The following is a 57,671-nucleotide window of genomic DNA, read 5'->3' on the forward strand; positions in this document are numbered from 1 at the left end:
CAGGGTGCGGGAAAGGAGGCGTAATGTCAAGGATTATTTTCATAAGAAGATGAGGCTGCCCCAATGCCCCTCATCCTGAGGAGCCTCGCGCAGCGAGGCATCTCGAAGGACGAGGGGTCCAGCAGGCTGCACGGCGGAGCGCACTGGAGCCCTCGTCCTTCGAGACGCAGGCCCAAGTGGGCCTGCTCCTCAGGATGAGGGGCTGGTGGCGTCGGGCATCTCCTAAATGCATCGCCGTCATTGCGAGCGCAGCGAAGCAATCCAGGCGGTTGGGGTTGGCCCCGGCGATCGTGCGTAGCGCCCGGCGTCAGCTGGATTGCTTCGCCTCCGGCTCTCAATAACGGCAGGGCAGGCCAGGCGAGAGCAGCCGGAGACCTCGCAAGCGCCAGGCCGCCCTTGCCACCCCGGTCCCGCGGCGCATATCTCTCCCCAGCACAACGGCGAGGAGATCCCCATGAGCGGCGCGACGAGCGGCATCACTTCAGCCACGGCCAATCCCCTCCTCGAAACCTGGACCGCGCCCTTCGGCCTGCCGCCCTTCGATCGCATCAAGCCCGAGCATTATCGCCCGGCCTTCGAGGCCGCGCTGGAGCGCAACCGGGCCGAGATCGACGCCATCGCGAACGACCCGGCCGAGCCGACCTTCGAGAACACGGTCGACGCGCTGGAGCGCTCCGGCGACCTGCTGGACCGGGTCGGCGGCGTGTTCTGGAACCTGGCCGGCGCGCACACGAATCCCGAGCTGCAGGGCATCGAGCGCGAGATGTCGCCGAAGCTCGCCAAGCATTTCAGCGACATCGCGATGAACGCCGCCCTGTTCGGCCGCGTCGACGCTCTGTTCGGGCGCATCGACGATCTCGACCTCGACGACGAGCAGCGCCGCGTGCTGGAACTCACCCACAAGCGCTTCGTGCGGGCCGGCGCCAAGCTGCAGGGGCCCGCTCGCGAGCGCCTCGCCGCCATCGTGGAGCGGCTCGCCGCGCTGGGCACCCAGTTCAGCCAGAACGTCCTGGCCGACGAGGCCGGCTACAAGCTCGTGCTTGAAACGGACGCCGACAAGGCCGGCCTGCCGGACTGGCTGCTGGACGCCGCGCGCCGCGCCGGCGACGAGGGCGGCCATCCCGGCCAGGCCGTGATCACGCTGTCGCGCTCCAGCATCGAGCCGTTTCTCCAGTTTTCCACCAACCGGGCGCTCCGCGAAAAGGCTTTCGAGGCCTGGACGCATCGCGGCCAGATGGGCGGCGAGACCGACAACCGCGCCATCGTGGCCGAGACCCTGCGGCTGCGCGCCGAGCGCGCCCGGCTGCTGGGCTACCCGACCTTCGCGGCCTACAAGCTCGACAACACCATGGCGAAGACGCCGGGCGCCGTGCAGGACCTGCTGGACCGCGTCTGGGCCCCCGCCAAGCTCCGCGCCGCCGAGGAACGCGACGACCTCGCCGAGGCGGCGCGCGCCGAGGGCGCGAACATCGAGATCGGCCCGCACGACTGGCGCCACTACGCCGCCAAGGTGCGCAAGGCCAAGCACGACCTCGACGAGGCCGAGCTGAAGCCGTACTTCCAGCTCGAGCGCATGATCGAGGCCGCGTTCGACACGGCGACCCGCCTCTTCGGCGTCCGCTTCACCGAGCGGCCGGACCTGCCGGTCTACCACCCGGACGTGCGCGCCTGGGAGGTGACGGACGCGGATGGCGAGCACGTGGCGGTGTTCCTGGGCGACTATTTCGCCCGCCCCTCCAAGCGCTCGGGCGCGTGGATGAGCAGCTATCGCGGCCAGCGCAAGCTCGGCGGCGAAGTGCGGCCGATCATCGTCAACGTGATGAACTTCTCCAAGGGCGGGGAGGGGCAGCCGAGCCTGCTCAGCTTCGACGACGCCCGCACGCTGTTCCATGAGTTCGGCCACGGCCTGCATGGCATGCTGTCGGACGTGGTGTATCCGTCCATCGCCGGCACAAGCGTGTCGCGCGATTTCGTCGAGTTCCCGTCGCAGCTCTACGAGCACTGGCTGATGCAGCCGGCCGTGCTGCGCCGCTTCGCCCGCCATGCCGAAACGGGCGAGCCGATGCCGGAAGCGCTGCTGGCGCGCGTGCTTGCGGCGCGCAACTTCAACCAGGGCTTCGCAACCGTCGAGTACACGTCCTCGGCGCTGGTGGACCTCGCCTTCCACTCGCTCGAGAACGCCGACGACATCGACCCCATCGCGTTCGAGGCCGGCGTGCTCCAGCGCCTCGGCATGCCGCCCGCCATGGTGATGCGCCACCGCACGCCCCACTTCGCCCACGTGTTCTCGGGCGACGGCTACTCGTCGGGCTACTACTCCTACCTCTGGTCCGAGGTGCTGGACGCCGACGGCTTCGCGGCCTTCGAGGAAGCCGGCGACATCTTCTCGCCCGGCGTCGCCGAGCGGCTGAAGACCTTCGTGTACTCCGCCGGCGGCAAGCAGGACCCCGCCGAAGCCTACCGCGCCTTCCGCGGCCGCGACCCGGACGTGCAGGCGCTGCTGCGCAAGCGCGGGTTCCTGGGGGATCCGAATGCTCAGGCGCCGGCCGGGGATGCTTGAGGGTGATCCCTTCTCCCCGGCACGGGGAGAAGGTGGCGCGAAGCGCCGGATGAGGGGCTGTCCCCTCACCCCGGCCCTCTCCCCGTTCCGGGGAGAGGGGGACGGCTACTCCGCCGCCAGGGGCAGCCGGCCCATGCTTTGCGCCGTCGCGGGACCAGGCTCGGGCGCGGCGGCTTCATAGCCTTCCGGCTCGTCGCGTTCGCCGACGAAGCGGCCGAAGAGCCAGGCGAAGCCGCGGCCGATGTCGTCCATCACCAGGTAGACGGCGGGCACGAACACCAGGGACAGCAGGGTCGAGACCACGAGGCCGCCGATCACCGCGATCGCCATGGGCGAGCGGAACTCGCCGCCGTCGCCGATGCCGAGCGCGCTCGGGATCATGCCGGCCGCCATCGCGATGGTGGTCATCACGATCGGGCGGGCGCGCTTGCGGCCGGCGTCCACGATGGCGTGGACGCGGTTGACGCCCTTGCGACGCTCCTCGATGGCGAAGTCCACCAGCATGATGGCGTTCTTGGTGACGATGCCCATCAGCATCAGCAGGCCGATCACGACCGGCATGCTGATCGGCCGGTGCGTGAGCAGCAGGGCCATCACGACGCCGCCAAAGGAGAGCGGCAGCGAGAACAGGATCGTGATCGGCTGCAGGAAGCCGCCGAACAGGATCACGAGCACGCCGAACACCATCATCAGGCCGGCGCCCATCGCCAGCGCGAAGCCCTGGAACACCTCTTCCATGATCTCGGCGTCGCCGGAGGTCTTGATCTCCACCCCCGGCGGCAGATTGCGGGCCGTGGGGAGCTTCATCACCTCGGCGATCACCTCGCCCAGCGCGTCGGTGCCGTACATGTCGGCCTCGAGCGCCACCTTGCGGACGCGGTCGTAGCGGTCGATCGCGGTCGGGCCCTGGCCAAAGCCGATCTCCGCCACGGTGGCGAGCGGCACGGGCGCGCCCTTGGCGGTGGGGATCTTCAGCGCCTCCAGCATGCCCTGGTCGGCCCGGTAGCGCTCGTCGAGCTGCACCCGGATGGGGATCTGCCGGTCGCCGGCGTTGAACTTGGCCAGGTTGGCGGCGATGTCGCCCAGGGTCGCCACCCGGATGGTTTCCGCGATGGCGTCCGTGGAGACGCCGAGGTCCGCGGCGAGATCGGTGCGCGGCTTGATGCGGATCTCCGGCCGGTCCAGCGCCGCCGTGGAGATCGGACCCTGCAGGGTCGGGATGGTGCGCATCTCGCTCTGGAGGCGGGCCGCGATGTCGCTCACCACCTTGGTGTCGTCGCCGGTGACCAGCAGCGAGAGGCCGCGCTGGCCGTTTTCGTTGAGCAGCCAGTAGCGGATGTCCGGCACGGTCGCGAGCTTCTGCAGGATCTCGCGCTCGATGGCCTTCTGGGTGATGGGCCGGTCGTCCTTGTGGACGTAGTTCACCACCAGCGTGGCCTTGCGGACCTCGCCGCCATTGGAGGCGCCGCCGCCCTGCAGGGTGCGGCCGCCATCCACGAACACGCTCTTCACGTCCGGCCGCTCGCGCAGCATGCGGGTGACGTCGTCCGTCACCGCCTGGGTGTCGGCCAGCCGCGAGCCCGGCGGGAGCTCCACCACGAACAGCGAGCGGGCCGAATCCTCGCCCGGCAGGAAGCCGGAGGGCAAAAGCTGCGTGCTGTAGAGCGAGCCCGCGAACAGCGCGATGCCGATCGCCACCGTGGCGAAGCGATGTCGCGCCGACCAGCCGACGAGGCGCGTATAGGCGCGCATCACCGCGCCCTCGCGCTCCTCCACATGCGGCTTGGCGCGCATGAAATAGGCCGCCAGCATGGGGGTGAGCAGGCGCGCCACCAGCAGCGAGATAAAAACCGCCACCGCGACCGTGAGGCCGAACTGCTTGAAGTACTGCCCGGCGATGCCGCCCATGAAGCTCACGGGCGCGAACACCGCCATGATCGTGAATGTGATCGCGATCACGGCGAGGCCGATTTCGTCCGCGGCCTCGATGGCGGCCCGGTAGGCGGACTTGCCCATGTTCATGTGGCGGACGATGTTCTCGATCTCGACGATCGCGTCGTCCACCAGGATGCCGGTCACCAGCGTGATGGCGAGCAGGCTGACGAGGTTCAGCGAGAACCCCATCGCGTCCATGGCGAAGAAGGTGGGGATCACCGACAGCGGCAGCGCAATGGCGGCGACAAGCGTGGCGCGCCAGTCGCGCAGGAAGATCAGCACCACCAGCACGGCCAGAACGGCGCCTTCCACCAGCGTGTCCATGGCGGAGTGGTAGTTGCCGAGCGTGTAGGTCACGTAGCTGTCGATCAGCCGCAGGTTCACGTCCGGGCGCTTCTTCTGCAGCGCCTCAATGCGCTTGGCGACCGCGACCGAGAGCTCGGCGTCGCTCGCGCCCTTGGAGCGCGACACCGAGAAGCCCACCACGGGCTCGCCGTTGAAGCGCGCGAAGGTGCGGCTCTCGGCGGCCGAATCCGTCACCGTCCCGAGCTCGTCGAGCCGGACCTTGCGGCCGCCCGGCAGCGCGATGGTGGTGGCGGCCAGCTCCTCCACGGAAGACGAGCCCGCCAGCGTGCGGATGGACTGCTCGCGCGCGCCCACTTCGCCGCGCCCGCCCGCGAGGTCCACATGGGTGGCGCGCAGCTGCTTGTTGACGTCCGCGGCCGTGATCCCGAGCGAGAGGAGGCGGTCGGGGTTCAGCGCCACCCGGATCTCGCGGTCCACGCCGCCGATGCGCTCCACCTTGGAGACGCCCTTCACGGACTGGAGGTCGCGCGCCACCACGTCGTCCACGTACCAGGAGATCTCCTCGGCCGAGAGCGTGGGGGCGGACGCCGCATAGGTGACGATCGGCAGCCCGGCGATGTCGACGCGCTGCGTGATCGGCTCGTCGATGGTGCGCGGCAGGTCGGCGCGAACCCGCGCGATGGCGTCCTTGACGTCGTTCAGGGCGCGGTCGCTGTTGACCTCGAGCCGGAACTCGATGGTGGTCACGGACGAGCCGTCCGTCACCGACGAGATCACGTGCTTGACGCCGCTGATGCCCGAGACGGCGTTCTCGACCTTCTTGGTGACCTGCGTCTCCAGCTCGGCTGGCGCCGCGCCGGATTGCGTGACCGCGACCGATACGATCGGCACGTCGATGTTCGGAAAACGCGTGATCGGCAGCTTGCCGAAGCTCACGACGCCGAGGATCAGCATCACGGCGAAGAGCGCGATGCTCGGGATGGGCTTGCGAATGGCCCAGGCGGAGATGTTCAGGGTCATTGCTGGGCTCCCTTGGCGGGCTGCGTCGCCGCCACGACGCGAACGGCGTCGCCCTGGCGCAGGAACCCGGCCGCGCGCGCGACCACGGTCTCGCCGGCCTGGAGCCCGGACGCGATCTCCGCATAGCCGCCGGCCACGATGCCGATCTTCACCGGCCGGACCTCGACCTTGTCGTCCTTCACCACGTGCACGGTGACGCCGTCCTGGCCAAACACCAGCGCGGAGGCCGGCGTCGCGACGCCCTCGCGCTGCGCCACGATGATTTCACCGCGCGCGAAAGCGCCAACCCGAAGCGAACGATCCTGCGGCAGGCGGATCCGGACCTTGCCGACGCGGGTGGTCCGGTCGACCTCGGCGGGCAGCAGCCGCACCTCGCCGCGCAGGTCCTCGCCGTCGCGGACGCGCACGATGGCGGGCGCGCCGGCCTTGAGGCTGGCGAGATGGACCTCCAGCACCTCGGCTTCGAGCTCCACATCGCCATTCGCGATGATGCGGAACATCGGGTCGCCCGCCATGGCGCTGAGGCCGCCGAGCTTCACGCTGCGGCGGCTCACGACGCCGGCAGCCGGGGCCTTGATCTCCGTGCGGGCGAGCCGGACCTGCAATTCGCTGCGCTGGGCGGCGCTCTGGGCCCGGTCGGCCTGCGCGACCGCGAGGCCGTCGCGGGCGGCGGCGAGCCGGCCGTCGGCGACGCGGGCCACCGAGACGCGCTGATCCAGCACCTCCTGGGTGACGTTGCCGCTTTTCAGCAGGGCCTGCGCGCGCCCGAGGGCCGCCTGCGCCTCAACCTGGCTGGCTTCCGCCTGCGCGATCTGGCTGCGGGCCTGCGCGATGCCGGCTTCGGCGCGGGCGAGGGAGGCGTCGTTCTGGGCGAGCTGCGTCTCCAGCGTCTCGCGCGAGAGCCTTGCGAGAACCTGGCCGGCCTTCACGACGTCGCCCTCGTCGGCGAGCAGCTCGGTGACGCGAAGGCCGTCGATTTCGGCCGACACCAGCACCTCGTCACGCGCCGTCAGGGTGCCGGAGACCACCACCCGGTCGGTCATCTCGCGCCGGGCGGCCTGCGCGACCGTAACGGCCGGAACCGACAGGATCGCGGGAGCGGGCGCGGCGTCGGCGCTCCAGGCGGGCGCGGCCAGCGGAGCGGCGACAAGCGTTGCGAGCGGCAGAACAAAGAGGCGGGCGGCGATCATGCGGAAACCCCGGAAGGCGCGGATGTGGTTGGTTGGATCTGGCCGGTGAACACGGCGCGGAACACCGCCATGGCGTTGGCGAGCTCCTGTTCGCCGTCGAAGCCCGGCTCGAGGGCGCGGCGCTTGAACAGGCCGTCCGCCATCGTGAACAGGACCCGCAGCGCAAAGGCGGGATCGACCGACGCCACCACGGCGCCGCTGTTTTTCCCGGCCGCGATCAGGTCGAGCATCATGGTCTGCAGCAGGCCATCGATGGCGCCGCAGCAGTCGCGAACGGCGGGGTTGCGCGTGGACTCGGCCCAGATCTCGAGCAGCATCACGGCCTTCTCGCGCGGCGCCTCGACGAAATGCTTGCGCCCGAGCGCTTCCAGAAAGCCGAAGAAATCGACCGGGCCCGCCGGCGCCGTGAAGTCGGCCGCGAGCTCGTTGCGGTCGCGCTCGGAGAGCCCCGCCACGATCGCGTCCTTGGACGGGAAGTAGCGATAAAGGTTTCCGGCGCTCATCTGCGCCTCGGCGGCCACGTCCTGCATGGTGGTGCGGTGGAAGCCGGAGCGCACGAAGCAGCGCTCCGCCGCGTCCAGGATGCGGCTGTGGCGTTCGGCGGCGTCTTTGAGCGCTGTTGACATCAGACCTTCATGAGAATGAACGTTCATTCTCACTACGGCGGAGTGCTGAAACAGTCAAGGCCCGTTCTGGCTGCCGGAACCGCGGAGCGATGCTGGGCGGCGCCGGCGCGGCGTCGACGTCAGCCACGATCAGCTTGGCGTGCGGCGCATAGCTGCAACGTCACGGCGCCAAAGGGTGATTTCGTGCTTATATGAGGGTGGTCGCCTCTCTTCGCGCCTGCCGGAACGTCCAATGCGCCTCGCCGCCTTTGTTGTCGCCTTTACGTTGGCGCTCCTGACCCTTGGAGGCCATGGAGCCAAGGCCGCGGACCCTGCGCCGCCGATCCGCGTCATCATCGAGGTGCCCAACGACGAAGCGGGCCGGAACTTCGTCACCAACCAGCTCGCTCCTCACCTGCCGCAATCGACGCCGGCCCAACCCGCCGGCGCCGCCGCGGTGACGCCCGCGGCGTCGACGCAGCCGGCTCCCATGCAGTCGATCATGAGCGCCAACGCGTCCAGCGAGATGTCCTTCATGGCGGCGGACGAGCTGCAGAAGCTGCGCCAGCGGGCGCGCGCGCTGATCGAGGCCGCGCCCAGCGTCCCGGCCGACATCGCGGCGGCGGGCGAGGGCTTCGTGGCGGCGCGCGGCAATATCGACTGGCTGCAACTGGCGCTCGCCTCCGCGCTGCTGCTGTTCGGCGGCGTCGCGGCCCAGCGTCTGGCATGGTGGGGCAGCCGCGGCATGCTGAACCGTCTCCTGGAATCGCCGGGCGACACCGTGCAGGAGCGGCTCCGGCTGCACGGGATGCGCGTCAGCCTGGGGCTGTTCGTGCTCGCGGCCTTTCTGCTCGGCAGCATCGCGGGTTTCGTGCTGGTGCCCTGGCCGCCCGTGATCCGCGAGACCGTGATCATCCTGCTGGCCTGGGTGGTGATCCTGCGTCTGGCGCAGGCCTTCGGGCGGGTGATCATCGCACCGGGTGCCCGCCACGATTATTTTCGCGTCGTGCCGCTCACCCAGCCCGTGGCGTGGTTCTGGTATCGCACGCTGATGATCGTGGTCGCCCTGCTGGCGACCATCTGGGCCACGATCAGCCTGCTCAACATCATGGACGTGCCGCTGATCTCGCGGCAGGTGGTGATGAGCCTATGGATCACGGTGCTCGCCGCGACGCTGCTGATCAGGCTCGTGGTGCGCACCCGCATGACCACCGAGCCGCCCTCGCGGCTCGCCGTGGTGCTCACCGCTAGCCTCATCGTGATCGCGTGGGTGCTCGGCGCTCTGCATTTGCGCCAGCTGTTCTGGACGCTGATCACGCTGTCGATGCTGCCCCTGACGATGCGCACGGTCCGGGCCAGCATCCGCAACATCATGGGGCCGCAGGACTCCAACGCCGAAGGCCGCACCAGCGCGATCGCGTGGGCGGTTGTGATCGAACGGGCGACCCGGGTGGGGCTCGTGGTGATCGGCGCGACCCTCCTCGCCAATATCTGGCGGATCGACATCACCGACATCGCGATGGGCGAATCCCCGTTTACGCGCGTGATCCGGGCGTTTATCCGCGTCGTGATCATCATGCTGGTGGCCGACCTCGTGTGGAAGCTGGTGCGCGCCGTGATCGACGGGCGCCTGGACGAGACGGTCGCGACCGCGCATGACGACTCGCCCGAAGGCCGCCGCCGCTCCCGCCTGAACACGTTGCTGCCGATCCTGCGCAACTTCATCTTCGCCATTCTGCTGGGCGTGGCCTTCCTGATGGTGCTGGACGCCATGGGCATCCAGATCGGCCCGCTGCTGGCCGGCGCGGGCGTGCTCGGCATCGCGGTCGGCTTCGGCGCGCAGACGCTGGTGAAGGACGTCATCTCGGGCATCTTCTACCTGCTCGACGACGCCTTCAGGGTCGGCGAATACATCACGGCCGGCGCCTACAAGGGCACGGTGGAATCCTTTTCGCTGCGCTCCGTGAAGCTGCGCCACCATCGCGGGCCGATCACCACGGTGCCGTTCGGGGTGCTCGGCGCGGTGCAGAACCTCAGCCGCGACTGGGTGATCGACAAGATCTCGGTGGGCGTCACCTACGACACCGACCTCGACAAGGTGAAGAAGCTCGTCAAGGAGATCGGCAAGAAGCTGCAGGCCGATCCGGAGTACGGGCCGCAGATCATCGAGCCCCTGAAGATGCAGGGCGTGGAGCACCTCGGCGACTTCTCGATCGAGCTGCGGCTCAAGATGATGACCAAGCCGGGCGAGCAATTCGTGATCCGCCGGCAGGCCTACGCGCTGCTGAAGCGCGCCTTCGAGGAGAACGGCATCCACTTCGCCTTCCCGACCGTGCAGGTCGCGGGCGGGCAGGGGGCCAACGGCGACGCCATCGGGGCGGCCGCCCAGCGCGTGCTCGACCTGCGCCACCAGGCCGCCCAGGCCGCTTCACCGGCGGCGGGCTGACCTGCATCCCTCCGTCGTGGCCGGGCCCGACCCGGCCATCCACGCCTTGCCCCGCCGCGTGGATGCCCGGGTCGAGCCCGGGCATGACGGTGGAGAGAGGGCGTTTCGCTGAAAGGACGCTACCCCGCCCGGGTGCGGCGCGGCAGGTTGTTGCGCAGCACCAGGCAGGCGCCGCCGGCGCCGCGCAGCTTGGCGCACAGGCTCTCGGCCGCCTCGCGCGAGTTCTCGCCGACGCGCACCTGGTAGAAGGCCCGCGTGCCACGGCTGCGCAGGCGCTGGCTGAGGATCAGCGTGTCGCGCCCGGCCAGGATGGCGGCGAAGCGCCGCTCGGCGCGCGCATACATGCCGAGCGCCTGCCCGCGCGAGAAGCCGCCGCCGAGCTGGACGCCCCACGGCCGCGCCGCGCCTTCCACCACCCGCCGCTGCAAGGCCGCCACATAGGTGTTGGACCGGTTGCGCAGCAGCGCCCGCACGGCCTCGCAGGTTTCGCCGGCTCCCGCGGAGGTCTCGGGCGTCTTCGCCTCGCCCTTGCGGGCGGCGGCCCAATCCTCGGCCGGGTGGCCGGTGATGGCCTCCACGTAGTTGCGGGTTTCCCACGGCAGCCCGCCGGAGCCGTCGAGCCAGTTCTGCACGCGGTTGGGCCCGGCGTTGTAGGCGGCGGCGGCCAGCCCCCAGTTGCCGAACCGGTCGCGCAGCTCGCGCAGGAACTCGGCCGAGCGCGGCAGGGCCTGCACGGGATCGAACGGGTCCAGAAGCCCGCGCTCGGCCGCCGTGCGGGGCATGAACTGCGCGATGCCCTGCGCCCTGTCGCCCGAACGGGTGACCGGCCCCTCCACGTCGGTGCGGAAACTGCTCTCCTGGCCGATCAGCCGTGTGAAGAACGGCACCGGCAACCCGTGCGACCCGGCCGCGGCCTCGATCAGCAGGCAGATGGCGTCGGCGGCCGGCGTGGACGCGGCGGCCTTTTGCGCCTGCGCGACCGGCTTGTCGTCGTTCTCAGGCGCTTTCGGGTCAGCCGTCTGCGCCTGCGCGGCGCAACCGAGCACAAGAGCCAGCCCCGCGGCGAGCCAGCCCGATCGAAACGCCCCCGGCATGACGGCGCGCTCTCAGCCGCTTTGGCCGATCTCGGCCTGCAGCGCTTCCAGCAGCTTGCGGACGAAGTCGCGCGTCGGCGCGTCAGTGAGCTTGCCGGCCTCGTCGAACTTGCTCGCGCAGGCGCCGATCATCACCTCGGGCCGGTTCAGCACGCGGCCGTTCAGGTACACGAACATCTGGCGCATCTGGTACTGCGCCCGCGCGCCGCCGAAAATGCCCGGGCTGGCGCTCATGAAGGCGATCGGCTTCCCGTCGAAGGGCTGCTCGGGCGGGCGTGACACCCAGTCGATGGCGTTCTTGAGCACGCCCGGGACCGAGTAGTTGTATTCTGGCGTGACGATCAGCACCCCGTCGGCGCGCTTCACGGCGTCGCGCAACGCCTGCACGGCCGGCGGGTAGCCTTCCTGCCGCACGTCGTCATTGTAGTGCGGCAGGTCGCCGATGCTGGCGGCTGTCTCGATCGTCATGCCGTCCGGCGCGAGCTCCTGCGCGGCGCGCAGCGCCATGCTGTTGTACGACGCCTTGCGAAGGCTGCCCGAGATGCCGAGCACCGTGACGGTCATGATGAAACTCCCAGGTGAATAGGCAACAGTGAAACGCGCGCAGGATGACGCCTGCGCGGCCGAACGGCAAATCCGTCAATTCACGCGAAACTGTACGCGCCGAGCACCACCGCGAGCGCCATCAGGGCCAGGATGGCGAGGAAGACCGGCGTCACGTAGCCTTCGCGCCGATGCTCCTGGTCATGCTTGTTCCAGATGCTCCAGCGCGTCTTGGTCTCCTCGCGATGCGCCAGGGCGCGCTCGGGGGCGGAAGGCGGCTTACCGGCGGCCTCGTCGTCCACGCCAAGCGGAGCCGCGGCGGGATCGCTCGCCGCCACCTTGTCGCCCGTCCGCCCGCTGTCGATGGCGTGGCGCACCTGCGAGGTCGTCGGCGCTTCGGGTTGGTTCACGTCTGCGGCGGCCATCGAGGGTCCTTGCTCCGATTTCGACGGCAACGGTTAGGGAGGCGCGGGGTTCCGGCTCGCCGCCCGCCTGTCAGAGACCGGCTTCCAGCGCGGCCCGCTCCTCGTGCAGCAACTCGGTGTTGATCGCGAAGGCCGCCATTGCGCCCTCGGCCGCCGCCACGATGGCGAACTGGACGCGGCGCGACGCGTCGCCCGCCACATAGACGCCCGGAACGTTGGAGCGCTCGTAGCTCGACGTCTCGGCCGTGCCCCGGTCGGTGAGTTCGCAGCCGAGCTTCTCCACCAGCGGCGAACGCTGATGCGCGTCCGCCAGAAAGAACAGCGCCTCGCGCGGCAGCGTCTCGCCCCCGCGGAAGCGAACCTGCTCCAGCGCCTCGTCGCCCTCGAGGCGCTCCACCGGATCGGCGATGACGCGGACGCCGGCGCGGTCGAGCACGGCAAGGTCGCGGTCATCGAGCTTCGGATCGCCGTCCGTCAGCAGAACGAGGTCGGCGGTCCACAGCCGCAGCTCCAGCGCGAAGCCCACGATGCCGGGCCCTGCGCCATAAACCGCCACGGGCTTGTCCCGCAGCTCCCAGCCATCGCAATACGGGCAGGTCCACACGCCCTTGCCCCAGAGGCGCTTCACGCCCTCCAGCGGCGGGAATGTGTCGCGCAGACCGGTCGCCATCAGGATGCGCTTGGCCGTAACGGTCGCGCCATCCGCCAGCGTCGCCCGGAACGCGCCCATCTCGCCGGCAATGTCCTCAACCGCGCAGTCGCGCACCTCCACGCTGGTGTAGGGCTGAAGCTGACGGCGCCCGACGCTCCGCAGATCGGCGGGGCGACAGCCGTCAAGGCTGAGATAGCCGCTGACCCGCGCGGACTCCTGGTTGCGCGGCTCGCCCGAGTCGCAAACCAGGACGCGCCGGGTGCAGCGCCCCAGCACCAGCGCGGCGCTGAGGCCAGCCGGCCCGCCGCCGACGATCAGCGTGTCCAGAACGGCGTCAGGCTTGGGTGGATTGCTCATCTGCGGCGAACCGACGCGCCCTGCGGGTGGTTCCCTTGAAGGGCGAAAAGGCGCGCCGCCCTTCCTTTCGCCATGGGAGCGTCGCCTTTTTGCAACGAACCTTCGGCTCCCGCGTTAAGCAAGCATGACCTCCGCAGATCACGGCCGTCCTATGGTGCGCTTTGAACCGCTAACGTCCACCGAGCCGCTCTTTCCAAAGCCTCGGGCCGGGACAGGCGGTCGTCTCGTGGTTGTTTCAAACCGTGTGCCGGTGCCGAGCGATTCCGGCTCCCCGGCGGCGGGCGGCCTCGCGGTGGCCCTCAACGCCGCCCTGCAGCAGCGCGGCGGGTTCTGGTTCGGCTGGTCCGGCAACGTCTCCGAGGAGGAAACGCCGCTCCAGGTGCACGACTTCGGCCGCGTCAGCTACGCGGTCACGGACCTGTCGCAGCGCGACATCGACGAATATTACGCCGGCTTCGCCAACAGGGCGCTCTGGCCGGTGTGCCACTACCGGCTCGACCTCACCGAGATCTCCGCCAACGACACGGCCGGCTATTTCCGCGTCAACGAGTTCTTCGCTCGTCGTCTCGCGACGCTGCTGAAGCCCGACGACGTGATCTGGATCCACGACTACCATTTCATTCCGCTCGCGGCTTATCTGCGCCAGATGGGCTTCGAGAACCGGATGGGGTTCTTTCTCCATATCCCCTGGGCGCCCTACGACGTGTCCAGCGCGCTGCCCGCCTACCAGACCGTGCTAAGCGGGTTGACGCGCTACGACGTGGTCGGGTTCCAGACCCGCCGCGACGTCGAGAACTTCACCCGCTGTCTCGAGCAGGAGAAGATGGCCCGTGACCTCGGCGACGGCCGCTGGGAGGCGGACGGCCGCGTGTTCAAGGTGGACGCCTTCCCGATCGGCATCGAGACCGACCTGTTCCGCCAGGAGGCCCGGGAGGCGAAGTCGAACTCGCTGGTGCGCCGCATGCGCGCCAGCATGGAGGACAAGCACCTCATCATCGGGGTCGACCGGCTGGACTATTCCAAGGGCATCCGCCAGCGCATCGAGGCCTTCGCGTGCATGCTCGAGCGGTTCCCGAACATGCGCAACAAGGTGACCTTTCTGCAGATTACCCCTAAATCGCGCTCGGAAGTGCCCGAATACCTCAAGATGCAGCACGAGGTCGCCGAGCAGGCCGGCTGGACCAACGGCAAGTTCGGCGACGTCGACTGGACGCCGGTGCGCTACATCAACAAGGCCGTGAGCCGCACCTCTTTGGCGGGGCTTTACCGCTCCGCGCGCGTGGGCATGGTGACGCCGCTTCGCGACGGCATGAACCTCGTCGCCAAGGAATACGTCGCCTCCCAGCGCGGGACCGATCCGGGCGTGCTGGTGCTGTCGCGTTTCGCGGGCGCGGCCGAGGAATTGGATTCCGCCCTGCTGGTGAACCCTTACGACACGGAGGCCACCGCCAACGCGATCGTGCGGGCGCTCGAGATGTCGCTCGAGGAGCGCAAGGAGCGCTGGAAGGCCATGATGGCGCGGTTGCGCTCCAACACGGTCGATCACTGGTGCGCGAACTTCATGGCGGTGCTCACCCAGGAGCAGAGCTGCGCCCTGCCGAAAGGCGCGGAAAACGGCCACGCCGCGCCCGTCGAACCGACAATCGCGCGAGAAGCAGCGCATTTTGGTCAGCCCATGGCGGGGTACCGGCGCAACTGATCTCGCCTTCGTTCGTTCCTGCATCGCAGAAGCGCGACGCGGGGCAGGCGGATGATACGGATCGAGGAGGGGCGGCCGACGCCCCTCGGAGCCGCATGGGATGGGCGCGGGGTCAACTACGCCCTGTTCTCCGCACATGCGACAGCGGTCGATCTCTGCCTGTTTGACGCGACAGGCCGGCGCGAAACGCGCCGCATCCGCATGCCGGCGCGCACCGACCAGGTGTTCCACGCCTATCTGCAGGGGGCGCGACCCGGCCAGCTCTACGGCTACCGCGTGCACGGCCCCTATGAGCCGGCGGTCGGCCATCGCTTCAATCCCAACAAGCTGCTGCTGGACCCCTATGCGCGCCAGCTCTCCGGCCGCATCCGCTGGCACGACGCGCTCGCGGGCTATCGCACGGGCGCGCAACGCGCCGACCTGTCCTTCGACCGGCGCGACAGCGCCCCGATGATGCCAAAATGCGTGGTCGAGGACCCGGCCTTCACGTGGGGCGACGACAGGCCCCCGCGCACGCCGATGCGCGACAGCCTCATCTACGAGGCGCACGTGAAGGGGCTCACCCAGCTTCATCCGGAGGCGCCGCTCACCCTGCGCGGAACCTACGACGCGCTGGCCCATCCGGCGCTGGTGGAGCATCTGCTCAAGCTCGGCGTCACGGCGGTCGAGCTCCTGCCCATCCACGCCTTTTCGGATGACAGGTTCCTGGTCGAGAAAGGCCTGCGCAACTACTGGGGCTATTCGACCCTGAGCTACTTCGCGCCCGATCCTCGCTATCTCAGCGAGGATGGCGTCTATGGCTTCAAGGCCGCCATCGCGACGCTGCACTCGGCCGGGATCGAGGTGCTGCTCGACGTGGTCTACAACCACACCGCCGAGGGCAATCATCTCGGGCCGACCCTGTGCTGGCGGGGCGTCGACAACTGCAGCTACTACAAGCTTGCTCCCGAAAACCGGCGCTTCTATTGGGACGCCACCGGCACCGGCAACACGCTCGACCTCGGCCACCCGCGCGTCCTGCAGATGGTGATGGACAGCCTTCGCCACTGGGTCGAGGCCTACCACATCGACGGGTTCCGGTTCGATCTCGCGTCCACGCTGGCGCGTGACAGCCACGCCTTCTGGGAGCGCGCCGGCTTTTTGCGGGCCGTCAGCCAGGATCCCGTGCTGAGTCAGTGCAAGCTGATCGCCGAGCCCTGGGATCTCGGCGAGGCCGGCTACCGGTTGGGCGGCTTTCCGCCCGGCTGGTCGGAATGGAACGACCAGTACCGGGACGTGGTGCGCTCCTTCTGGCGCGGCGACGAAGGCAAACTGCCGGATCTCGCGCGCGTCATCATGGGCTCCCGCGAGATCTTCGAGCCAGCGGGCCGTCAGCCCTGGGCGTCGATCAATTTCGTCTGCTCCCATGACGGTTTCACGCTGCAGGACCTCGTCAGCTACGACGAACGGCACAACGAGGCGAACGGCGAGAACGGTCAGGACGGCCACCCCCACAATCTGTCCGCCAACAACGGCGTCGAGGGCCCCACCAACGACCTCGACATCCTGGCGCTGCGCGCCCGGCAAAAGCGCAACCTGCTCGCGACCGTGATGCTCTCCATCGGCGTCCCCATGCTGCTGATGGGCGACGAGTTGTCCCGGACGCAGGGCGGCAACAACAATCCGTATTGCCAGGACAACGAAACGAGCTGGTTCAACTGGCGCGCCGGCTTTGCGGCGGACCCCGACCTCCCCGCCTTCGTGCAGAATCTCGCGGCGTTTCGCCGCCGCCATTCGGCGTTGCGGCCGCGGAGTTTTCCGAGCGGCGCGATGAGCCACGACACGGGCCTGCGCGACGTGCACTGGCTCACGCCGGATGGCCGCGAGATGACGCGCGCCGACTGGGCCGAACCGACGTTGAAGACGCTCGGCGTCCAGATCGGCAATGCCGAGCCGTCCGAGCGCCTGCTGCTGCTCTTCAACGCATCCGATGCGGACGTTTCGTTCCATCTCACTCCGCATCTGCGCGGTGGCAGGTGGGTGAAAGTGTTTGGCACGGAACTTCCGGACGGTCTCGTGCGTCGCGCCTCCACGATCCTCGAACCCGGCGGCGCCTGCGATCTCCTGGCCCGCTCCCTCTCGGTCTTCCAATACGCGGCCGGCCCTGCCGGGCCCGACACATCGCCCCAATCAACTGTCCAGGAGGTCCCGTGAAGGGACGAGCTCGCGCCCCCCAGGGCCTCGACGCCGACATCGCCGAACTCGCCCGGGCGGCCGGCATCGCGGCGGACTATAGTGACGCCTACGGCACGCCCGTCACGGTTCCGCTGGATACGCGGCGCGCGTTGCTCGCCGCGCTGGGACTGCCTGCCGGGTCGGCCGGCGAGCTGCGCGACAGCCTTGCGCACGCGACAGCCCTGCGGTCCGGCCCGACGCCGTCGTTGATCGTTGCGCCGGTGGGGCGCGAATGGCCGCTCGACGTCCGCGGCGGCAAAGCGGCCGAATGGTCGCTCACGCTGGAGGACGGAAGCACCCGGCAGGGCCGCACCGACGGCCTCATGCCGGCCTTGCCGGCCGGCTATCACACGCTCGAACTGCGCGAAGGCGCAGCAACCCATCGCGCCACCGTGCTGGCCGCGCCGGAGCGGTGCTGGACGCCGGGCGCTCTGGACCGGGGCGAGCGCTGGTGGGGCTTGACCGCGCAGCTCTACGGGCTGCGAAGCGCCGCGCACGACGCGGGCGTGGGCGACTACCGGGCCGTCGGCGAACTCGCGGCGGGCGCAGCCCGGCATGGCGCATCCTTTCTGGGGCTGAGCCCCGTGCATGCGCTGTTCACCTCCGATCGGACGAAGATCTCCCCCTATTCGCCGTCGTCCCGGCTCTTTCTGGAGACACTCTACATCGACCCCACGGCGGTTGGCCGAAAGGGCGCCAAGGCGCGCGCGGCGGCGCAGCCCTCGCGCGGGGCCGGGCTGGTCGACTACGAGAAGGCCTGGGCCGAGCGCCGCGTTGCGCTCGAGGCGCTTTGGGCGGGCGGCGACGCCTGGATAAAGGATCCGGACTTCCTGGCCTTCCGCCAAGGGGGTGGGCGCCTCCTGGAGGCGCATGCGACGTTCGAGGCGCTGTCGGCGCATCACCTGGCCGAGGGGGTGACGTGGTCGGGCGGCTGGAAGCCCGAGCTGCAGGACTGCGGCTCCGACGCCGTGCGGGCGTTCCAGGCCGGGCGCGAACGCGAGGTCGCGTTCCACGCCTGGCTGCAATGGCTGGCCGATACGCAGCTCGGGGAGGCCGCGGCCGCGGCCCGTGACGCCGGCATGGGGCTCGGGCTCTATCGCGACCTCGCGGTCGGGCCGGACCGCTATGGCTCGGAAGTCTGGTCCGCGCCGGACCGCTACATTCCGGATTTCGCCGTCGGGGCGCCGCCGGATCTCCTTGGCCCGCAGGGGCAGAACTGGGGCCTGCCGGCCTTCAACCCGGTCGCGCTGGCCGAGCAGGGCCTCGCGGGATTCCGGGCGCTCGTGTCCGCCAACGCGCGCCACGCCGGCGCGATCAGGATCGACCACGCCTTCCAGCTCGCCCGGCTCTTCCTGATCCCACCGGGCGCGAGCGCGGCCGAGGGCGCCTACCTCGAATACCCGTTCGAGGCTCTGCTCGCCGCCCTGCGCATCGAGAGCCACCGGGCCGAGTGCCTAGTGATCGCCGAGGACCTGGGCACCGCCCCCGAAGGCTTTTCGGACGCCATCATGGGGTCCGGGGTGCTGAGCTACCGCGTGTTCTTCTTCGAGCAGGACGGGAACGGCTTCAAGCCGCCTCGGGCTTACCCGCAGCCCGCCATGGCGGCGCTCTCCACCCACGACCTGCCGACCTTCGCGGGCTGGTGGCGCGGGCTCGACGTCGACCTGCGCGAAACCTTCGGCATCTACGACGCCGAACGCGCCGCCCGCGACCGCGACGAGCGCGTCCATGAGCGCCGGCGTTTCGCCGAAGCGCTCGCGAACGAAGGCCTGCTGCCCGACGCCGAGCCGCCGGCCCGCCCGCCGCTCGAGGCCGCCTGTCGCTACCTCGCCCGCACGCCTTCGGCGTTGGCGGCCCTGCAGGCGGAGGACGTCGCCCTGGAAATGAACCAGGCCAACATGCCGGGGCTGGTCGACGGCCACCCGAACTGGCGGCGGCGCTCCACCCTGACGGTGGACGAGTTGGTTGCGCCGGACGGTCCCATGGCGAAGCTGGCGCGCGCGATGGCCCGAGAAACCCGGGGACAGGGCCTCGGCGCGCCGCTGGCGGCGCCGCGCGCCACCTATCGTTTCCAATTTCATGCGGGCTTCACCTTCGACGACGCGATCAAGGTTCTCCCTGATCTCGTGGCGCTCGGGATCAGCCATGCCTATGCGTCGCCGATCCAGCGGGCGCGTCCGGGCTCTACGCACGGCTACGACATCGTCGACCACGGCGAGATCAATCCCGAGCTCGGCGGCGAGGCGGCCTTCGTGCGCTTCGCGGACGCACTGAAGCGCCACGGCCTCGGGCTGGTGGTGGACATCGTCCCCAACCACATGGGCGTCAGCAAGGAAAACCCGCTCTGGCAGGCCATGCTGGCCTGGGGCCGCGTCTCGCCGGACGCGCAGGCCTTCGACGTCGACTGGGACCGCCCCGGCGCGGACGGCAAGATCCTGCTGCCGGTGCTCGGGCAGGGCTATGGCGGCGCGTTGCAGGCCGGCGAGCTCAGGCTTGTCTGGGAGGCCGCGCGCGGCGGCTTCGGGCTCGCTTACTTCGACGAGTGGATGCCCATCGGCCCGCTCACCTGGCCGGCGCTGCTCGACAGCGCCGCCGCCGCGCTGCGGCAGGGCTCGGCCGACCGTGAGGCCGTGCTGGGCGTCGCCGACGGGCTGCGCAGCCTGGCGCTGCAGGCCGCGCGCGGCGAAGCCATCCATGAGCGCGCCGCCGCGCTGGCGGGCGGCTTCGTCGCCCAGGCGGAGGGATCGCGCGCCCTGCGCAAGGCCGTGGAAGCCGCGTTGGACGCCCACAATGGCGCGGCCGGTCATGCGGCTTCGTTCGAGGCCCTGCATCGGCTTCTGGAAGACCAGAACTGGCGGCTGGCCGAATGGCGCCTTGCGTCCAGCGAGCTCAACTACCGCCGGTTCTTCGACGTGAACACGCTGGCGGGGCTGCGCGTCGAGATTCCGCGGATCTTCGACAAGGCCCACGACCTCATCCTGCGCCACGTGCGCGAGGGCCGGATACAGGGCCTGCGCATCGACCATATCGACGGACTCGCTGATCCGGAGGGGTATCTCCGAACGCTGCGCCGCGCCGCCGGCCCGGGCGTCTACATCGTCGCCGAGAAGATCCTGGAGCCTGGCGAGGAGCTGCGGCGCTGGCCGCTGGCGGGCACCACCGGCTACGACGTCATGGGCCCGCTCGACGGGATCTTCCTCGATCCCGCCGCCGAGGCGCCGCTGGACGCGCTGTACAACAAGGTCCGGACCGACCCGCGTTCGCCGGGAGAGCAGCTCTACGCCGCCAAGGCGGAGCTGCTGGAAACCAGCTTCGCCAGCGAGCGCGACGCCATCGTGCTCGATCTCGCGACCATCGCGCGCGCCGATCGCGACACGCGCGACCTGGTGGCGGCCCGCCTCCGCCGCGCCGTGATCGCCCTTGTGGCGGCCTTCCCGGTGTACCGGACCTACCTGCGGGAAGGCGAGCGCACCGACGCCCCGGACCCGGCCGACGTCGCCCTGCTGGACGGCGTGGTCGCGGAGGCCAAGCGGCGGCTCGGGCCGTCGGGCGAGGCGGCCTGCGACTTCATCCGCACGGTGCTGCTCGACGCCGGCGCGGTGGCGCGGCGCCTGCCCGATGTCGCCGCCACGGTGCGCCGCCGCTTCCAGCAACTCACCGGGCCGGTGATGGCCAAGGGGCTGGAGGACACGCTGTTCTACCGGCACGTCCGCCTCCTGGCGCTGAACGAGGTGGGCGGCGACCCGGCTCATTTCGCGCTGGCGCCGGAGGAGTTCCACGCCGCCATGCAGAGCCGCGCGTCCGATTGGCCGAACGCCATGACGGGCACGGCCACGCACGACACCAAGCGCGGCGAAGATGCGCGCTCGCGGCTCATCGCTCTGGCGGACGACCCGCAGGGGTGGGCCGACGCGCTGGCCGAAACCGAGCGCCTGACCGCAGACGTAATCGCCAGGAACGGCGACGCCCCGGACGCCAATGACCGCTGGATGATCTCCCAGTCGATCTTGGGCGCCTGGCCGCTCGAGCTTCTGGACAAGGACGACCGCAAGGCGCTCACCACATTCCGCGAGCGGCTGTACGGCTATGCCGAAAAAGCGCTGCGGGAATCCAAGCGCCGCTCCAGCTGGCTGGAGCCCGACAGCGCCTATGAGGCCGCCGCCAAAGCTTGGATCGCCGCCATCGTGTCGGCCAAGAGCCCGGCGCTGGAGGCGTTGCGGCCCCTGGCCCGGCGGCTCGCCCGCAGGGGCGCGCTGATCAGCCTCGCCCGCACTGCAGTGAAATGCGTGATGCCGGGCGTGCCGGACTTCTACCAGGGCACGGAGTTCTGGGATTTTTCGCTGGTCGACCCGGACAACCGCCGCCCGGTGGACTACCGCGCCCGCGCCAAGGCGCTCGCCAAGCCGGCGTCGCCGCCCGATCTCATGGCGGATTGGACCGACGGCCGGGTCAAGCAGGCGCTCGTCCGCGTGCTGCTCGCCGACCGCGCCGCCGCCCCGGCGCTCTATGCGTCCGGCGACTACCAGCCGCTCACCGTCGAGGGCGGGCGGTCCGCAAACGTGCTGGCCTTCCGGCGGGAGGGCGCGGGCGAGCAGGTCATTGTTCTTGTCCCGCGCCTCGTCGGATCCCTGCTGGATGCTGACGAACTGGCGCCGCGCCCGTCCGCTTGGGCGGGAAGCAGCGTCATTCTCCCGTCAGGCGAATGGCGCGACATCGTCTCGGGCGCAAGCGTGCGCTCGGCCGGCAAGCCCTTGCCGCTGCCGGAACTCTTCTCCCGCTTTCCGATTGCAGTTCTGAGAGCTCCATCATGACGCCACCCCGTAGCCAGACGCGATCCTCAACCCCCCGCGCCGTGCGCTCTCCGCGCGCCGAAACGGGAACGCCTCCGCGTGGCGAAGGCCGGGTCGTGATCGAAGGCGTGGCGCCCGAGATTGACGCGGGGGCCAGTCCGGCCAAGCGCGTGGTCGGCGACGTGTTCACGGTCGAGGCCGACATCTTCAGCGACGGCCACGACGTCGTCCGCGCGGAGCTGATGTTCAAGCGCGCCGACGAGATCCGCTGGCGACGTGCGCCCATGACTTTCGTGATCAACGATCGCTGGACCGGGTCCTTCACGCTCGATCAAAACGCGCGCTGGCTCTATACCATCGAGGCGTGGCGCGACCCCTATGCGTCGTGGTCGCGCGACGTCGCCAAGAAGCGTGACGCCGGCCAGGACGTCAGCTCGGAACTGTCCGAGGGCGAGGCGATGCTACGCTCGGTGGACGCCTCCGGGGCCGACGCCGACGCGCATGGTCGCCTGGTTACGGCGCTCGAGGCGCACCCCTACCGCGACCCGGCTCGCCTCGACGTGCTGCTGTCGGCCGAAACCGCCGCCCTGATGAGCCGCCTCGGCGAGCGCGCGAACCTGTCGCGCTACCCGCGCATGCTGCCCGTCGTGGCCGACCGCCCGGCGGCGCGCTTCTCGGCCTGGTACGAACTCTTCCCGCGCTCGCAGTCGGACGATCCCGTCCGTCACGGCACCTTCGACGACGTAATCGGCAAGCTGCCCTATGTGCGCGACCTTGGCTTCGACGTGCTTTATTTCACGCCGATCCACCCGATCGGACGCACCAACCGCAAGGGCCGCAACAATTCCCTGACGGCCGGTCCCGACGACCCCGGCAGCGTCTACGCCATCGGGGCGGAGGAGGGCGGCCACACCGCCGTGCATCCCGAGCTCGGCACGCTGGAGGATTTCGACCGCCTGGTTGTGGCTGCGCGCGAGCACGGGCTCGAGATCGCGCTCGATTTCGCCGTGCAGTGCTCGCCGGATCATCCCTGGATCAAGGAGCATCCGGAGTGGTTCGAGTGGCGTCCGGACGGCACCATTCGCTTCGCCGAGAACCCGCCCAAGAAGTACGAGGACATCGTCAACGTCCATTTCTACGGGCAGTCCTTTCCGGACCTCTGGTACGCGCTGCGCGACGCCTTCCTGTTCTGGGTCGAGCGCGGGGTGAAGATCTTCCGCGTCGACAACCCGCACACCAAGCCGATCCCGTTCTGGGAATGGGTGATCCGCGAGGTCAACGAACGTCACCCCGATGTGCTGTTCCTGGCCGAGGCCTTCACCCGGCCCAAGATGATGAAGAAACTGGCCAAGATCGGCTTCCAGCAGTCCTACACGTATTTCACGTGGCGCAACCTGAAGGCCGAGATCGCCGAATACGCGCTCGAACTCGCGGGCGAGATGGGCGAGTACTACCGCCCGAACTTCTTCGTGAACACGCCCGACATCAACCCGGTCTACCTGCAGACCAGCGGCCGCCCGGGCTTCATCGTGCGGTCGACGCTGGCCGCCACGCTCTCCAGCGTGTGGGGCATGTATTCGGGCTTCGAGGTGTGCGAGGCGACGCCGATCATCGGCAAGGAGGAATATCTCGACAGCGAGAAATACGAGATCAAGGCCTGGGACCTCGACAAGCCCGGCCACATCAAGGACCACATCCGGGCGCTCAATCGCATCCGCCGCGAAAACCCGGCATTGCAGGACTTCCGCAACGTCACCTTCCTGAACGCCTGGAACGACAACATCCTGGCCTACGCCAAGTGGGCCCCGGACAAGAGCGAATGCGTGTTCTGCCTGGTCAATCTCGACCCGCACGCGCGCCAGGACTGCGCCTACGAGATCCCGCTCTGGGAATTTGGACTGCCTGACACGGGCGCGCTGGAGGTCGAGGACCTCCTGCTCGGCTACCGCTTCAGGCTGCACGGCAAGACGCACCAGATCGCGCTGGACCCGAACGACCGCTCGGTCGCGGTCTGGCGTTTGAAGAAACAAGGCTGAGAGGGGCCGGAATGATCGAACGTAACGACCCCCAATGGTACAAAGACGCCATTATCTACCAAGTCCATGTGAAGTCCTTTTTCGACGCCAACGATGATGGCGTCGGCGATTTCGAGGGTCTCACCAAGCGGCTCGACTACATCAAGGACCTGGGCGTCACCGCCATCTGGCTGATGCCGTTCTACCCTTCGCCGCTGAAGGACGACGGCTACGACATCGCCGAATACCGCGACATCAACCCCGCCTACGGGACCATGCGCGACTTCCGCCGCTTCGTGCGCGCCGCGCATGACCGCGGGCTGCGGGTGATCACCGAGCTGGTGATCAACCACACCTCGGACCAGCATCCCTGGTTCCAGCGAGCCCGCCGGGCGCGCCCGGGCTCGGCTGCGCGGGACTTCTACGTGTGGTCGGACACGGACCGCAAATACGTCGACACCCGCATCATCTTTCTCGACACCGAGCAGTCGAACTGGACCTGGGACCCGATCGCCAAGTCCTACTTCTGGCACCGCTTCTACAGCCACCAGCCGGACCTGAACTTTGACAACCCGCGCGTGCTCGAAGCCGTGATCGACGTGATGCGCTTCTGGCTCGACATGGGCGTGGACGGCCTGCGCCTGGACGCCATTCCGTACCTCATCGAGCGCGACGGCACGAACTGCGAGAATCTCCCCGAGACCCACACGGTCATCAAGAAGATCCGCGCCGCGCTGGACGAGAGCTACCCGGACCGCATGCTGCTGGCCGAGGCCAACCAGTGGCCGGAGGAGACCGCGCAGTATTTCGGCGATGGCGACGAATGCCATATGGCGTTCCATTTCCCGCTGATGCCGCGCATGTACATGGCCATCGCGCAGGAAGACCGGCACCCGGTCACCGACATCATGCGCCAGACGCCCGAGATCCCCGAAAACGCCCAATGGGCGATCTTCCTGCGCAACCACGACGAGCTGACGCTCGAAATGGTGACCGACCAGGAGCGTGATTACCTCTGGAGCTTCTACGCCTCCGAGCGCCGCGCCCGCATCAACCTGGGCATCCGCCGCCGGCTCTCGCCGCTGCTGGAGAACGACCGGCGCAAGATCGAGCTCATGAACTCGCTGCTGATGTCGATGCCGGGCACGCCGGTGCTCTACTACGGCGACGAGATCGGCATGGGCGACAACATCTATCTCGGCGACCGCGACGGCGTGCGCACGCCCATGCAGTGGTCGCCCGACCGCAACGGCGGCTTCAGCCGCGCCGACCCGGCCCGACTGTTCCTGCCGGCCGTGCAGGATCCGCTGCACGGCTTCCAGGCCGTGAACGTCGAGGCGCAGCTCGGCACGCAGGCGAGCCTTCTGAACTGGGCCCGCCGCATGATCGCGGTGCGTCGCGCCCACAAGGTGTTTGGTCGCGGCACGCTTCGCTTCCTCTACCCGAGCAACCGCAAGGTGCTGGCCTATCTGCGCGAGTTCGGCGACGAGAAGGTGCTGTGCGTCGTGAACGTGTCGCGCGCCCCGCAGGCCGTGGAGCTGGACCTCGCGGAGTTCAAGGGCGCCAACCCTGTGGAGATGGGCGCCGGCTCGGTGTTCCCGCCCGTCGGCGACCTCCCGTACCTGCTGACGCTGCCGGCCTACGGCTACTACTGGTTCGAGTTGCGCCCGCAGGCGGCCTCCGCCGAGGGGCGCTTCGGGCCCAAGCCCCAGCCCGAGCTGTTCACGCTCGTGCTCACGGGCGCGGCCGACAGCCTGCTGGCGGGTCGCGAGCGCGCCGCGTTCGAGCGCACCGTGGCGGCGGGCTTCCTGCCCAGCCGTCGCTGGTTCGCCGGCAAGGGGCGGCGCATCGACCGCGTCGAGGTCACCGATCACGCGCTGATGGAGCGTGAGGGCCGCAGCTACCTGCTGCCGCGCTTGTCCGTGGAGCTGAAGGGCGGCGAGACGCAGCATTACTTCACGCCGCTGGCGGTGCTGGAAGGCCGCGAGGAGGAGCATCTGCTCGGCTATGCGGTCGCCAAGGTGCGGCGCGGCGCCCGTACGGGCCTGGTGGTGGACGCCGACGCGGCGCCCGACTTCGCGCTCGCGGCCGTGGAGGCCATGCAGCGGGGCGACAGCCTCAAGACCCACAAGGGCGCGGAGATCCGCTTCACGGGCACGCCCGCCCTCGCCGAAGAGCAGGGGCTGGACCAGCTCGAGATCCGTCGCCTTGGCGCGGAGCAGAGCAATTCCTCGATCGCGTTCGACGACAAGCTGCTGCTGAAGATCTACCGTCGCGTCCAGCCGGGCGTGCACCCCGAGATCGAGGTGGCGCGCTTCCTCACCGAGGTCGCGGGCTTCGAGGCGACGCCGCCTTACCTCGGCTCCATCGAGGCGGTCGATCCGGACGGAACCAGCACGTCGCTGGGCATCCTGCAGCGTTTCGTGCGCAACCAGGGCGACGCCTGGAGCTGGACCCTGAATGCGCTGGGGCGCGAGTTCGAGAATCTCGCCCTGATCGCTCCCGATGTCGCGGACCCGGTGGACGAGACCTTCGCGGCCTATCTGCCTTACGCACGCATTCTCGGCCGTCGCACGGCCGAGATGCATCTGGCCTTCGCGACCGAGACGGAAGACGAAGCCTTCGCGGCCGAGCCCCTCACGATGGCGGACGTGGACCACATCTGCGACGACGCGCGCCGGCTGGCCGAGAGGGCCTTCGAGGGCCTTGGCCGTACGGTTGCGGTCAGCGATGCGTCCGCAACCGCCATCACGGCGTTGCGGGAACGGCGCGACGAGGTTTTCGCGCTGATCGACACGTTGCGCCGCGAACCCGCTTTGGCGACCAAGACCCGCGTCCACGGCGACTACCATCTCGGCCAGGTGCTGATCGTGCGCGACGACATTCTGATCGTCGACTTCGAGGGCGAGCCCTCGCGGCCCGTGCACGAGCGGCGCATGAAGTCGTCGCCGCTGCGCGACGTCGCCGGGATGCTGCGCTCCTTCGCGTATGCGGTGGAGACGTCGCTGCGCGACATCCAGGGCCGGCTGCCGGATGGGGCCGGGCGCGTGGAGACGGCGGCGCACGACGTGCTCACGCTGGTGGAGCGCGTGTTCCTGGCCGCCTATGCGGAAGTCGCGCAGGGCAGCCGCGCATGGGTGGGCGACGACGCCACCCGCACTGCGCTGCTGCGGCTGCAATTGTTGTCGAAGGCGCTCTACGAGGTCGGCTACGAGGCCGACAACAGGCCCGAATGGATCGATATTCCGGTCCGCGGCGTCCTGAGCATCCTGGATGGAGAGGTGGTGCGCTGATGGCAGGCCGGAACATGACGACCGAAGCCGCCGGCGACACGGCTTCCAACGCCGCCGAACTCGCCCCCGAGGCGATCGCCGCAGTCGCGCATGCGTCGCATGGCGACCCCTTCGGCATTCTCGGCCCGCATCAGGTCGGCCCCGACCTGTGGGAGGTCCGCGCCATGCTGCCCCGCGCCCTGCGGGTCTGGGTGGTCGGCCTCGACGGCGACACCGAGCTCGCCGCCATGCAGCGCCGCCACCCCGCGGGCTTTTTTGTCGGGCGCTTCCAGTCGGGCGGGCGGCCAGGCTACCGCCTGAGGATCGAGACCGCGGATTCCACCGCGGTTGTCTACGATCCCTATTCGTTTCTGAACGTGCTGAGCGACGACGACCTGGCGCACATCGCCGATCCGGGCGGGGACACGATCTACCGCTCGCTCGGCGCGCATCCGCGCAAGCTCGGCGAGGTGGACGGCTTCGCGGTCGCGGTCTGGGCTCCCAACGCGAGCCGCGTCAGCCTGGTGGGCGACTTCAACGGCTGGGATGGCCGCTGCCATCCCATGCGGCTGCGCCACGGCGCCGGGATCTGGGAGCTGTTCCTGCCCGAGATCGCGCCGGGCGGACGCTACAAGTTCGAGATCCGCGCCGCCAATGGCGGGCTCCTGCCGCTGAAGGCCGACCCGGTCGCGTTTCAGGCCGAACAGCCGCCTGCGACCGCCTCGATCCTGCACGGCCAGCCCGCGCAGACCTGGAGCGACGCCGACTGGATGACCAAGCGCGGCGAGGGCGACCCCCGCTTCAAGCCGATCTCGATCTACGAATGCCACCTCGGCTCCTGGGCGCGCATCCCGGAGGAGGGCGACCGCTTCCTCACCTACCGGGAGATGGCGGACCGCCTGGTCCCCTATGTGCGCGACATGGGCTTCACGCATATAGAGCTCCTGCCGATCACCGAGTTCCCGTTTGACGGCTCGTGGGGCTACCAGCCGGTGTCGCTCTACGCGCCGACCAGCCGCTTTGGCACGCCGGAAGACTTCGCCTTTTTCGTCAACGCCGCCCACGAGGCTGGCCTCGGCATCATGCTGGATTGGGTTCCGGCGCATTTCCCGAACGACCCGCACGGGCTCGGCGGCTTCGACGGCACGCATCTCTACGAGCACGCCGACCCGCGCCAGGGCTTCCACCAGGATTGGGGCACCTACATCTACAATTTCGGCCGCGCCGAGGTGCAGTCCTTCCTGGTCGCGAACGCCCGCTTCTGGCTGGAGCGCTACCATCTCGACGGCCTGCGCGTGGATGCGGTGGCGTCCATGCTCTACCTCGACTATTCGCGCAAGGCGGGCGAGTGGGTGCCCAACCGCTACGGCGGCAACGAGAACCTGGAAGCCATCGACTTCCTGCGCCGCATGAACGAGACCGCCTATTCGGTGGCGCCCGGCGCGATGACGATCGCCGAGGAGTCCACCGCCTGGCCGGGCGTGTCGCACCCCACCTACACGGGCGGGCTCGGCTTCGGCTTCAAGTGGAACATGGGCTGGATGCACGACACGCTCCGCTACATGTCCAAGGAGCCCATTCACCGGCGCTACCACCACCATGACCTCACCTTCGGGCTGCTCTACGCCTTCACGGAGAACTTTGTGCTGCCGCTGAGCCACGACGAGGTGGTGCACGGCAAGGGCTCGCTGCTCGGCAAGATGACGGGCGACCGTTGGCAGCGCTTCGCCAACCTGCGCGCTTATTTCGGCTTCATGTGGGGGCACCCCGGCAAGAAGCTGCTTTTCATGGGCGGCGAGTTCGCGCAGGAGCGGGAGTGGAACCACGACCTCAGCCTCGACTGGCATCTCCTGTCCGACCCGCTGCACCGGGGCGTGCAGGCACTGGTGCGCGACCTCAACCGCGCTTATCGGCAGATCCCTGCGTTGCATGAGCTCGACTCGGACGCCGCCGGCTTCGCCTGGCTGGTGGCCGACGACCGCGACAACTCGGTGCTGGCCTTCGCGCGCTACGGCAAGGACCGCGAGAAGCCCGCCGTGGTGGTGTGCAACTTCACCCCGGTGCCGCGCGCCGGCTACCGCATCGGCGTCCCGGCGGGCGGCTTCTGGCGGGAGGTCGTGAACACCGACGCCGACATGTATGGCGGCAGCGGCCTGGGCAACCTCGGCGGCATCGAGGCCGTTGAGCAGGAGAGCCACGGCCAGCCGTTCTCGGTTGTGCTCACGTGTCCGCCGCTTGCGACGATTGTGCTGGAGCGAGTCGCAACTTAGAGCATGGGCATCGGTCAAATTTTTATAATTCACTAACTAGCAAAAGGTAATTTACCCGGACCTTGAGGTTGCCGGGGACGATTATGCGCCTGCGTCTGAGCTTGAAAACGGTGAGCATGCTCGCATTCGGCGCGCTTGCTGTAGTGGGAGCGGCCTCGGGGCTCTCGACGATCTACAGCGTGTCGACCACCAAGCAATCGGTTGAACACATGCGCGAGCTGACGGGCGTGTTGCGCCGACAGACGCTGTCGGACATGCATCACGACGGCATTCGCGCCATTGTGTACGTTGCGTTGCATGACGGCGGGCGCAAGGCGGCGGACTCCAGCGACACCGTCAAGGAACTCGAAAAGACAATCACTCAGCTGGACGCCGGCATCCAGGGCATTCCGGATACCGAGCTCGGCCCCGCCGTCAGCGCCGCCAAGCCGGAGCTGCTGCGCCTCACTGGCGCTTATGTCCGCAAGGCGCGCGAGCTTGTGGATCTGGCCTTCTCGAACCCGGCCGAAGCCGAGTCGCGCCTGGGTAGCTTCGCCACCGTGTTCGAGGACCTCGCGGTCGCGATGGACAAGATGGGCGACCTCATCGAGGACGCCAACAAGGAGGCCGAGGAGAACGCCGCTCGCCGCCAGAACGTGCTGCAGTGGCAGACGAGCGTGGCCAGCGCAATCATCATGCTGGCGCTCGCCGGCGTGTTCTTCTGGCTGCGGTTCGCGTTGATCAACGGCGTGAGCGCGCTGGCGCGCTCGCTGGTCGACCGCGACGGCGAGGTCATCCTGGCCCGCGTCGCCGACCGCAACGCCGGCAATGAACTCGGCGAACTCGCGGCCGCGATGCGGATCTTCCGGGCCAACGGCGTCGACGCCGCCCGCGTCCGCGCGGCGCTGGACACCTGCCCGATCAATGTCCTGGCGGCCGACAATGACGGCCGCATCGTCTACGCCAACCCGGCCGTGCTGCAGCTGATGCGCGATCACCTGCCGGAGTTCCGTCTGCTCTCTCCGGGCTTCGATCCCGACGCCGTGATCGGCTCCCGGCTGGACGGTTTCCACCGCGACCCGAGCCGCGTCAACGGCATGGTCACTCAACTGCGCGGCAGCCATCGCTCCCGCATCCGGGCCGGTTCGCGCACCTTCGACATCGTGGTCTCGCCCATCGTGAAACCGGACGGCGAACGGCTCGGCGCCATGCTGATCTGGGAGGACATGACCGCCATCGTGGCGGCCGACCAAGAACTGGCCGAACTCGCCAGCGCGGCCGCCGAGGGCGACTTCTCCAAGCGCATCCAACTGGCCGACAAGCAGGGCTTCGCCAAGGACATGAGCTCGGGCCTGAACGCGCTGTCGACACGCGTCGAGGAAGCCGTGCAGGAGTTTGCATCCGTTCTGGGCGCCGTCGCCAACGGCGATCTCACCGCTTTGGTGCGGCGCGACTACCGCGGCGGGCTGGGCGCGCTGAGCGAGAGCATCAACCGTACGGTGGACCGTCTCGCCGAGACCGTTTCCGAGATCCAGCGGATGTCGACCGAAGTCGCCGAGGCCTCGCGCGAGATCAGCAGCGGCGCGGTTGACCTTTCCCAGCGCACCGAAACGCAGGCGCACTCTCTGGAGCAGACCGCCGCGACCGTGGATGAATTGGCCCTTTCGGTGCGCGCCAGCGCCGAGGCTTCCGGCCATGCGGCCGAGATGGCCGAGCAGGCGCGTTCGGTGGCGCGCGAGGGCGGCGTGATCGTAGCCGACGCCGTGGAGGCCATGGAGCGCATCGACCAGACCAGCCGGCGCATCTCCGAAATCACCAGCGTGATCGACGACATCGCCTTCCAGACCAATCTCCTGGCGCTGAACGCGGCCGTGGAGGCGGCACGGGCGGGCGAAGCCGGCAAGGGCTTCGCCGTGGTGGCGTCGGAAGTCCGCACCCTGGCTCAGCGCTCCAGCGGCGCCGCCAAGGACATCACCAACCTGATCGCAACCTCCAACGCCGAGGTCACCAACGGCGTGCGGCTGGTGCGCGCCGCCGGCGATACGCTGGGACGCATCGTCGACGCCTCCGCGACCGTAGCGTCCAGCGTCGCCGAGATCTCAGCGGCCGCCCGCGACCAGGCGAGCGGCATCCAGGCGATCACGCGATCGGTGGCGCAGCTCGACGAAATGACCCAGCAGAACGCCGCGCTGGCGGAGGAGAGCGCAGCCTCCTCGGGGCAGCTCTCCACCGAGATGCAGCGGCTGCGCGGATTGGCCGAGGCATTCAACACGGGCGAGAAGAAGCCTGCCCGCGTGAGCGCCGCGGCGTCGGCCAAGCCTACGCCACCCGCCAAAGCCTCCAGGCAAAGCGCGCCGGCCTCCAAGCTTGGGGCGCGCGCCGCCGCGCCTGCGCCGAAGCTCGCCAAGGCGGTCGGCGGAAGCTGGGACGAGTTCTAGCCCGGCCGGCCGGGTCAGATCTCAAAAAGGGCGTAGGGTTTCCCGCTCGGCTTTTCGATCTGCATCGCGACGTTGAACACCGGGATCCCGGCCGGCGTCTTGCCTTCATACCGGCCGCGATGCGCGTGACCGTGCACCACGGTCGTGACCTTGAAGCGGTCAATGGTTTCGGCCAGCCGCGAGCAGCCGAGAAACGGGAAGATCTCTTCCGGCTCGCCCTCGACGGTTTCGGCGATGGGCGCGTAGTGGAGCACCACCATGGCGCGTTCGCTGCGCACCTGGCGCAGGCCGTTCTCCAGCAACATGGCTTCGTTCATGGCCTCCGAAACAAAGCTCTTGGTGGCGCTTTCCCCGAAGGAGCCGAGCATGCGCCGCCCAAAACCGCCGCCGTAGCCCTTCACGCCGACGAAGCCGACGCCGCCGACCTCGCAGGTCTGCCCTTCCAGGATGGTGACGCCGGCGTCGCGAAGGATGCGCTTCACCTCGTCGACGCCGCCGCATTCGTGGTCGTGGTTGCCCAACACGGCGATCACCGGGATGGAGCAGGCCTTGAGGTCGGCGGCCAGCACCTCGGCCTCCTTGGGCTTGCCGAGATCGGTTAGGTCCCCGGCGAGCACCAGCGCGTCCGCGACCTTGGACACCTCGGCGAAGAGGTCGCGATAGGCGCCCGCTGACGTTTCCTTCACGTGGAGGTCGCCCATCGCCGCCACCGTGATGGTCTTGCGGTCTTGCGCCTCACTCATTGCGCCACTCGCCTTCTCCTCCGACATCCGCGAAACCCCATTCCTTGACGTCGATCTCGTAGTCGATGCGCGAGAACATGCGCCCGCGGCACACCTTCATCTGCGGCGGCGGCAATTGGCGCTGGTTGCCCAGCCGATCGAGAAGTTCGTCGATCAGCCATTTCGGAACCTTGTCGCGCTCGGTCGGGTAGACCCAGCGGAAGTTCAGGAGGTGGATCAGCAGCACCTCCCAGTGCACTTCCATGTGGGCCAGCAGCCGGCGCCAGTCGATCAGGTCGTGCGCCTTCAGGATCGTGTGGGCGACGTCGGCCCCGTCATAGCGGTGCCGCAGCTGGATGAAGCATTTGGAATAAACAAGCTCGGTCGGCCCGACGATGCGCACCGGCAAGCCCATCACCTCGATCTGGCGCGCATGCTCGAACCAGCTGTCGCCCACCGGCATGGTGCTGTTGGAAGACGCGAAGATGACGTCAAAGAAGTGCTGGCCCTTGTAGACCTTGCCGAGCCAGCGCTCGTCCTCGATCTCCACCGCATAACCGATGGACTGGAAATGCGCGAGGATGCGCTGGTAGTCGCCGGCCTTGCAGAAGATGTCGAGGTCCTTGGTGGGCCGCGAAATCCCCGTGTATGCGCTGAGCGCGTAGGTGCCGGCGAGCAGGTAGGGCGTGCCCAGTCGGGTGAGCTCCGCAAGGGCCTCGATATAGAACGCCTCGGCCTCCGGATGCTTCAGCACCGGCGTCGCCTTGGCGTCCATCGGGAGCGTGGCGTGCTCGGCGGAGGGCGGGGTCTGGACCTTGGAATCCTGCGGCGTCGCCATGGCGTGTTCCGAACACGGCGCTGAGCCGGCCGCGTTCGACAACACGCCCTGGCGGGCGCCGGTTCCTTTGGCTCAGTGCGGCTCGCGATGCGCCTCGATCACGAGGCCCTCGTGGCCGCGCAGATGAAGCTTCGCGCCCGTTCGCTCGCCCTCTCGTCCGCCCAGCGTGGAGAGCAGCACCGCGCCGAGCTGCGCGCCTTGCGGCAACGTCACGGTCTGGTCCTCGCCCGAGAAGTTGAGCGCCACCAGCGCCTGCTCGTCGCCGGCCTCGCGCCGGTACACGAACACGTGGTCGTCCACCAGCACGGGGGCGTAGCGCCCGACGGTCAGCGACTTGCGCTCGTTCCGCAGCGCGATCAGGCGGCGCGTCAGCGTCAACGTGGAGGTCGGGTCCTCCTTCATCACCGCGACATTGCGGGTGTGCCAGTCCTGATTGAGCGGCAGCCAGGGCTCCACTTCCGAGAAGCCCGCATTGAAGCTCCTGTCCCACGGCATGGGGGTGCGCGACGGATCGCGGCCGATGCCGAGGCCGGGCTCGTTCTTCTCCCATGGGTCCTGCACGCGGTCGCGCGGGATATGGACGGCCGGCATGCCGAGCTCGTCGCCATAGTAGAGCGTCGGCGTGCCGCGCAGCGTCAGCAGCATCATGGCGGCGATGCGGGCCTGCGCCTGACCGACCCGTGTGGCGATGCGCGGCTGGTCGTGGTTGCTGAGCACCCAGTTGGGCCAGCCGCCCTCCGGCAGCTTCTCCTCGTACTCGCGCACCAGCGCCTCGATGTCGCGCGCCCGCCACGTGGCGTGGATGAGCTGGAAATTGAACGGGAGGTGCGCGCCCGAGAGATCCGGCCCGTAATAGGTCACCAGCCGCTCGATCGGCAGGTAGATCTCGCCGATCAGCACCCGGTCCGGATAGGCGTCCAGCACCTGCCGCATCCCGGCGAGCACGCCATAGATGTCGGGGTGGTCGGCCGAATGGATCTGGAGGAGGCGGTTGATGTCCGGCTGCCCCGGCGCGTAGCCCGGATTCGGCGGGTTATCCCGCATCTCCGGGTCCTTCATCAGGTGCCAGATCACGTCGACCCGGAAACCGTCAACGCCGCGGTCGAGCCAGAAGCGGAGCGTGTCGAACATGGCCTCGCGCAGCTGCGGATTGCGCCAGTTCAGGTCCGGCTGCTCCTTCAGGAACGCGTGGTAGTAATATTGGCCGGTGGCCTCGTCGAACTGCCACGCGCTGCCGCCGAAATTGCTGATCCAGTTGTTGGGCGGCCCGCCGCCCGGCGCCGGATCGCGCCAGATGTACCAGTCGCGCTTGGGGTTGTCGCGCGACGACCGGCTTTCCGCGAACCAGGCATGCCGGTCCGACGAGTGGTTCGGCACAAAGTCGAGGATCACCTTCAGGTCGCGCGCATGCGCGTCGGCGATCAGCGCGTCGAAGCTGTCGAGCGAGCCGAACAACGGGTCGATGTCGCGGTAGTCGGCCACGTCATAGCCGCCGTCGCACATCGGCGACGGGTAGATTGGCGATATCCAGAGCGCGTCGACGCCCAGCCATGTCAGGTGGTCGAGCCGCTGGCGGATGCCTTCGAGATCGCCGACGCCGTCGCGGTTCGAGTCCTGAAAGGAACGCGGGTAGATCTGGTAGACGATCCCGCGCTTCCACCACGTCCGTTCCGCCATGCGGCTCTCCTTCTCGCGAATCCATGCCGCCGCGGCTACGGCGCGCGGGGATGTGTCCATCTGTTCAGCGTACCGGGCGAATGCCTCAACGCCGCGACGGTTCCCGCCCGCGGACCCGGAACCGCTCCGCCGCGGCGGTGTTTCATCCGCGCCAGAAAAGGCCAGAAGCCTCGGCGACGGAGTGGACGTGATGACTATGGCCTGGGGGACCCGCGAGGGCGGCGCGCGCCGCTATCCCGTGGGGGCGGAACCGGTGAACGGCGGCGTATCGTTTCGCGTGTGGGCGCCGCGCGCCTCCGGGGTGGCGCTCGTCATCGACGGGCAGGCCGACGAGCCGATGGCTCCGGACGGAAGCGGGTATTTCTCGATCGTTTCGGCGGCCGCGGGCGTCGGCTCGCGCTATCGCTACCGCATCGACGGCCGCGAGGCCTACCCGGACCCTGCATCCCGCTGGCAGCCGGACGGCCCGCATGGTCCATCGGCGGTGGTGGACCCGGCCGCGTTCAGGTGGCGCGACGACGGCTGGAAGGGCGTCGAGCTGCGCGGGCAGGTGGTCTACGAGTTCCATGTCGGGACCTTCACGCCCGAGGGCACCTGGGCGGCGGCGGCCCGCAAGCTCCCGTTCCTGAAGGATGTCGGCGTCACCGTGCTGGAGATGATGCCCGTGAACGCCTTCACGGGCCGCTTCGGCTGGGGCTATGACGGCGTCGACCTGTTTGCGCCGACGCAGCTCTACGGATCGCCGGATGACCTTCGCGCCTTCGTGGACGAGGCTCATCGCCTCGGGCTCGGCGTCATCCTCGACGTGGTCTACAACCATTTCGGGCCGGACGGCTGCTACCTCGCCCATTTCGGGCCCTACACCAGCGACAAGCACGCCAACGAGTGGGGCGAGTCGGTGAACTTCGACGGCGAGGGCGCGGCCGGCGTGCGCGAGTTCGTGCTCGCCAATGCGGCCTACTGGATCGACGAGTTCCACTTCGACGGCCTGCGGGTGGACGCCACGCAGGCTTTCGTGGACGACAGCCCCGAGCACATCCTGGCGGCGCTGACCCGTGCGGCGCGCGAGGCGGCTCCCGGCCGTCCGGTGATCATCGTGGGCGAGAACGAGCCTCAGCATTCGACCTTGGCGCGACCCATTGCGGACGGCGGCTATGGGTTCGACGCGCTCTGGAACGACGACTGGCACCATTCCGCCATCGTGGCGCTGACCGGGCGCGCGGAGGCCTATTTCACCGACCACGCCGGCGCCCCGCAGGAGTTCGTGTCGGCCGCCAAATACGGCTTCCTGTTCCAGGGCCAGCGCTACGGCTGGCAGAAGCAGCGCCGCGGCATGCCGGCGCGCGGCCTTGCGCCCGAGCAGTTTGTGAACTTCCTCGAGAACCATGACCAGGTCGCCAATTTCGCGCCCGGCGATCGACTGTCGCGCCGCACGGGCGCGGGCCAGTTGCGCGCCGCAACGGCGCTGCTGCTGCTGCTGCCCGGGACCCCGATGCTGTTCCAGGGACAGGAATTTGGAGCCAGCAACCCGTTCGTGTATTTCGCCCATCACACGCCCGAGCTCGCCGAGCTCGTCCGCAAGGGGCGTCGCACCTTTCTCGACCAGTTCCAGAGCATCGGCGAGGATCCGCGCGCCCGGACCCTGGACCCGGGCGCGCTCGAGACGTTCAAGGCCTGCGTGCTCGACTGGGCCGAGTGCGAGCGCAATCAGGAGACGCTGGCGCTGCATCGCGACCTTCTGCGGCTTCGCCGGCAGGATCCCGTGTTCGCCGCGCAGGGCCGAGACGGCCTTGACGGAGCGGTGATCGGCCCGGAGGCGTTTCTGCTGCGCTATTTCGGCCCAGACGGGGACGACCGGCTGCTGCTGGTGAATTTCGGCCGCGACATCGCCGCGCCATCGCTCGCCGAGCCGCTCGCGGCTCCGCCCGAAGGCTGCGGCTGGCGCCGGCTGTGGTCGAGCGACGACGCGGACTACGGCGGCGGCGGAACGCCCGTGATCGAGGGCGACAACGGCTGGCGCATCCCCGGCCACGCGGCAGTCGCGCTGGCGCCGGAGAATTTGCCGGACGCCGCCAAGGCGAAGCCCTAGCCGGCGGAGCCGGCCGCGTCCCTCACCACCATCGGGAGGCCGGCCACCACGAACAACACACGGTCCGCCCGGGCGGCGAGGCGCTGGTGCAGCCGGCCGGCCTCGTCGCGGAAGCGGCGCGCCAGCGCGTTGTCGGGGACGATGCCCAGCCCCACCTCGTTGCTCACCAGCACGATCGGCGCACGGCTCGCCTGGAGCGCCTCCTCGAGCCGGTCGAACGCCTCCGCGAGGTCGCGCTCGCCCAGCATGAGGTTGGTGAGCCACAGCGTCAGGCAGTCCACCAGGATCGGCGGCGGCGCCTTGCCGATCCGCTCCAGCACCTCCGGCAGCTCCAGCGGCGCGTCCACGGTGATCCACCCGACCGCGCGCTGCGCGCGATGCAGCGCGATGCGCTCCTCCATCTCGGCGTCGAGAGCCTGCCCGGTGGCGACATAGCGCCAGGGGGCCGGCATGGCGGTGACCAGCGCTTCGGCATGGCGGCTCTTGCCCGAGCGGGCGCCGCCGAGAACCAGCGTGAGGGGAGGGAGGCTCATCCCGCAGATGAACCGCAACGGCGCCGCCCTGTCCACCCCGGCGGCGACTGTTTCGGTTTGGGGCGCCCGTCCCGTTCGGAACCCGTCAGACGAGCAGGTTGATGCGCTTCGATACGCAATCGGAGGTTGCAAATCTGCTGAAGCGTGGCCTCCGCCTTGCTCACCTCCCGCTGTGACGAGACGGCCCGCGCGGCCGCAGCAGCGAGGCCCGTATGCGTATCCTCTCGGTATTTGGAACCCGCCCGGAAGCCATCAAGATGGCCCCGATCGTGATGGCCCTGCGCGCCATGCCGGGCGTCGAGTCCCGCGTCTGCGTCACCGGCCAGCATCGGCGCATGCTGGATGACACCCTGGCGATCTTCGACATCAAGCCCGACGACGACCTCGACATCATGACCGGCAACCAGACGCTGGCCGACATTTCGGCCCGCGTGCTCACCGGCCTCGACCCGATCATGCGCGCCTACCGGCCGGATTTCGTGCTCGTGCAGGGCGACACCGCCACCAGCACGGCGGCGGCGCTGACGGCGTTCTTCAACAAGGTCCGGGTCGGCCATGTCGAGGCGGGCCTGCGCACCGGCAACCTCCTGAGCCCCTGGCCCGAGGAAGCCAACCGTCGCGTCACCGCGGTGGTCACGGACCGCCACTACGCCCCCACCGAAAAGGCGCGGCGGGCCCTGCTGGCCGAAGGCTATCCGGCCTCCTCCATCATGGTCACCGGCAACACCGTGATCGACGCGCTGCTGCACGTGGCCGACGAGGTCTCCGCGCCCGGGCCGATCCGCGACAAGCTCGACGGCCGCTTCGACTGGATCGACCCCGCCAAGCGGATGATCCTCGTCACCGGGCACCGCCGCGAGAGCTTCGGCGACGGCTTCCTGGGCATCTGCGAGGCGCTGCGCCAGCTCGCCGCGCGCGAGGACGTGCAGATCGTCTACCCGGTGCACCTTAATCCGAACGTGCGCCAACCGGTGTTCGACCTGCTCGCCAGCGTGCCGAACGTGTCGCTGATCGAGCCGCAGGACTACCGCAGCTTCGTCTACCTGATGACGCGCGCGTCCCTGATCCTGACGGACTCGGGCGGCGTGCAGGAGGAAGCGCCCGCGCTGGGCAAGCCCGTGCTGGTGATGCGCGACACCAGCGAGCGCATGGAGGCCGTGGAGGCCGGCGTCGCCCGCCTGGTCTCCACCGATCCGGCCCGCATTGTCGGCCACGTCGCCGACCTGCTCGGCGACCGCCGCCGCTACGCCGCCATGGCGACGGGCGCGAACCCCTTTGGCGACGGCAAGGCCGCGGCACGCATCGTGGCCGACCTGCTCGGCCAGTCCGGCGTCTCGCCACTGCCGATCCCGGCCGTCGAGATGGGGCAGCTCGCCCTCGCGATCGGCTGACGGCGCAAGTCCGCCGTCATACGCCCCGGCGCTCCCCGCGCCGGGGTTCCCGTATGCGCGGCGCCAGCGCTAGCGCCGCCGCATCGGGGCGCAATGGTCGACCACCTCGATACCGCCGCCGATGTTCAGCGTATGCGCGCCCGTGTCGCGAAGCCCGATCGGGGGCAGGCTCGCGAGCACGGTCTGGCTGAAGCCTTCCGGATCGAGCCGGTCCACGCGGCAGATCGAGAGGCCCGCCCCATAGCCGCCGCGGCAATCCTGCGCGGGACGAAAAAGGACGCCGCGCCGCCGCTCCAGCATGCCGGCCGGCCGCGCCGCGCGGGCGTCCACCAGCACCGGGTTCAGCGGATGCGGCGTCCACGGCCCGCGCCAGTGGTCCGCCATGAACAGGCTGAGCGCGTCCCAGCTCGTCTGGCCGCCGGCGGTGTCGGCCGCAAACATCCAGAACCGGCCGTCATGCTCGGCCAATGTGACGTCCGACAGCTCCACGCCCGTCAGGATATCGGCTTCTTTCACCCAGCGATCCGGGAAGCGCTCGGCCCGGTAAAGCTCGACGCTGCGGTTCTCGTAGGTCTCGGGGATCATCCAGACCTGCCCGTCGCGCTCGAACACGAACGGGTAGGAGAGATGATAAGGTCGCTCCAGCACGATGCTGAGCGGGCCTGCCCGGCCCTCGGCGTCGAGCGTGAACACGCCTATCTTGCCGCGCGGATCGGCGTAGTCGAACACCTCGCAGAACACGCAGAACTGGCCGCCCCGGCTGATCACGAACGGATCGGCGACATAGCGCCCGGCGCCCGGTTGCAGCCATGTATACCCGTTCGCCGGCCAGGCCTGCCGATCATAAAGGTCCTCGCCGGCTCCCGCCTTGCGCCAGCCGATCCGCCAATGCGCCGGATGCTCGGCCAGCGAGCGGATCTTGCGCTCCACCCCGCGCACGAATTGCGACGCCCCGAAGGTGAGCGCGCCTGTGTGGTCCGGCGCAGGCGGGGCGGCAGCCGTTTCCACGCCGCCCACGGCCGTGACGGCGGACACGAGCAGCAGGGACAGGCGGGCCAGGACGGCTTCGAGGCTGGAGGACAACAGCGCCGGCTGGGGCAGGGCCGCCAGCCCGGTCGCGGCGATCCGCCCGGCCGGAATGCGGCGCACGGAAAGCGTCGGCGATCGCTCCGCCAGCAGAGCCGCGTAGAGGGCCGGCCAGCCCGGCGCGCCGTCGAATTCGGGCCGCAGCGCCGGCCCGGCCTCCGCCGGATCCCCCCCGGTCAGGTCCATGACGAGATCGATCGGAGCGTCGTCCACGAGGTCCGACTGCAGCTCCGGCGCGGGATCCAGCGCCGAGAGCGCGCGGCCGAAGACGCGCCGCTCGAACCAGACGAGCGCGGCGAGGTCGGCCGGCAGGCTGGCCGGCGCCGTCCCGTGCTGAACGACGACGCGATGCCCCGCCGAACGCAGCCGCTCGGCCAGCCCTAGATGCCATCGCAGAGCAGGGCCCGCCGGCAGGCGCAGCGCGATCTTCATTCACCCCTCTCCGGGACGCAGCGCGGAGCAATTCGCGTCATTTGATGAGAATTCGACACACGCGGCTCCAGCGCAATCGTGCGCCGGTCCGCGCCGAACATTACAGCGTCCCAAGGTTAAGAAGTCGCGCTCGATCCCGGCCACACGCAATACGGGCACAGAGGTTGCAAATCTCCGCACTGCAACTGGAAACGTCCGATGTCCGAACGCCCCAACGCTGCTTTTCGCGACGCATCGTTCCGAAAGAAAACACAACCGGAAATCCATGTTCCGAGAGAGGACTCCCGGGTGATACCGCTCCGCCCCAGCGTGCGTCGCGTGGCTGGGAAATCGCGCCGGTCCGTCGCCAAGCGAGTGTTCGACCTCGTCTTCGCCACACTCGGGTTGGTCCTGCTCTCGCCGGCGCTGATCATGGTTGCGATCGCGATCAAGCTGGAGAGCCGCGGGCCGGTCTTCTTCCGCCAGACGCGGCACGGGCTCGACCACGCCGCCTTCCGGATCTGGAAATTTCGCACCATGACGTGCGTCGAGGACGAGGAGACCGTCCGTCAGGCCATTCGGCTCGACCCGCGCCTCACCCGCATCGGAGCCGTTTTGCGACGCGCCAGCGTCGACGAGCTGCCGCAGCTCTTCAACGTCATCATGGGCGAGATGTCGCTTGTCGGGCCACGGCCCCACGCGGTTTCGCACAACCGGTATTACGAGGTGCTGATCCCCGGCTATGCGCGGCGCCACAGCGTCACGCCGGGCATCACCGGCCTGGCGCAGGTGAACGGCCATCGCGGCCCCACCGAAACGGTCGACAAGATGCGCCGCCGGGTCGAGCTCGACCTCGCTTATGTGGACGGGCGCTCGTTCTGGCTGGACCTCAAGATCCTCGCCCTTACGGCCTTTCCGGCCGCGTCCCGAAACGCGTTTTGAGCCGGCGCATGGCCCGTCCTCACACTGTGTTGACCAGCGCCGGCCTCGCGCAGGCGTCGGCGGGAGCGGATCCATGGGCGCCGGCCGACGATCGTCCGCTGCTCCGCACCGTGCTGTCCTGGGGCGTCGCGGCCGCGCTGCTGTCGCGCTTCGTGCTTTCCGAAAACCTTCTCAACGCGGTGATCAACTACTCGAACGACGGCGGGTCCGTGGTGGAGAAGATCCACATCGCGACCTACCTGGGCGTCGTCTTGTTCGGCTTCGCGCTGCTGACCACACGCATCGTGCTCTCGCCCGCCGAGGCGCGCGTGCTGCGCCAGATGGGCGCTCTGGTGGGCGTGGTGTTCGGCCTCACCGCCATTGTGGTCCTGTCGGGCAACAGCGTTTCGGCCGGCTTCCTGGTCGACACCTATGTGAGCGCCGCGCTGGCCGGCGCGCTGATGCTGCTGCTGACGCCGGCGTGGCGTCGCGGCGTCGGCGATGCGCTCCTCGCCTTCATGCTGCTGAGCTCGTTCGTGGTGCTGGCCGAAAAGGCCACGGGGCACCGGCTCCTGCCATACCCCTATGACGAGAACGGCTTCAGGCCGACCGGCCTCACCTCCCACCCGCTGGTCGTCGGCCTGTTCAACGCGGGATCGATCGCGTTCGTGATGCTCACGCGCTGGCCTGCCTGGAGCAAAGCCGCCGCCATGGCGCTGCTGGTGGTCGCCGCCTTCGCGGCGGGAGCACGCACGGGCGCGCTGCTCTGCGCCGCGGTCGCCCTCGCGAGCGCCGTGACGGCTCCGATCCGCGACCCCAACCCGACGCGGCGCCTGCAGATCAGGGGCTTGATCGTCCTGGGGCTGCTCGCCTTGATCCCGATCGCCTTGCCCGTCATGGCGCAGCTTGGCCTGCTCGAGCGCTTCATTACGGACGGCTATGTGGACGACAGCGCCAACGCGCGCGTCGAGATCTACCGCCTGTTTTCCATGGTGACCTGGCGCGACATCCTCCTCGGCGCCGACCTGCTCTGGATCAAGAAGCTGGCCTTCGAGAAGCTCGGCTTCGAGTTCATCGAGAGCCCGGTGATCATGTTCGTGTTCCAGTTCGGCGCGATCGGGGCCGCCGTGCTGTTCGGCGCGATCCTGTGGACCTTCTGGCGCCTCGTCGCCGGCCAGAACTGGCGGACCGCGATGGGCGTCGTCGCGTTTCTGCTCTGCGCTCTCTCCAACAACACGCTCGCATCCAAGAACCAGGCAGTGCTCATGATGATCGTTTATCTGCTCGCCTACGGCCGCTACGGCCGCGAGGCGAGTCCTGTCTTGAGGCGCGCGTCGTGAGCCGTCTCACCCGACGCGGGCTCCTGGCCATGGCCGCCGGCGTCGCGACCCTCGCGGCCGCACCGCCGCTGCGGGCGGCGGGGCCCGTTTTCCGCCGTGGCGCCAGCATCCACAACCTGCTGAACTGGGCGACCGTGGAGGCTGCTGACAAAACCCGCTTCGCGTGGCCGCCCTTCAACGGACCTGCTCACCAGACGCCGGACGCGATCCTGCGCAACCTCGTGCGCGCCGGCTTCGACTTCATCCGCGTGACCATCGATCCCGGCCCCTTCCTGCAGTTCGAGGGCGACAAGCGCGACGCGCTGGACGGCATGCTGCTGACGCAGGTGCGGCGGCTGCTGGACGCCGGGTTCGGGGTGATCGTCGATTTTCATCCGGTCAGCCAGGTTCCCGCCTACGCGCCGGAGCTGATCACCGCGACGCTCGGCTCGCCGCTGTTCACCGCCTATGCGGACATGCTGGCGCGCATCGCCGGAAAGCTGGCCGCGCTGGAAACGCCGCGCGTCGCGCTCGAACTCATGAACGAGCCGCAATACGGCTGGGACGCCGGCTCGACGGCGCGCTGGCAGGCCATGCTGGTGGAGTTGCACGCGCGTGCGCGCACGGCCGCCCCGAGGGTGCCGATCGTGCTCTCGGGCGCGCGGGGAGGAGACAAGGACGGGCTGCTGGCGCTCGACGCCACGCCGTTTCGCGGCAGCGACGTGTGGTGGACCTTCCACTACTATGCCCCGCACGTGTTCACGCACCAGGGCGTGAAGGCCGACCAGGGCGATGCGCGCTTCTGGCGCTACATGTCCAGCCTGCCATACCCGGCCGCAGGCGCGGATCGCGCCGCCACGCTGGACCATATCGTCCGTCAGGTCGCGGCCGAGCCCGGCCTCAGCGCCGCCCAGCGGGGCGCGGCCCTGCGCGGGGCCAAGGCGTCCGCCACGGCCTATCTCGACTCCGGCTTCGACCGCGCCGCGATCTGGCGCGATTTCCGCTCCGTCTCGGACTGGGCGGCCCGCAGCGGCGTCGACCGCTCCCGCATCCTGCTCGGCGAGTTCGGCGTGACGCGCACCTACGGGCCTTATCGGGCCGCCGACGACGGCGCACGCGAGCGCTGGCTCACGGACGTGCGCGTGGAAGCCGAGGCCAACGGCTTCGCCTGGGCGCTGTGGGCCGTTACCGGCTATGGCGGCATGGCGCTGGTGGAGACAGACGACTCCACCGCCTTCGACGCCGTGCAGCTGCGTGCGCTGGGGCTGCGCGCCTAGGCGCGCGCCATCTCCAGGTAGAGCGCCCGCAGCCGGTCGGCGAAGCGGCCGATTTCGTAATGCTGCACAAAGGAGTCGCGCGCCGCGGCCTGCGCGCGGCCGAGCCGCTCGGGGCTGAGCAGCAGCTCGGCCAGGCGCGCCGCGATGTGCTGCGGGTCGAGCGCCACGATCGCACCCGTGACGCCGTCGACCACCACATCCGGGATGGCGCCGACATCCGAGGCGACCAGCGCCGCGCCCGCGCAGGCGCCTTCCAGCAAGGTCAGCGGCAGCCCCTCGACCCGCGACGGCAGCACCACGATGGCGGCCTCGCGCATCAGGCCGTGCACGGCGTCGCTGTCCACCCAGCCCGTAAAGGACACCCGCTCGGCGAGCCCGGCCTCCGCCGCCCGCGCACGATAGTGGTCAACGTCGCCGTTTCCCGCCATCACGCAGCGCCAGTGCGGCGTGATCGCGGCGAGCTTTTCGAGCGCGTCCACGAGGAGGTCGGCGCCCTTGCGCGAGCCGACTTCGCCGGCGAAGAGGATCAGCGGCGCGCCGTGGTGGGGCTTCGGCGGCGCAATGTCGGGCGCGAAATCCGGGATGCCGTTCGGGATCACGACGATGCGCTCCGGGGCGGCCCCGAGCGCCCGCGAGAAGAACGGCGCGAAGTATCGGCCGAGCACGATGATCCGGTCGGCGTCGCGCGCCATCCAGCCCAGCATGCGAAACCACGGCGGCCGCGCGGCCTGGTCCTGGGCCGTCACCATACCGTGGAAGTGGATCACGACCCGCCGGCCCGCGAGCCCGGCCAACATGGCCAGAACGGCCTTGCGGTACACGCTGCCATGCGTGGAGTGGTTCAGGTGGACGATGTCGACGCCCTTCACCACCAGCGTCCACAGAAAGGCTGCGACCCTGGCCGGAAAGCCCAGCATCGAGCGCCAGCCCTCGGCCGGGCCGCGCGCGGCGAAATACAGCATCTCGACGCCCTGCGGGCCGCGAACGGCCTCGACCTGGCGCAGGTAGAAGTACAGCCGATCGATGCCGCCCTGACCCGCCATGCCGGTCGGGGTGACCACGAGGACCCGCACGGGCCTCGCGGCATGCTCTGCTGACGCCATCGTCCTCGCCTTGCCCAGACGCGGCGATTAGCACGCTGGTGCTTAAGGTTGGGTTGCCGTGCAACCGATACAGCAACCTGAGGTAGGCATACGCTTTGCTGCGCTCGCGATGGGATCTCCATGCGGTCGCCCGCGCGCATCAGGTTGGCACGAAGCCGCCTCATCCTGGCGCAAACGATCGGCCTGGAGATCCGGACCTTGTCCAATCCGGAGCCGTCGCGCATGAGCATCGTCACGCACCATCGCTGGGAGAACGCCGCCGAGCGACCCGCGCAGGAGCCCGAGCGTTCGCGCGGCTGGGTCGCCGAAGCGATCACGATCGACATGCGGGGCGCGGGGCGAATGCTGCTCCGCCGGAAATGGCATCTGCTCGCGCCAATGCTCCTGTGCCTTATCGCTGCGGCGGCCGGGGCGGCGCTGCTGAAGCCCCGCTTCGCCAGCACGGTGCAGCTGCTGGCCGACCCGCGCGAGCTGCAGGTGGTGCGCCCCGACGCGACGCTGCGCGTGCAGGCGGCCGAGCTCACCGCCACGGACGCCGAAACGGCCCTCGGCGTGCTGCGCTCGTCGAGCATTCTCGGCAAGGTGGTGGCCCGGGAGAGCCTTGACCAGGATTCCGAATTCATCGGCCAGAGGCCGACGTCCGAGCCCTACCTGACGGCGCTCACCACGCTGGAGAAGCGCGTCGCCGTGAAACGCGCCGACAAGAGCTTCGTGGTCGAGGTGTCGGTCTGGACGCTCAGCGCCGAGAAGTCGGCCCGCATCGCCAACGCGATCGCGGCCGTCTACCTGCAGGAGGAGGCCGCCGGAAAGGTCGAGGCGTCCCAGCGCGCCTCGCGCGCGCTGGCCTCGCGCATCGGCGAGCTTAGCGTCCGCGTGCAGGACGCCGAGCGGCTCGTCGCCGAGTACCGCTCGCGCAACGACCTCATCGGCGCCAGCGGCAGCCTCGTGCCCGAGCAGCAGATCGCCGAGATCAGCAAGCAGCTCGTCTCGGCGCGCGCCCGCACGGCCGACGCCCGGGCCCGCTTCGACCAGGTGCAGCAGCTCCGCCGCCAGCCGCTCGCCATGGGCGACGTGCCGGATGCGGCAAGCTCGGCCGTGGTGGCGCAGCTCAAGGGGCGGTATGCCGACGCCACGCGCCAGCAGGCCGACATCGGCGCCCGGCTCGGCCCGCGCCACCCCGAGGCCGCCGCCATCGGCGCGCAGGTCGCGGACGTGCGCCGTCAGCTCGACGGGGAACTCACCCGACTGGCGCGCTCCGCGGAGGCCGACTACGACCGCGCCCGGCAGGCCGAGGACAGCCTTTCGCGCACGCTCGACAAGTTGAAGACGGCCGCCAACGACAGCGGCGAGGCCATGGTGCGCATGCGCGAGCTGGAGCGCCAGGCCGAGGCGAGCCGCGCGATCTACGCCACCTTCCTGCAGCGCGCCAAGGAAATTTCCGAGCAGCAGGGCATCGACACCTCCAACTCCCGCGTGATCTCGCCCGCCATTGCGAGCCAGAGCCCGACCGGCCTGTCGCGCTCGCTCATTCTCGCCGGAGGCGTGTTCGGAGGCCTGATGCTGGGCGTGGGCGCCGCTCTCCTGCGCGAGCTCACAGACGGCACGCTGCACCGCAAGAGCGAGTTCGCCGCGGCGTCGCGCCTGCCGGTGCTGGGCGTGCTGGCGGCGGACGCCAAGGCGCGCCGGCGCGGCGCGTTGCGCACGTTCGTGATCGACGAGCCGGGCGGCGCGATGGCGGCGCTTGTCTACAGGCTGCTGGATCTGACGCGGGCGCCGCGCACGTCGCGGCTCGCCTCGCGCAGCATCCTGTTCCTTTCGGTCGAGCCGAATTTCCAGCGCACGCAGCTCGCCTTCAACCTCGCGGCCGCGGCGGCAAGGGACGAAGGCCGCGTCCTGCTGGTCGACGCGGACGGCGAGGCCGGCTTCAGCCGCGACCTGGAGGCCATGCCCGAGCACGGGCTGGCGGACGTGATCGGCCGGCGCTGCACGCTCGACCGCGCCGTGGTGGTGGACGAGGAAACAGGGCTCGGCGTGCTCGCCGCCGCGCCGGGCCTTGGCCGGCCGTCGCCCGACCTTGTCGGGTCCGCCCTGATGGGACCGGCCCGCGGCTTTGACCGGCTCGTGCTCGACGCCGGGACGCCGGCCACGCACCCGGCTGCCCTGTCCTTCGCGACAGCGGCGGACGACATCATCCTGGTCGCCACCCCGGGCGTGACCCGGCGCGACACCCTCCAGGACACCCTCGAACTGCTGGACGCCGTACGCGGCAAGATCCGCGGGATCGTCCTCGCCTGACCGCCGCCCGGCGCGCCTCATCACGGCGGTGTGCCAAGCCGGGACGCACAACCTTGGCGCCGGGATTGCGACCATAGGTTGCAACACCCCATCCCCGCCCCGCCGCGGGACACGACGTCAGGAGATGCGAGCCATGGCCCCCTTCAACGCCCCCCAGCCGACCTTCGAAGCCCCGGACCGCAGCCCGGCCCAGAGCGCCTCGAGCGTCGGCCCGAACGGGCGCCGGCCGATCGAGACCGTGTCGGTCGTGGGTCTCGGCTATGTGGGGCTGCCGACCGCCGCGCTGCTGGCCTCGCGCGGCCTCAAGGTCATCGGCGTCGACCTCAAGGCCGAGGCCGTGGCCCGCATCAACGAGGGCCGCGCGCACATCGCCGAGCCCGATCTGGACATGATCCTGAGCGCGGTCGTACAGGCCGGGCGGCTCGAGGCCTGCTCGTCGCCCAAGCCCGCAGACGCCTTCCTGATCGCGGTGCCGACGCCGATCAATCGCGACAAGAAGGCCGACATGCGGGCCGTCGAGTCCGCCCTGGCGTCGGTCGCCCCCGTGCTGAAGCGCGGCGACCTGATCGTGATCGAGTCCACCTCGCCGGTCGGCACCACCGAGCGCGCCGCCGCGCAGCTGCGCCGTCTCCGTCCGGACCTCACCTTCCCGGATCACGCTCCCGAGCAGTCCGACATCCTCGTCGCCTACTGCCCGGAGCGCATCCTGCCCGGCCAGACGCTGCGCGAGCTCGTCGACAACGCCCGCATCATCGGCGGGCTCGATCACGCGAGCGCGCTGCGGGCCCGCGAGGTCTACGCCCATTTCGCCATGGGGCAGATGATGCTGGCCACCAGCCGCGAGGCCGAATGCGCCAAGCTGGCTGAGAACGCCTTCCGGGACGTCAACATCGCCTACGCCAACGAGCTCTCGATCCTGTGCGAAGGCATGGGCGTGGATCCCTGGGCGGTAATCCGGATGGCCAACCTTCACCCGCGCGTCAACATCCTGTCGCCCGGTCCCGGCGTTGGCGGCCACTGCATCCCGATCGACCCCTGGTTCCTCCACCAGGCCATGCCGGAGGAGACGCCGCTGATCGCGGCGGCGCGTTCAGTGAACGACGGCAAGCCGCAGCGGGTCGCCAACCGCGTCCAGAAGCTCGCCAAGCGGTTCCGCGAGCCCGCGATCGCCGTGCTGGGGCTCGCCTACAAGCCGAATGTCGACGACCTGCGTGAAAGCCCGGCCGTCGAGATCGCCCGCATCCTGGCCGATCGTCACGTGGGCCGCCTGCTGGTGGCCGAGCCCAATATCGCCCGCCTGCCGGACGAACTCGCCGGCCGGCCCGACGTCGCGCTGGTGGATTGCGCCGCCGCCGTGGCGGAGGCCGACCTCGTCGTGATCCTGGTGGCGCACAGCAAGTTCCGGATGATCGACCGGGCCGCGCTCGCCTCGCGCGTCGTGGTCGACACCGTCGGCCTGCTGCAGCCCGACGCGAACTGATCCGGCCGCGGCCCTCTGGCCGCCGCGCGCCCCCTCCAACCCAGGACGTCGTCGATGTGTGGATTTGCCGGTCTGGTTCAGCGCAATCCCTCGCCCGAGGTGAGCGAGCGGTTCTGCGCGCTGGCGCTGAAAACGCTCGCGCGCCGCGGCCCCGACGACGCCCGCACGCTGCGGCGGGGCGCGGTGGATCTCGTGCACACCCGCCTGTCGATCATCGACGCCGAGGGTGGCTTGCAGCCGATGGAGGACGAGGCCGGGATCATCGTCTTCAACGGCGAGATCTACAATCACGAGGAGCTGCGCCAGCCCAACACCCTCTACGCGTCCCGTTCCGACACGGAAGTGCTGCTGAAGGGGCTGAACACGCAGGGGCCCGATTTCCTGGACCGCGCCGACGGCATGTTCGCCTTCGCGTATCTCAACAAGGCCCAGGGCAAGCTCTACGTCGCGCGTGATCGCTACGGCATCAAGCCGGCCTATGTGCTGAAATCCGCCGACGCCTTCGCGTTCGGCTCCACCCTGCAGGCGCTGATGCCGTTCTCGGACAAGCGCATCGATGGCCAGGCGCTGGTGGAGTACTACACCTCCCGCGCCGCCCATGCGCCGCGCACGATGTTCCAGGACATCCGCGAGATTCCCCCGGGCTGCATGGCGGTGTTCGACCTGCGCGCGTTCACGGTGGAGATGAAGCGCTGGGTGCAGGACCGGGACATCCCGGTGAGCCGCGCCTCCGAGGCCGACCTGCTCGCTGAACTCGACTCCGTGCTGCACGCCTCCGTGAAGGCGCATCTCGTCTCCGACGTGCCGGTCGCGTCGCTGCTCTCGGGCGGCATCGACTCCGGCCTGATCACCGCGATCGCGGCCCGGTATGCGCCCGATCTTCACTGCTTCTCGGCCGGCTTCCAGGACAAGCGCTTCGACGAGAGCCCCTACGCGCAGGCGGTGGCCCGCCGCTACGGGCTGCGCCACTCGGTGAAGTTCATGAACGACGAGACCGTGTTCGGCCTGCTCGACTCCTGGCCGAGCGTGATGGACGACGCCAACGCCGAGCCCGCCTCGGTGCTGAAATACGTGGTCGCCCAGTTCGCGCGCGACAGCGGCTACAAGGTGGTGCTGGCCGGAGAGGGCGCCGACGAGTTCTTCGGCGGCTACAACCAGTATTGGCGCTTTCGCCTCGCCAAGCGCCTCAGCGTCCTTGGCGCGCATGTGCCGATGCTGGCCGGCTGGGCCGAAAAGGCCGCCGGCCCGCGCAGTCGCATCGCCCATTTCCTGCGCCAGGCCTCCGGCCGCCAGGGCTTCCCGGGCACGAGCATGCCGTTCGAGCCGCATCTCGTCGGCCAGATGTTCTCCGGCGTGAACACCGGCGAATACGGCGTCGACACGCTGCGGCAGGCCCTGTTCCTGGACCAGCGCCGCCGGCTGCCCGACGACATGCTGACGGCGGCCGACCGGGCCACCATGCACGCCTCCATCGAGGCGCGCGTGCCCTTCGTGACGCGCAGCGTCGGCGATTTCGCCGCCTCGCTGGGCGACGACATGCTGCTGCGCGGCCGCAAGCAGAAATACCTGCTGCGCCAGCTCGCGCTGCGCTACCTGCCGGCCGAATGCGTCGAGCGCCGCAAGGTCGGCTTCGACATGCCGCTCGGCCGCTGGTTCCGCGGCCGCCTTCGCGACGTCGTCTACGACACCCTGGCCAACACCTGGCAGCGCGACTTCCTGCGCCCCGGCGCCATGGAGCGCATCGTCGACCTGCACATGAGCGGCAAGGCCGACTACGCCGACAAGATCTGGGCCTTCGTGGTCCTCGACCGCAACGTCCGCGCCCTGCGCGCCATCAGCTGAAGGGGAGCCAAGCCATGATCCGCGTTCGCCTGCTCGATACCCCCATGGACATCGCGACTATGGACGAAACCGTGGACCGCGCCCTTGTGGCGATGCGCTCCGGCAGGCGGTGCCAGCACGTGGCCATGAACGTCGCCAAGCTCGTCAACGCGCGCACCGACGCCGATCTCGCCCAGGATATCCGCGACAGCGACATCATCGGCCTCGACGGCATGGGCGTCGTGGTCGGGCTGAAGGCGATGGGGCACGCCGTCCCCGAGCGCGTCACCGGCATCGACCTGTTCCTGCGCATGATGGACGAATGCGCCCGCCGGGGCTTCAAGCCGTTTCTTCTGGGCGCCAGGCCGGATGTGCTCGCCGAAACGCAGGCCGAACTGCAGCGGCGCTATCCGGGGCTCGTCTTCGCGGGCGCGCACCACGGCTACTTCAAGCCGGAGGAGGAAGAAGGCATCCGCGACCTCGTGCGCGACAGCGGCGCGCATTGCCTGTTCATCGCCATGCCGACGCCCCGCAAGGAGCGCTTCATGCGCCGTTGGCGCGACACCCTCGGAACACCGTTCCTGATGGGCGTGGGCGGCAGTTTCGACGTGGTCGCCGGGCGGGTCTCCCGCGCGCCGGCGCTGATGCAGCGCTTCGGCCTGGAATGGCTGCACCGCATGTTGCAGGAGCCGCGTCGCATGCTGGGCCGCTACCTCAAGACCAACGCGGTGTTCGCCGTGCTGCTCGCCCGTGAGTTGGCGGCGCACAAGATCGGCGGCCTTTCGCCCGCCCGCCGCAAGCGCGCCGCCTGAGCAAGCATCCCCCCATGCGCAAGCCAGCCGACTATTTCTTCTACCTGGCCGCGACGCTCGCGCCGCGCCTCGCCATGTTCGTTCTGCTGATCGTGCTCACGCGCTGGATGCCGGTGGCCGAATACGGGCTCTTTGTGCTCGTCGTCACGGTGGGCGAGATCCTCGACACGGCGCTCACCAACTGGATCCGCATTTATTCTCTGCGCACCGAGGCGGGCCTCAATGGCCTTCGGCCGCTGCGGCTCGGACGGCTTTTGGTGCTCTCGGGCGGCGCCACTGGCATCGGGGTCGCGCTCTCGTGGCTCGTCGCCACGATGACGGAGCCTGCGCGCACGTTCGAGTTCTGGATTGCGCTCGTCGCCTACACGGTCGGGCTCGGTCTGGTGCGCTTCGCCATCGTGCTGCTGCAGATCGCCAAGCGCCACTCGCAGATCGCCATCGTGGAAGCCGTGCGCGCCGTCGCGATCCTGGCGGCGGTCGGGATCACGGCCGATATGACGCACAGCTTCTTCGCCCCCTCGGTGGCATTGTCGCTGGCCAGCGGCATCGTGGCCGCCGCCAGCCTCGCGGCGTCGTTCCGCACGTTGGCCCGACCGCGCTTTCCCACGGTGGGCTACCTTGCGGCCCTGCGCTTTGGCGCGCCGCTGATTGTCACGGCGCTGCTGACCTGGGTGATGACCTGGTTCGACCGCCTGGTGATCAACCATTTCGCCGGCGCGGCCGCGGTGGGGCTCTACGCCGCCGCCTACGCGATCGGCCGGCAGCCGATCGAGCTCTTCATCGCGCCGTTGAACTCCTACACGTTCCCGATGCTGGTGCGCCGCTACGCGGCCGAGGGGCCGGTCGGGGCAGGGCGGTTCCAGGCCGGCATGCTGGTGACCACCTGCGTGCTGTGCGTCGGGGCCGCGGTCGCGATCGCGGTGCTGGACACGCAACTGGCCGGGCTGCTGCTGCCCGAGGCCTACCGGGAGCACGCTGTGGCGCTGCTGCCGTCCATTGTGTTCGGCGCGGTGATGATCTCTTTGAAGTTCTTCGTGTTCGACAACGCCTTCTACACGGCCAAGCGCAACGACCTCTATCTGATCTCGATGGCGATCCCGGCCGTGGTCGGAGCCGTGACCTCCGTGGTGATGATCTCGCGCTGGGGCATCGACGGGGCCGGCCTGAGCTTCGTGGTCACCACCACGCTGTCGACCATCTCGAGCTTTCTCCTGTCGCGCCGCGTGCTGCCGTTCCGGCTTCCGGTCGCCCGCATCGCGCTGGTGCTCACGGCCGCCGGGATCGCCGGCGGGGTGCTGATGGCCGTGGAGACCATGCTGGCGGCGGGAAGCCCCTTCGTTCAGCTCGCGGCCGGTGGAACGGTGTTCGGCGTCGTCTATGCGGCGTTCCTGATGGCCTTCGGCTTCTCGATCCGCTCCGTCCTGCTCACACCCTGGGCCCAGGGCGGCGACGAGCCGGAAGATGTCGTCGACATGGCCGGGGTCCGTCCCGCCGGCGGGAGGGCCTGATGGCGCCCGTCGTCCTGCACCTCATCTCGTCGCTGCGCGTCGGCGGCGCCGAGCGCATGCTGGTGTCGCTGTTGTCGGCCGCCCGGAGAGACCGAGAGGCGCGCTACGTCGTCTGCATCATGAACGACGAGATCGATCCCGGCCTCATGGCCGAGCTGGAAGCGTGCGGCTTCCCCTGCTACCGCCTCGGACGCCCGGAGGGGCGGCTGCATCCCCGCTACATGCTGGAGCTCGTGCGCATCGTCGGCCGCCACGGCGTCCAGGTCGTCCACACACACAATGAAGGCAGCCGCAAATGGGCGATGCTGCTGCGGCTCGCCCGGCCGCGACTCAAGGTCGTCTACACGCTGCACTGCCTCGGCATGGCCGAGCGCTATGGCGCCATGGCGCGACAGCTTTACCGCGCCGGCGTGGACGCCACCGTGGCGATCTCACCCGCGACGGCCCGCGAGGGCGACGCGATCGGGGCGCGGCGCCTCGTCGAGATCCCGAACGGCGTCGAACTCGAACGGTTTCGCGGCGCCCGCCGCGAACGCTTCGCCACCGGGCCGCTGCGCCTGCTTCAGGTCGGGCGATTCAGCCCCGAGAAGGGGCAGGACATCCTGATCCGCGCCCTTGCGAACTTGAAAAGCCGGGGCGTCGAGGCCGCGTGCACGCTGGCCGGCGTCACTCTCGGCGCGCGCGATCCCTGGCTGGCCGAGTTGCAGGCGCTCGCACGGGAGCTCGGCGTGGCCGACCGCGTCGATTTCGTGTTCGGCCGGACCGATGTCGAAAACCTGCTTCTCGACGCCGACGTCTGTGTGATGCCGTCGCGCTCGGAGGGATTTGGCTTGGCTCTCGTGGAAGCCATGGCGGCCGGCGTCCCGGTGGTGGCCTCCCAGGTCGGAGGCCTCGCCGCCCTGGTGCAGGACGGCGTCAATGGCCTGCTGTTCGCCGCCGAAGACGCTCCTGGACTGGCGGACGCCATCGCGCGGCTGGCCGCCGACCCGACGCTGAGGCGCAGCCTCGCGATGGAAGGCGCCGCCTCGGCCGAATGCTACGGCATCGACGCGACCCTGCGGGATCACGCCCGGCTCTACGCCGATCTCGCCGCCTGACCGGACGCTTGCGCGCCGGCCTCGTCCTCCAGGGCGGGACGGACATGCGAGCCGAAACGGCGGCGCAGCGCGAAGAACGGCTGCTCCACCAGCCGATACGACGCGAACGCGATCGCAAACGCGAGCCCGATCCCGAGCGCATAGGCCATCGCCAGCCGCCAGCCGCCGCCCGGCACGAGGCCGAGCGCGATCTCGTAGCCGGCGAAGTGCCAGAGATAGAGCGAGTAGCTGAGCTTGCCGGTGGCGACCAGCGGCGCGCTGTTCATGACGCGCTGAACAAGCCCGCCGCTGCGCGCCGACACCACCGCCAGGATGATCGGGACCAGGGTGATCTCCTGCACGCTGTAGCGCAGCGTCTGGCGGAACCACGGATCCCGGATCAAAAATGTGAGCGCCAGCACCGGGAGGGCCAGCAGGGCGACGCGCGGATCGCGCAACAGCCCCGGAAGCCCCGCCGCCGGGCTGCGGTAAACGATCGCCGCAAGCGCGCCGGCCAGAATGCCCTCGATCCGGCACTCGGTCGCCATGCCGGTGTAATCCACCGAGACCGCCGGCCAGAACGCGGACACGCCGATACGCGCCGCCAACGAAACGGCGCAAAGCGCCAACAGCGCTGGCGCGAGTCGGCGACCGGCAGCCAGCACGGCGAGGAGCAGCAGCGGGTAGAACGCGTAGAAGTGCTCCTCCACGGCCAGCGACCAGAGGTGGCCGCCGATCCCGTCGAGCCGGTGCGGCGTGAAGATGTTCACGTAGTTGGCGAAATACAGCAGCGCGCTGGCGGCCCCGAGCGGGTCGACGGCCTCGCCCGCCGCATAGCCGACGAGCGCCATCACGGCCACATAGGCGATCAGCGGCGGATAGAGCCGCAGCATGCGCCGAACGTAGAAAGAGCCGATCGCGATCGTGCCGGTGCGGTCGACCTCGTCCAGCAGCAGCCGCGTGATCAGGTAGCCGCTGATCGCGAAGAACACCGTGACGCCGAACACGCCTGGCACCAGGCCTTGCAATCCCGCATGCGAGATCATCACGATCAGGATGCTGATCGCCCGCAGGCCGTCGAGGCCCGGTATGGTCGAAGAAGTGCGCTGGTCCGCCATGAACAGGCAGGCTAGGCGGGGGGCGTTCACATTCCCTTTTGCGTGATCTGGAATCGCAACCCATGGTTGAGAAACCACGAAAGCCCACAGCGAAGCTCGCTTCGAACCCTGCCCGCCCTCGCGCGTTGACGCCGCGCCCACCCCATCCAGAGAGCCTGAAGCCATGACCCTGTCCGAGCCCGGCCCCTCACGCGCCCCCGCCGGCGGGCCGGACGCGGACGGCTTCGCGCTGTTCCTGGACTTCGACGGCACGCTGGTGGATCTCGCCCCCCGGCCGCAGGACGTCGTGGTCGCGGCGGGCCTCGGCCAGACGCTCGAACGGCTGCGCGATCGCTGCGGCGGCGCCCTCGCGCTGGTGAGCGGCCGGCCGATCGCCGTGCTGGACGAGTTCCTGGCCCCCCATGTCTTCGACGCCGCCGGATTGCACGGCGTCGAAACCCGCCACGCCGGCAGGTTGCTCGCGGGGGCCGGGGCCGATGATCCCGGGCTACGCGACGTGGCCGAGCGGCTCAGCGCCTTCGCAAAGCGTCACCCGGGTCTGCTGCTGGAGGACAAGGGCCGCTCGGTCGCGCTGCACTGGCGTCTCGCCCCCGAGCTCGAGGACGAGGCCGTCGCCCAGGCGGGCGCCGCGATGGAGCGCCTCGGGCCGGGCTGGCGCATCCAGACCGGCAAGAGCGTGCTCGAGATCCTGCCCGCTTTCGCGAGCAAGGCCGGGGCCGTGCGGGCCTTTCTCGACATGGATCCCTTCCGCGGCCGCCGCCCGGTTTTCGTGGGCGACGACGTCACGGACGAGCACGGGTTCCAGGCCGTGCTCGAATTGGGCGGCCTCGCGATCCGGATCGGCGACGGCCCCACCATCGCGCCCTTCCGCCTGCCGAGTCCCACCGCGTTCCGCGAACGGCTCACCCGCTGGGCCGAGGGTGCGCCGATCGAAGTCTAGAGCATCAGCCGCGTGTCGGCCGCCCCTCGAGCGGATAGGCCGGATCGTTGTAGCCCGGGGTTGACGGGTGGCCGGCCGGCACCAGCCGGTCGATCAACGCCTCGTCCTCGGGCGTGAAGCGGTAATCCAGCGCCGCGAGGTAATCGGCCCACTGCTCCTCGGTGCGCGGTCCGCCGATCACGCCCGTGACGAAGCGGTTGTTCAGCACCCAGCCGATCGCCAGATGGGACGCCGACGCCCCCTTCCCCTCCGCATGGCGACGGACCTCCTGGGCGATCTCCAGGGACTCCGGCCGCCACTCGGTCTGCATCATGCGGGCGTCCTGCCGGCCCGCGCGCGTGCCCTCGGGCGGCGGCCGTGCAGGGTCGTACTTGCCGGTTAGGACGCCGCGCGCCAGCGGGCTGTAGGGCACGACGCCAAGGCCGAGATGGCCGCAGGCCGGCAGGTGCTCCACCTCCGGCATGCGGTTCATGGCGTTGTAGTAGGGCTGGCTCACCACCGGGCGGTCGATGCCGAGTTCGTCCGCGATGCGGCAGATCTCCGCCACCCGCCACCCACGGTGGTTGGAAAGGCCGAAATAGCGGATCTTGCCCTGCCGCACGAGGTCGCCGAGCGCCCGCACGGTTTCTTCCAGCGGCGTCTCGTGGTCTTCCTTGTGCAGGTAGTAGACGTCGATCACGTCTGTCCCGAGCCGGCGCAGGCTGGCCTCGGCGGCTTCCATGACATAGCGGCGCGACAAGCCGCGGCCGTTCGGACCCTGGCCCATCGGATTGCCGACCTTGGTGGCCAGCACCCACCAGGAACGCTCGGTCTTGATGGCGCGGCCGACGATCTCCTCGGAGCGGCCCTCCGCATACATGTCGGCCGTGTCGATGAAATTGACGCCGGCCTCGCGGCCGCGCGCGACGATGCGGTTGGACGTCGCCTCGTCGGTCTGCGCGCCGAACATCATTGTGCCGAGGCACAGGGGCGAAACCTTCAGGCCGCTGCGGCCAAGCGATCGGTAGTCCATGGCGCGTCTCCTTGTTCCCGCCCGGATGGTCGGCTGGGCGGCGCGCGTTTGCAATGCACGACGCCGCGCCCGTGCCGCCCATTTGACGCAGGGCGGAACCGCTCCCCCGCGGCGGGATTGACCCAGCGCACAACGATCAGGTTTGCGCGACACGGAGGCCGCCATGCCGCAACCCGCCATCGACATCCCTTCGCCAGGGCCGCCGCCCATTCCGGGCGTGGTTCCCGGCCGCGATCCCGCTCCGGGCGGCAACATTCCGTCCGAGACCCCGCCCGCGCCCGACCCGGACGAACCCGCGCCGCCAAGCGGCCCGAACGATCCCTACCCGGCCGAGGAGACGCCCATCGGCGATCCCCAAGGCCCCGGCTCAGAGCCGGACTACTTGCCCGGCCAGCCGACAGATCCCGGAACCCGTTTCTGAGATCGCGAAGC

36 protein-coding genes and 1 pseudogene are annotated in these 57,671 nt (G+C 69.5%); 22 read left to right on the forward strand and 15 right to left on the reverse strand.

The annotated features are described in order from the left end of the window. Positions 1-454: 454 nt before the first annotated feature. The gene (locus IEV99_RS02645) at positions 455-2,560 is read left to right on the forward strand and encodes a M3 family metallopeptidase (RefSeq protein WP_188516170.1); all 2,106 of its coding nucleotides are present in this window, start codon (positions 455-457) and stop codon (positions 2,558-2,560) included. A gap of 105 nt (positions 2,561-2,665) precedes the next feature. On the opposite strand, the gene IEV99_RS02650 is transcribed toward IEV99_RS02645, so the two are convergent. From IEV99_RS02650 to IEV99_RS02660, 3 genes are read right to left on the reverse strand one after another with little or no spacing between them, the layout of a single operon-like run. Next, positions 2,666-5,821 carry an efflux RND transporter permease subunit gene (locus IEV99_RS02650; protein WP_188516171.1) on the reverse strand — a complete coding sequence of 1,052 codons (3,156 nt, stop codon included), beginning with the start codon at positions 5,819-5,821 and terminating at the stop codon, positions 2,666-2,668. Further along, positions 5,818-7,011 carry an efflux RND transporter periplasmic adaptor subunit gene (locus tag IEV99_RS02655; protein ID WP_188516172.1) on the reverse strand — a complete coding sequence of 398 codons (1,194 nt, stop codon included), beginning with the start codon at positions 7,009-7,011 and terminating at the stop codon, positions 5,818-5,820. Before IEV99_RS02655 ends, IEV99_RS02650 begins: the two co-directional genes overlap by 4 nt. Beyond that, positions 7,008-7,637 carry a TetR/AcrR family transcriptional regulator gene (locus IEV99_RS02660; RefSeq protein WP_188516173.1) on the reverse strand — a complete coding sequence of 210 codons (630 nt, stop codon included), beginning with the start codon at positions 7,635-7,637 and terminating at the stop codon, positions 7,008-7,010. The genes IEV99_RS02655 and IEV99_RS02660 overlap by 4 nt, the downstream gene beginning before the upstream one ends. A 232-nt stretch (positions 7,638-7,869) precedes the next feature. Between IEV99_RS02660 and IEV99_RS02665 the strand changes: the two genes are divergently transcribed. After that, positions 7,870-10,062, forward strand: a complete 2,193-nt coding sequence (locus IEV99_RS02665; RefSeq protein ID WP_188516174.1) for a mechanosensitive ion channel family protein — start codon at positions 7,870-7,872, stop codon at positions 10,060-10,062. A gap of 119 nt (positions 10,063-10,181) precedes the next feature. On the opposite strand, the gene IEV99_RS02670 is transcribed toward IEV99_RS02665, so the two are convergent. The 4 genes from IEV99_RS02670 to IEV99_RS02685 form a co-directional block, all read right to left on the reverse strand. Beyond that, positions 10,182-11,156: a lytic transglycosylase domain-containing protein gene (locus IEV99_RS02670; protein ID WP_188516175.1), complete on the reverse strand. Its 975-nt coding sequence runs from the start codon at positions 11,154-11,156 to the stop codon at positions 10,182-10,184. Positions 11,157-11,168: 12 nt separating this feature from the next. After that, positions 11,169-11,720, reverse strand: a complete 552-nt coding sequence (locus tag IEV99_RS02675; RefSeq protein ID WP_188516176.1) for an NADPH-dependent FMN reductase — start codon at positions 11,718-11,720, stop codon at positions 11,169-11,171. Between the two features lie 80 nt (positions 11,721-11,800). Then, positions 11,801-12,124, reverse strand: coding sequence for a hypothetical protein (locus tag IEV99_RS02680; protein ID WP_188516177.1), 324 nt, complete (start codon positions 12,122-12,124; stop codon positions 11,801-11,803). A gap of 70 nt (positions 12,125-12,194) precedes the next feature. Continuing rightward, a complete protein-coding gene (locus tag IEV99_RS02685; RefSeq protein WP_188516178.1) occupies positions 12,195-13,133 on the reverse strand; it encodes an NAD(P)/FAD-dependent oxidoreductase in 939 nt (312 codons plus the stop codon). 226 nt (positions 13,134-13,359) lie between these two features. Here IEV99_RS02685 and otsA point away from each other — a divergent pair, with 226 nt between their 5' ends. From otsA to IEV99_RS02720, 7 genes and pseudogenes are all read left to right on the forward strand, one after another. After that, a complete protein-coding gene (gene otsA / locus IEV99_RS02690) occupies positions 13,360-14,832 on the forward strand; it encodes an alpha,alpha-trehalose-phosphate synthase (UDP-forming) (RefSeq protein WP_244643486.1) in 1,473 nt (490 codons plus the stop codon). Between the two features lie 51 nt (positions 14,833-14,883). Beyond that, positions 14,884-17,025 carry a glycogen debranching protein GlgX gene (gene glgX / locus IEV99_RS02695; protein WP_188516179.1) on the forward strand — a complete coding sequence of 714 codons (2,142 nt, stop codon included), beginning with the start codon at positions 14,884-14,886 and terminating at the stop codon, positions 17,023-17,025. Beyond that, complete coding sequence (treY, locus tag IEV99_RS02700) at positions 17,022-21,857, forward strand: malto-oligosyltrehalose synthase (RefSeq protein WP_188516180.1); 4,836 nt, start codon at positions 17,022-17,024, stop codon at positions 21,855-21,857. The genes glgX and treY overlap by 4 nt, the downstream gene beginning before the upstream one ends. Before the next feature lie 68 nt (positions 21,858-21,925). Continuing rightward, positions 21,926-23,872: pseudogene (locus IEV99_RS02705) on the forward strand (alpha-1,4-glucan--maltose-1-phosphate maltosyltransferase); the annotation flags it as partial. A gap of 11 nt (positions 23,873-23,883) precedes the next feature. After that, complete coding sequence (treS, locus tag IEV99_RS02710) at positions 23,884-27,144, forward strand: maltose alpha-D-glucosyltransferase (protein ID WP_188516182.1); 3,261 nt, start codon at positions 23,884-23,886, stop codon at positions 27,142-27,144. Then, positions 27,144-29,393, forward strand: coding sequence for a 1,4-alpha-glucan branching protein GlgB (glgB, locus tag IEV99_RS02715; protein WP_371875761.1), 2,250 nt, complete (start codon positions 27,144-27,146; stop codon positions 29,391-29,393). The genes treS and glgB overlap by 1 nt, the downstream gene beginning before the upstream one ends. Positions 29,394-29,509: 116 nt before the next feature. Next, complete coding sequence (locus tag IEV99_RS02720) at positions 29,510-31,810, forward strand: methyl-accepting chemotaxis protein (protein WP_244643761.1); 2,301 nt, start codon at positions 29,510-29,512, stop codon at positions 31,808-31,810. A 14-nt stretch (positions 31,811-31,824) separates the two neighbouring features. On the opposite strand, the gene IEV99_RS02725 is transcribed toward IEV99_RS02720, so the two are convergent. The 3 genes from IEV99_RS02725 to IEV99_RS02735 all read right to left on the reverse strand — a co-directional run bounded on the left by IEV99_RS02725 (position 31,825) and on the right by IEV99_RS02735 (position 35,047). Next, positions 31,825-32,553, reverse strand: coding sequence for a metallophosphoesterase family protein (locus tag IEV99_RS02725; protein WP_244643497.1), 729 nt, complete (start codon positions 32,551-32,553; stop codon positions 31,825-31,827). Beyond that, entirely contained in the window at positions 32,546-33,307 is a 762-nt protein-coding gene (locus IEV99_RS02730; RefSeq protein WP_188517618.1) for a nucleotidyltransferase family protein, read from the reverse strand. The genes IEV99_RS02725 and IEV99_RS02730 overlap by 8 nt, the downstream gene beginning before the upstream one ends. A 135-nt stretch (positions 33,308-33,442) precedes the next feature. Continuing rightward, the gene (locus IEV99_RS02735; protein ID WP_188516185.1) at positions 33,443-35,047 is read right to left on the reverse strand and encodes an alpha-amylase family glycosyl hydrolase; all 1,605 of its coding nucleotides are present in this window, start codon (positions 35,045-35,047) and stop codon (positions 33,443-33,445) included. A gap of 190 nt (positions 35,048-35,237) precedes the next feature. On the opposite strand from IEV99_RS02735, the gene treZ reads away from it, so the two are divergent. Then, the gene (treZ, locus tag IEV99_RS02740; protein WP_210318610.1) at positions 35,238-37,136 is read left to right on the forward strand and encodes a malto-oligosyltrehalose trehalohydrolase; all 1,899 of its coding nucleotides are present in this window, start codon (positions 35,238-35,240) and stop codon (positions 37,134-37,136) included. Here treZ and cobU read toward each other — a convergent pair. Beyond that, the gene (gene cobU / locus IEV99_RS02745; RefSeq protein WP_188516186.1) at positions 37,133-37,669 is read right to left on the reverse strand and encodes a bifunctional adenosylcobinamide kinase/adenosylcobinamide-phosphate guanylyltransferase; all 537 of its coding nucleotides are present in this window, start codon (positions 37,667-37,669) and stop codon (positions 37,133-37,135) included. The genes treZ and cobU overlap by 4 nt on opposite strands. Positions 37,670-37,881: 212 nt before the next feature. On the opposite strand from cobU, the gene wecB reads away from it, so the two are divergent. Then, a complete protein-coding gene (gene wecB, locus IEV99_RS02750) occupies positions 37,882-39,060 on the forward strand; it encodes a non-hydrolyzing UDP-N-acetylglucosamine 2-epimerase (RefSeq protein ID WP_188516187.1) in 1,179 nt (392 codons plus the stop codon). Between the two features lie 69 nt (positions 39,061-39,129). On the opposite strand, the gene IEV99_RS02755 is transcribed toward wecB, so the two are convergent. Further along, the gene (locus tag IEV99_RS02755) at positions 39,130-40,578 is read right to left on the reverse strand and encodes a glucosamine inositolphosphorylceramide transferase family protein (RefSeq protein ID WP_188516188.1); all 1,449 of its coding nucleotides are present in this window, start codon (positions 40,576-40,578) and stop codon (positions 39,130-39,132) included. Positions 40,579-40,896: 318 nt separating this feature from the next. Between IEV99_RS02755 and IEV99_RS02760 the strand changes: the two genes are divergently transcribed. The 3 genes from IEV99_RS02760 to IEV99_RS02770 are packed head-to-tail and all read left to right on the forward strand — an operon-like array spanning position 40,897 to position 44,074. Beyond that, the gene (locus IEV99_RS02760; protein ID WP_244643505.1) at positions 40,897-41,499 is read left to right on the forward strand and encodes an exopolysaccharide biosynthesis polyprenyl glycosylphosphotransferase; all 603 of its coding nucleotides are present in this window, start codon (positions 40,897-40,899) and stop codon (positions 41,497-41,499) included. A gap of 8 nt (positions 41,500-41,507) precedes the next feature. Beyond that, positions 41,508-42,818, forward strand: coding sequence for a VpsF family polysaccharide biosynthesis protein (locus IEV99_RS02765; RefSeq protein ID WP_188516190.1), 1,311 nt, complete (start codon positions 41,508-41,510; stop codon positions 42,816-42,818). Then, complete coding sequence (locus IEV99_RS02770; protein WP_188516191.1) at positions 42,815-44,074, forward strand: glycoside hydrolase family 5 protein; 1,260 nt, start codon at positions 42,815-42,817, stop codon at positions 44,072-44,074. Before IEV99_RS02765 ends, IEV99_RS02770 begins: the two co-directional genes overlap by 4 nt. Here the strand turns inward: IEV99_RS02770 and IEV99_RS02775 are convergent. Beyond that, on the reverse strand, positions 44,071-45,177 hold the full coding sequence (locus IEV99_RS02775) for a glycosyltransferase family 4 protein (protein ID WP_188516192.1): 1,107 nt from the start codon (positions 45,175-45,177) through the stop codon (positions 44,071-44,073). The two genes, IEV99_RS02770 and IEV99_RS02775, sit on opposite strands and share 4 nt — an antisense overlap. A gap of 222 nt (positions 45,178-45,399) precedes the next feature. Here IEV99_RS02775 and IEV99_RS02780 point away from each other — a divergent pair, with 222 nt between their 5' ends. From IEV99_RS02780 to IEV99_RS02805, 6 genes are all read left to right on the forward strand, one after another. Beyond that, positions 45,400-47,472, forward strand: coding sequence for a GumC family protein (locus IEV99_RS02780; RefSeq protein ID WP_188516193.1), 2,073 nt, complete (start codon positions 45,400-45,402; stop codon positions 47,470-47,472). Between the two features lie 133 nt (positions 47,473-47,605). Then, the gene (gene wecC / locus IEV99_RS02785) at positions 47,606-48,952 is read left to right on the forward strand and encodes a UDP-N-acetyl-D-mannosamine dehydrogenase (RefSeq protein ID WP_188516194.1); all 1,347 of its coding nucleotides are present in this window, start codon (positions 47,606-47,608) and stop codon (positions 48,950-48,952) included. A gap of 54 nt (positions 48,953-49,006) precedes the next feature. Beyond that, positions 49,007-50,794: an asparagine synthase (glutamine-hydrolyzing) gene (asnB, locus tag IEV99_RS02790; RefSeq protein ID WP_188516195.1), complete on the forward strand. Its 1,788-nt coding sequence runs from the start codon at positions 49,007-49,009 to the stop codon at positions 50,792-50,794. A gap of 14 nt (positions 50,795-50,808) precedes the next feature. Next, a complete protein-coding gene (locus IEV99_RS02795) occupies positions 50,809-51,585 on the forward strand; it encodes a WecB/TagA/CpsF family glycosyltransferase (RefSeq protein ID WP_188516196.1) in 777 nt (258 codons plus the stop codon). Positions 51,586-51,599: 14 nt separating this feature from the next. After that, positions 51,600-53,093 (forward strand): lipopolysaccharide biosynthesis protein, encoded by a 1,494-nt coding sequence (locus IEV99_RS02800; protein WP_188516197.1) that lies wholly within the window; start codon positions 51,600-51,602, stop codon positions 53,091-53,093. Then, positions 53,093-54,190 (forward strand): glycosyltransferase family 4 protein, encoded by a 1,098-nt coding sequence (locus IEV99_RS02805; RefSeq protein WP_188516198.1) that lies wholly within the window; start codon positions 53,093-53,095, stop codon positions 54,188-54,190. Before IEV99_RS02800 ends, IEV99_RS02805 begins: the two co-directional genes overlap by 1 nt. Here the strand turns inward: IEV99_RS02805 and IEV99_RS02810 are convergent. Further along, the gene (locus tag IEV99_RS02810; RefSeq protein WP_188516199.1) at positions 54,169-55,317 is read right to left on the reverse strand and encodes an acyltransferase family protein; all 1,149 of its coding nucleotides are present in this window, start codon (positions 55,315-55,317) and stop codon (positions 54,169-54,171) included. The two genes, IEV99_RS02805 and IEV99_RS02810, sit on opposite strands and share 22 nt — an antisense overlap. A 133-nt stretch (positions 55,318-55,450) precedes the next feature. Between IEV99_RS02810 and otsB the strand changes: the two genes are divergently transcribed. After that, positions 55,451-56,227, forward strand: a complete 777-nt coding sequence (gene otsB / locus IEV99_RS02815; protein WP_188516200.1) for a trehalose-phosphatase — start codon at positions 55,451-55,453, stop codon at positions 56,225-56,227. Between the two features lie 4 nt (positions 56,228-56,231). On the opposite strand, the gene IEV99_RS02820 is transcribed toward otsB, so the two are convergent. Continuing rightward, the gene (locus tag IEV99_RS02820) at positions 56,232-57,239 is read right to left on the reverse strand and encodes an aldo/keto reductase (protein WP_188516201.1); all 1,008 of its coding nucleotides are present in this window, start codon (positions 57,237-57,239) and stop codon (positions 56,232-56,234) included. Between the two features lie 163 nt (positions 57,240-57,402). On the opposite strand from IEV99_RS02820, the gene IEV99_RS02825 reads away from it, so the two are divergent. Beyond that, complete coding sequence (locus tag IEV99_RS02825) at positions 57,403-57,660, forward strand: hypothetical protein (RefSeq protein WP_244643507.1); 258 nt, start codon at positions 57,403-57,405, stop codon at positions 57,658-57,660. Positions 57,661-57,671: the final 11 nt, after the last annotated feature.

It is taken from the genome of Alsobacter metallidurans (assembly GCF_014636935.1).
Taxonomy (GTDB): domain Bacteria; phylum Pseudomonadota; class Alphaproteobacteria; order Rhizobiales; family Beijerinckiaceae; genus Alsobacter; species Alsobacter metallidurans.

What these genes read in the sequence shown, in the direction of transcription:
- IEV99_RS02645 (WP_188516170.1), top strand. Translation starts at nt 455, where the DNA reads ATGAGCGGCGCGACGAGCGGCATCACTTCAGCCACGGCCAATCCCCTC.
- IEV99_RS02650 (WP_188516171.1), bottom strand. Translation starts at nt 5,821, where the DNA reads ATGACCCTGAACATCTCCGCCTGGGCCATTCGCAAGCCCATCCCGAGC.
- IEV99_RS02655 (WP_188516172.1), bottom strand. Translation starts at nt 7,011, where the DNA reads ATGATCGCCGCCCGCCTCTTTGTTCTGCCGCTCGCAACGCTTGTCGCC.
- IEV99_RS02660 (WP_188516173.1), bottom strand. Translation starts at nt 7,637, where the DNA reads ATGTCAACAGCGCTCAAAGACGCCGCCGAACGCCACAGCCGCATCCTG.
- IEV99_RS02665 (WP_188516174.1), top strand. Translation starts at nt 7,870, where the DNA reads ATGCGCCTCGCCGCCTTTGTTGTCGCCTTTACGTTGGCGCTCCTGACC.
- IEV99_RS02670 (WP_188516175.1), bottom strand. Translation starts at nt 11,156, where the DNA reads ATGCCGGGGGCGTTTCGATCGGGCTGGCTCGCCGCGGGGCTGGCTCTT.
- IEV99_RS02675 (WP_188516176.1), bottom strand. Translation starts at nt 11,720, where the DNA reads ATGACCGTCACGGTGCTCGGCATCTCGGGCAGCCTTCGCAAGGCGTCG.
- IEV99_RS02680 (WP_188516177.1), bottom strand. Translation starts at nt 12,124, where the DNA reads ATGGCCGCCGCAGACGTGAACCAACCCGAAGCGCCGACGACCTCGCAG.
- IEV99_RS02685 (WP_188516178.1), bottom strand. Translation starts at nt 13,133, where the DNA reads ATGAGCAATCCACCCAAGCCTGACGCCGTTCTGGACACGCTGATCGTC.
- glgX (WP_188516179.1), top strand. Translation starts at nt 14,884, where the DNA reads ATGATACGGATCGAGGAGGGGCGGCCGACGCCCCTCGGAGCCGCATGG.
- treS (WP_188516182.1), top strand. Translation starts at nt 23,884, where the DNA reads ATGATCGAACGTAACGACCCCCAATGGTACAAAGACGCCATTATCTAC.
- glgB (WP_371875761.1), top strand. Translation starts at nt 27,144, where the DNA reads ATGGCAGGCCGGAACATGACGACCGAAGCCGCCGGCGACACGGCTTCC.
- IEV99_RS02720 (WP_244643761.1), top strand. Translation starts at nt 29,510, where the DNA reads ATGCTCGCATTCGGCGCGCTTGCTGTAGTGGGAGCGGCCTCGGGGCTC.
- IEV99_RS02725 (WP_244643497.1), bottom strand. Translation starts at nt 32,553, where the DNA reads ATGAGTGAGGCGCAAGACCGCAAGACCATCACGGTGGCGGCGATGGGC.
- IEV99_RS02730 (WP_188517618.1), bottom strand. Translation starts at nt 33,307, where the DNA reads ATGGACGCCAAGGCGACGCCGGTGCTGAAGCATCCGGAGGCCGAGGCG.
- IEV99_RS02735 (WP_188516185.1), bottom strand. Translation starts at nt 35,047, where the DNA reads ATGGCGGAACGGACGTGGTGGAAGCGCGGGATCGTCTACCAGATCTAC.
- treZ (WP_210318610.1), top strand. Translation starts at nt 35,238, where the DNA reads ATGACTATGGCCTGGGGGACCCGCGAGGGCGGCGCGCGCCGCTATCCC.
- cobU (WP_188516186.1), bottom strand. Translation starts at nt 37,669, where the DNA reads ATGAGCCTCCCTCCCCTCACGCTGGTTCTCGGCGGCGCCCGCTCGGGC.
- wecB (WP_188516187.1), top strand. Translation starts at nt 37,882, where the DNA reads ATGCGTATCCTCTCGGTATTTGGAACCCGCCCGGAAGCCATCAAGATG.
- IEV99_RS02755 (WP_188516188.1), bottom strand. Translation starts at nt 40,578, where the DNA reads ATGAAGATCGCGCTGCGCCTGCCGGCGGGCCCTGCTCTGCGATGGCAT.
- IEV99_RS02765 (WP_188516190.1), top strand. Translation starts at nt 41,508, where the DNA reads ATGGCCCGTCCTCACACTGTGTTGACCAGCGCCGGCCTCGCGCAGGCG.
- IEV99_RS02775 (WP_188516192.1), bottom strand. Translation starts at nt 45,177, where the DNA reads ATGGCGTCAGCAGAGCATGCCGCGAGGCCCGTGCGGGTCCTCGTGGTC.
- IEV99_RS02780 (WP_188516193.1), top strand. Translation starts at nt 45,400, where the DNA reads ATGAGCATCGTCACGCACCATCGCTGGGAGAACGCCGCCGAGCGACCC.
- wecC (WP_188516194.1), top strand. Translation starts at nt 47,606, where the DNA reads ATGGCCCCCTTCAACGCCCCCCAGCCGACCTTCGAAGCCCCGGACCGC.
- asnB (WP_188516195.1), top strand. Translation starts at nt 49,007, where the DNA reads ATGTGTGGATTTGCCGGTCTGGTTCAGCGCAATCCCTCGCCCGAGGTG.
- IEV99_RS02795 (WP_188516196.1), top strand. Translation starts at nt 50,809, where the DNA reads ATGATCCGCGTTCGCCTGCTCGATACCCCCATGGACATCGCGACTATG.
- IEV99_RS02800 (WP_188516197.1), top strand. Translation starts at nt 51,600, where the DNA reads ATGCGCAAGCCAGCCGACTATTTCTTCTACCTGGCCGCGACGCTCGCG.
- IEV99_RS02805 (WP_188516198.1), top strand. Translation starts at nt 53,093, where the DNA reads ATGGCGCCCGTCGTCCTGCACCTCATCTCGTCGCTGCGCGTCGGCGGC.
- otsB (WP_188516200.1), top strand. Translation starts at nt 55,451, where the DNA reads ATGACCCTGTCCGAGCCCGGCCCCTCACGCGCCCCCGCCGGCGGGCCG.
- IEV99_RS02820 (WP_188516201.1), bottom strand. Translation starts at nt 57,239, where the DNA reads ATGGACTACCGATCGCTTGGCCGCAGCGGCCTGAAGGTTTCGCCCCTG.
- IEV99_RS02825 (WP_244643507.1), top strand. Translation starts at nt 57,403, where the DNA reads ATGCCGCAACCCGCCATCGACATCCCTTCGCCAGGGCCGCCGCCCATT.